The organism is Nonomuraea sp. AD125B (assembly GCF_041402765.1).
Lineage (GTDB): Bacteria > Actinomycetota > Actinomycetes > Streptosporangiales > Streptosporangiaceae > Nonomuraea > Nonomuraea bangladeshensis.
On sequence record NZ_JBGLOU010000004.1, the window covers coordinates 213,646 to 268,769 of the forward strand.

Consider the following 55,124-nt stretch of genomic DNA (forward strand, 5'->3'; position numbering starts at 1 on the left):
ACCTTCGTGGTCTCGGGCATCAGCTGGACCGGGCACGTCGGCGGACTGATCACCGGCTCGCTGCTGGCGGCGGCCATCGCCTACGCCCCCAGCAGGAACCGGACCCTGTGGCAGGCGGCGACCATCGCGGGCGTGCTGATCGTGCTGATCGCCCTGGTGCTGGTGCGCGTGTCGGCCATCCAGGCCGCCGTCGGGGCCTGAACGGGGCCTGAACGGGGCCTGAACGAGGGCCGTCACGTGACGGCGCCCACAGGGTGTGGAAAAAACTGTGGAAAGAACTAACGCCAGCGGGTGGAAAGAACCACACCGAAGATGATGAACACGAACCCGATCAGCAGGTTCCAGTTCTGGAGCTCGCCGATGAAGGGCGTGCTGGGCGCGACGTAGTAGACCGCGATCCACAGGATGCCGATGATCCACGAGACGACCATCGTCGGCGCCAGCCACCGCGGGCTGACCTTGACCTGCTGCGACCTCTGCGGCGGCGTGTAAACCGCCTTCTTACGAGCCTTGGACTTGGGCACTGGGTAACTCCTGCTGAGGGCCTGGGGCATCCGGATCGTCCGCAGGCTCTTCGGTTAGCCTAATCGAGACGGGCCCAGGATAGTCGCCACGCGCACGTCCTGGCGATCCCCGGCCGCCGCGACTCCCCCGTTTACCCTGATCGAATGCGGGCTGCGCTCCGGGCCCTGGGGGAGACGAGCATCACCGCGGGCCTCATCCTCATGCTGTTCTGCGCCTATCTGCTCTGGGGCACCGGCGCCTACACCCGGAGCCAGCAACTGCTGCTCCAGCGCGAGCTGGCCGCGGCGAAGGCGGCCGGCGAGCGCGGCCGTCTCGACCGGATCGACCTGGGCCGGGCCGTCGCCGTGCTCGGCATCCCGAAGCTCGGCCCCGGCTACCGGTACGCGATCGTCGAAGGCGTCGGCGCCGACCAGCTCAGGAAGGGGCCGGGCCACTACCCGGGCAGCGCCCTGCCCGGCCAGATCGGCAACTTCGTGGTCTCCGGGCACCGGACCACGTACGCGGCCCCGTTCAACCGGCTCGACGAGCTGGAACGCGGCGACGAGATCGTGGTGGACGCCCGCGAGGCCCGCTACACCTACCGCGTCACCTCCCAGGACGTCGTGGAGCCCGACGAGGTGGACGTGCTCGCCCCCGTGCCCGGCAAGCCCGACATCCGCCCCATCCGTGCCTACATCACGCTGTCCACCTGCCATCCGGAGTACTCCGCCGCCCAGCGCCTCATCGTGTACGGCGTGCTCAAGGAGACCCAGCTCAGGAAGGAATGAGCCCCAGATGTACGCCTGGCTCTGGCGCAAGCTGCCCGGCCCCCTGCCCCGCCGCGTCCTGACCGCCGCCGTGCTGGTCACCGCCGTGGTGGCCGTACTGTGGTTTGTGGTCTTTCCGCTACTGGAGCCGCTGGTGACGCTCGACGAGGTGACGGTCAAGGAATGAGCCGCGTGCTGGTGGTGGACAACCACGACAGCTTCGTCCACACGATCGTGCAGTACCTGCGCGTCCTCGGGGCCGAGTGCGACGTGCGCCCGCGTGACGAGGTGCGCGAGGCCGACGCCGACGGCTTCGACGGCGTGCTGGTCAGCCCCGGCCCCGGCACCCCCGAGGCGGCCGGCGTGAGCGTCCCGCTGGTCCGCCGGGCGGTCGCGCGGCGGCAGCCGCTGCTCGGCGTCTGTCTCGGCCACCAGGCCATCGCCGTCGCCTGCGGAGCTACCGTCACCCGCGCGCCCGAGCTGTTCCACGGCCGGACGAGCGACATCCTGCACGACGGCGAGGGCGTGTTCGAGACGCTGCCCTCGCCGGTGCGGATGACCCGCTACCACTCGCTCGCCGTCCTGCCCGAGACGGTGCCCGAGGCGCTGGAGGTGACCGCGCGCACCGCCGACGGCCTGGTCATGGGCCTGCGCCACCGCCGGGCGCCGGTCGAGGGCGTCCAGTTCCACCCCGAGTCGGTCCTGTCCGAGCACGGCTACAAGCTGCTGGAAAATTGGCTTCGGCGAACCCTGTAACAAATGTCGCGCTGCCACCGACTTACCAGTGAACGTCCCCGCCGTTGCCCCCGAGCGGCGGGGGCGTTCTTTTTTTCGTCCCAGAAACGCCGAGGGCCGCCCCTCCCGGAAGGGAGAGGCGGCCCTCAGCGGCGTCAGGACCGGTCGCTAGAACCCGTCGGGCTCGTCGTCGATCGGGTTGTCGTTCGTCGGCGGTTCGTCGATCGGGTTGTCGCTGGTCGGCTCGTCACTGGGCTGCTCGGGGAAGTCGTCGCTCGGCTCCTGCGTCGGCTGCTGCGGCTGCTGCGGCCCGGTGGACACCACGATCGTGATCGTCGTGTTGGGCGCCAGCTTGGCCCCCTCGCCGGGGTTCTGCTGGATGACCGTGCCCTGCGGCTGGTCGCTCGGCTGCGGAACGACCTTCACCCGGAAGCCGGCCGCCTTGATCTGCGCGGAGGCGTCCTCCTGAGTGAGCCCGATGACGCTCGGCACCTCGCCCAGCTCCTTGGGCACGAAGAGGGTGACGGTGCCGTTCTCCTCGATCTCCTCGCCGGCCTTGGGGTTGGTGTCGATGACCGTGCCCTGCTTCTTGCTGGAGACCTTGGTCTTGACCGTGCCGCGCAGGCCCTCCTTCTCGAGGGCGGCGATCGCGTCCTCCTGGGACAGGCCGATGAGGCCGTCCGGCACCTTCTTCTTGGCCGGGCCCTTGGAGACGTAGAGCTTGACCGCCGAACCCTTCTCGACCTTGGTGTCCTCCGGCGGGTCGGTCCGGATCACGCTGCCCTTGTCGATCTCGGAGCTGTTCTCCTGGACGACCTCGACCTTGAGCTCGAGCGCCTTGAGCTGCTCCTCCGCGTACGCCCGCTCCTGCGAGGCGAGTGAGGGGATCGTGACCTGGCTGTCGGAGGCGGCGCCGCCGCCGCCGTTGGCGAAGACGATGTAGCCGACCGTCACGAACGCGCCGATGATCAGCAGCGGGATGATGATCCACAGGGCGGTCTTGAGGCCGTTGCCCCCGCCTCCTGAGGCCCGGCGCCGGCCGCCACGGCCGCCGCCCTCGCCGTCGCCGTACTCGTAGGGCGGGACGGCGTTGGTGCGCTGCGTGGCCGGGCCGGTCGCCGCGTGCGTGGCCGTCATCATGCGCGTGCCCTGGTAGCCGCCGGCGTTCATCGCCATCGTCTGGGCGTCGGTCGGCATGCCGGACATCGCCCGCTGGATGTCGGCGCGCATCTCGCCCGCGCTCTGGTAGCGCTGGGCGGGGTCCTTGGCCATGGACTTGAGCACGATCGCGTCGGCCCAGGCCGGGATCTCGGGGTCGATCTGCGACGGCGGGATCGGCTCCTCGCGGACGTGCTGGTAGGCGATCGCGACCGGCGAGTCGCCGGTGAACGGCGGCTGGCCCGTCAGCAGCTCGTAGAGCAGGCAGCCGGTGGAATAGATGTCGCTGCGCGCGTCGACCCGCTCGCCCCGCGCCTGCTCCGGCGAGAGGTATTGGGCCGTGCCGATCACCTGGGCGGTCTGCGTCATCGTGGCGGCCGAGTCGGCCATGGCGCGGGCGATGCCGAAGTCCATCACCTTGACGTCACCCGCACGGGTGATCATCACGTTGGCCGGCTTGATGTCGCGGTGCACGATGCCGCCGCGGTGGCTGTAGTCGAGCGCCCGAAGGATGCCGTCGACCAGCTCGACCGCGCGCTCCGGCAGCAGCCGCCGGTCCTGGCGCAGCAGGTCGCGCAGCGTGCGGCCGTCGACGTACTCCATCACGATGTACGGGACCGGCGCGCCGTCGGTGACGTCCTCGCCGGTGTCGTAGACCGCGACGACGGCGGGGTGGTTGAGTGAGGCCGCCGACTGCGCCTCGCGGCGGAAGCGGGCCTGGAAGGTGTGGTCGCGCGCCAGGTCGGAGCGGAGGGTCTTGATCGCGACTATGCGGTCCAGCCGGATGTCTCGGGCGCGATACACCTCAGCCATGCCGCCGCGCCCGACGACACCGTCGAGCTCGTAACGACCTCCGAGTAGCCGAGGCTGAGTCATTTCCTGCACTGTCCCTTACCGTTCATCTTGGGTACCGGCCTGCTCGGGGGCCGCCGGTGTCCATCATCGACCCCCTGGCGCGTCACGTCTCCTCCTCGGGCGTGTTTGTCGCACCCTGATCCGGCGAAGCGGGCGGTGTCGGAGTTGTCAGGGTTGTGGTGGGCTTCGGGGTTGTGGGGGTAGGCGTCGGGGTTCGCGTCGTCGGGGTCGGTTTGGGGGTCGGCTTTCTTGTGGGAGTAGCCGACTTGCTTACCGTAGCCGACCGCGAGGGTGTAGGCCGCGACGACCTGACCGGAACCACCGGGGGCCGGTGGGTCCGCGGTTTGGTCCTGCCCGGCCGCACCTGCGCGGGCGAGGGCACCGGGGGCGTCGGCTCCGCGGTGCCTGGCGTGGCGGTGATGCCGGGGGTCCGGGCGGCGAGGGTCATGGCGCTGAGCCCCACCGCGGCGACGCAGCCGGCCGTGGCGACCACGGCCAGTGTACGGGCGCCCCGGCGGCGCCGCCTCGCCGGCGCCCGCCCGGTGGCGTGCTCGTCGGGCGCTGTCTCGTCGGGTGCTGTGGCGGTGACCAGGTCGGTCTCCTGCTCGTCCTCCGGCGACGGCTCGCGTACGCGGAAACCGCCGGGGTCGGTGAGCATGCTCAGCTCGGCGGGCCGCTCGGCGGCGGCCGCCAGCGACTCGCGCAGCACGTACGCCCGGTCGGCCACCTCCATCGCCGTCCCCGGCCGCAGCCCGGGATCCTTGGCCAGCAGCCTCATCACCAGCTCGCGCACGGGCGCGGGCACGTCCACGCCGAGCGGCCTGGGCGCCTCGTTGAGATGCCGCAGCGCGATGGCCACATGATTGTCACCCAGGAACGGCGTGCGCCCGGCCAGGCACTCGTAGGCGACCACCCCGAGCGAGTAGAGGTCGGTCGACGGGGTGAGCGGGAAGCCCTGCGCCTGCTCGGGGCTGACGTATTGGGCGGTGCCCAGCACGGTGCCGGTCTGCGTGACCGGCGCCGCCTCCAGGGCCCGCGCGATGCCGAAGTCGGTGACCTTGATCACGCCCTCGGGCGTGACGAGCAGGTTGCCCGGCTTGACGTCGCGGTGGATGACGCCCGCCGCGTGCGCCGTGTGCAGCGCCCTGGCGGTCTGGTGCACCACGTCGAGGGTCACCTCGGCCCCGATGGCGCCGTTGCGCGCCAGGATGGCCGACAGCGGCTCCCCGTGGACCAGCTCCATCACGAGGTAGGCCAGATCGCTCTGCTCGCCGTAGTCGAAGACCTGGGCGATCCCGGGGTCGGCCAGGGACGCGGTGATCCTGGCCTCGTTCCTGAACCGCTCGCGGAAGGCCGGGTCGACGTGGATGTGACTTCGGAGGATCTTGACGGCCACCTCGCGGCCCAGGAGCTCGTCCCGGGCACGCCACACTTCTCCCATACCGCCCATGGCGATGCGGGAGACCAGGAGGTAGCGGTTACGGAGCCGCATGATCCAGCAGGTTACCGTCGGTCACTTGGTGAGCACCGCCTCCAGCACGGCCTTCGCGATCGGGGCGGCCGTGTGGCCGCCGGTCGCCTCCGCGCCGACGTTGGCCGCACCGGACTCGACGATGACCGCGAGCGCGATCTTCGGGTCGTCGGCGGGCGCGAAGGAGATGAACCAGGCGTGCGGCGGCTGGCCGTCGGCCGTCTCCGCGGTGCCCGTCTTTCCCGCTACTTGGACGCCCGGGACCTGCGCGAGGTTGGCGGTGCCGTTCTGGACGACGCTGACCATCATCTGCCGCAGCTTGCCGGCGGTCTCCTCGCTGACCGCGTCCGTCAGCTCGTCGGGGTCGGCCTCGTCGATCGTGTCGCCCTTGGAGTCGGTGATCTTGTTGACGAGATAGGGCTTCATGACCGTGCCGTTGTTGGCGATGCCGGCCGCGATCATGGCCATCTGCAGCGGCGTCATGCGGTTGCTGCGCTGGCCGATGGAGGCCATGGCGAGCGCCGCCTTGTCCTCCTCCTTGCCGAAGTCGCTCTGCGCCACCGACATCGGCACGCCGATCTGGGTGCCCATGCCGAACTTCTCGGTCTGCTCGTTCATCTTGTCGTAGCCCAGCTCCATGCCCATCTTGCCGAACGGCGTGTTGCAGGACCTCTCCAGCGCGTACGTGAGCGTGACCGAGCCGGAGCCGCAGGCCGCGCCACCGTAGTTGGGCAGGCTGATGTTCGTGCCGGGCAGCGGGAGGTTCTGCGGCGCGTCCACGGTCGTGTCGGGCCCGCGGTCGGAATCGTCCTCCAGGTAGGCCGCCATCGTCACGACCTTGAACGTCGACCCCGGCGGGTAGGTCTGCCCGATCGTCCGGTTGAGCAGCGGCTGGTCCTTGGCCTTGGCCAGCTCGTCGTAGCGGGAGAACACCTTGCCCTTGTCGGTGCCCGACAGCTCGGTCGGGTCGTAGGTGGGCAGCGACACCATGGCGAGGATCGCGCCCGTCTTGGGCTCGATCGCGATGACCGCGCCCCGCTTGCCGCTCTGGCGCAGCGCGTCGTAGGCCGCCTTCTGGGCCTTGGGGTTGATCGTGACCTCGACGTTGGCGCCCTTGGTCGGCTCGCCGGTGAACAGGTCGATGCTGCGGCGCAGCAGCAGGTCGGCGCTGGAGCCGTCGAGCAGTTTGTTCTCGCTGGCCTCGATCGCGCTCGCGCTCTCCGGCGAGAAGAAGCCGGTGACGTGCGCGTACAGCTTGGCGTCGGGGTATTGCCTGATGAACCTGAACTGCTTGCTGTCGGTCTCCACGGACTGCGCGATCACCTTGCCGCCGGCGGTGATCCGCCCGCGCTCGATGGAGTAGCGCTCGTAGAAGTTGCGGATGTTGCGCGCGTCGGCGCTCAGCTCCTCGGCCCGCACCGCCTGCAGGAAGTTCACGTTGATCATCAGGAGCGCGAACATGGCCAGGCAGGCCACGGACACGCGCTTCAGTGTGCTGTTCATCGCTGGAACACCTGCGTCAATCCTTCGTTCTGGATCGCCTGGGGTGGGGGGCGCCGGGCGGCGTCGGACGTGCGTACCAGCAGCGCGATGAGGATCCAGTTGGCCAGCAGGGCGGAGCCGCCCTGGGACATGAACGGGGTGACCAGGCCGGTCAGCGGGATGAGGTTGGTCACGCCGCCGACGATGATGAACACCTGCCACGCCAGCAGGAACGCGAGGCCGCCCGAGAGCAGCTTGCTGAAGGGGTCGCGGGCCGCCAGCGCGGTGCGCAGCCCCCGCTCGACCAGCAGCGCGTAGAGCATGAGCAACGCCATGAGGCCCGTCAGGCCCAGCTCCTCGCCGGTGGCCGCGAAGATGAAGTCGGAGAACGACAGCGGGATCCGCTCGGGATGCCCCTGGCCGAGCCCGGTGCCGAGGATGCCGCCGGCGCCGAAGCCGAACAGCCCCTGCATGATCTGGTAGCTGCCGCCGATCTCGCGGTCGTAGAACTCGGGGTTGCCCGGATCGAGCCAGATCTCGAACCGGTCGCCCACGTGCGAGAACGCGAGCCCGGCGAGATAGGCGCCGCCGACGAACAGCAGCAGGCCGATCAGCACCCACGAGGTGCGCTGGGTGGCGATGTAGATCATCGCGATGAACGTGCCGAACAGCAGCAGCGAGGTGCCGAGGTCCTTCTCGAAGACCAGCACGAGCAGGCTCAGCCCCCACGTCACGAGGACGGGGCCGAGGTCGCGGGCCCGGGGCAGGTCGATGAAGAGCAGCCTGCGGCCGGCCAGCGCCAGCACGTCGCGCTTGGCCACGAGGTAGCCGGCGAAGAAGACCACCAGCGCCAGCTTGGCGAACTCACCCGGCTGGATCGAGAAGCCGCCGATGCGGATCCAGATCTTGGCGCCCTGGACCTCGCTCAGCGAGCCGGGCAGCAGCGCGGGGATCGCGAGCAGCACCAGCCCGATCGCGCCCGCGGTGTAGGTGAGGCGCTGCAGCATGCGGTGGTCACGCAGCACGATGAGGGTGGCGGCGAACATCACGACGCCGAGGCCGGTCCACATGATCTGGCTGGCGGCCGACGCGCCGGCCATCTTGGCCGACTCCAGCCGGTAGATCATCACCAGGCCGAGGCCGTTGATCAGCGTCACCAGCGGCAGGATCAGCGGGTCGGCCCAAGGGGCGAACTTGGCCAGCACGAGGTAGGCGACCAGCATGATGCCGCCCAGGCCGAGACCGTAGGCCAGCATGCCCGCGGGCACCCGGCCGTCCACGGCGAGGCCCACGTTGGCGTAGGCGCCCATGACGATCAGGACCGCGAGCGCCAGCATCACGAGCTGGGCCACCCGGCGCTTGGCCGGCATGGGGACGGGGGAAGCTGCGACTTCGCTCATCTATTGCGGTTTCGTCTTGGTCTTGGTCGCGGACGCCGACGGCGTGGGGGACGGGGACGCCGTCGTCGAGCCGTCGTCGGCCTGGCTCGTGGAGAACTTCAAGCTGTTGATCTTCTCCACGCCCGCGTCGGCGTTGGTCACCGGTATGCCGCTCTTGACCAGCGCCTGATCGGCCTCGGACAGCCGGGAGAGCTGCCGCCCGGTCGGCCGGGAGACACTGAAGAGCTGGAAGGGACCCACCTCCTTCTGCACCCCCCGATAAACGACCACTTCGTCGCCCCTAGCGCCGACGAAGAACTGGTCCTGGGTCCACTGGTATCCAAAGTAGCCGCCGACGCCGACGGCCGCGCCGCCCACGCCGAGCACGGTGACCAGCACGGGCCACATCCGGCGACGACGCCGGCCGGCCGGCCGCTGGGCGACCGGCTCTCCGAAGTCGTCGTCAATGAGGACCGGCTGGGGCGCGGTCACCGCGTCGGCTCGCCCCGGCTGGGTGTCCTGGGGGGCGCCATGCAGCCGGGTCATCCCCGCCGCGCCGACGACGGCGGCCTCGGCGGGCACCGGCTGCCCATCGTCGATCTCCAGGACGTCGGCCAGCACGCAGGTGATGTTGTCCGGCCCGCCACCGCGGTTGGCCAGGTCGATGAGCTGGCGGACGACCTCCTCGGGGTCGTCGATGTTGGTGAGCGTGGCGTGCAGCGTCTCCGCGCTCACCACCCCTGACAACCCGTCGGAGCACAGCAGGTAGCGGTCGCCCACCTGCGCCTCCCGCAGCGTGAGGTCGGGATCGACCTCGCCGCTGCCGTCGAGCGCGCGCAGCAGGATCGAGCGCTGCGGGTGCGTGGCGGCCTCTTCCGGCGTGATGCGCCCGTCGTCGACGAGCTGCTGGACCAGGGTGTGGTCATGGGTGATCTGGTAGAGCTCGCCGCGTCTCAGCAAGTAGGCGCGCGAGTCTCCCACGTGGACGAGGGCTACCTGGGTGCCGCTCCACAGCATGGCCGTGAGCGTCGTGCCCATGCCCTTGAGGCTGGGATCCCGGCCCACCATCTCGTGCAGCCTGCGGTTGGCATCGCGTACCGCTGCCTCAATGGCGTTGAGCAGGTCACCCCCCTGGGGGGCCTCTTCGAGAGAGGCCATGGCGGCGATGGCGACTGAGCTCGCCACCTCGCCGTGTGCGTGCCCGCCCATGCCGTCGGCGACGGCGAGCAGGCGGCCGCTGGCGTACGCCGAGTCCTCGTTACCTTCGCGGAGGAGGCCGACGTCCGAGCGGGCGGCGTAGCGGAGTGCGATGGTCATTTGCGCAATTCAATGACTGTCTTGCCGACGCGGATCGGAACACCGAGCGGCACCGGGGTCGGGCGGGTGACTTTGTTGCGGTCGAGGTATGTGCCGTTGGTGGAGCCGAGGTCTTCCACGATCCACTGGCCGTCCTGTGGGAAGAGCCGGGCGTGCCGGCTGGATGCGTAATCGTCGCTGACTACCAGCGTGGCGTCGTTCGCCCGGCCAATGGTGATGGGCGTCTCCGTGAGGTCGATGGTGGTGCCTTGCAGCGGGCCACCGGTGACGATGAGCTGGCGTGGCTCGCCCTTCTTGCTCTTGGGCTTCGCCGGTGCCTTCGTGGTCCGTGGCGCCTTGCGCGGGGCCGCGGGAGCCGTGCGTGAACCGAACAAGTCAGTCCGGATCACGCCGACTGCGGCAATGACGAAGAACCACAGCACCGCCAGGAAGGCTAGCCGGATCAGCAGCAGCGTGAGCTCGGACATGGACCGTCTGTTTACCTCTAATCGCGCCGGAAAACCAGAGTCGTGCGACCCAGCGTCACTCGCGTGCCGTTCTGGAGCTCGATCCTGCGTACCGGCTGGCCGTTGACGAAGGTTCCGTTCGTCGATCCGAGATCCACGAGAGCCACTGTCTGGCCCTCGACGCGCAGCTCGGCGTGGTGCCGGGAGACGCCTGGATCGACGAGACGAAGATCGCAGTCGGTGCCCCTGCCGAGCAAGGTCACCGGAGTGGTGAGCTCGTAGGAGCGGTCGCCCTGCGGGTCGTCCTGAGTGGACACGAGCAGCCTGGGCCGCCCGTTGAACGCGTTGGGCCGGGACGGAGGCAGGTCGCTCGCCGGCTGGCGGATCTCGTCCTGCTCGACCGTCGCGCCGCGGATGACCCCCGACCGGATGCGGAACAGGCCCACAGCCAGATCGCCGGCGGTCTCGAAACGCACCCGGACCGGTCCTACGAAGGAGTAGCCCTGCTCCTTGGCGTACTCCCTGGCGAGGTTGGCCAGCTCGTGGCTGATGCTGTCGGCGTAGACCTCAAGCCGTTCGCTGTCGGTCGTGGACAGCTCCACCACGAAGTCGTTGGGCACGAGCGTCCGACCCTGGGCCACGATCGCCGCGCGCTCGTCCATCTCACGCTGAACCGCACTGGCGACCTCGACCGGCTGGAGATCGGATTTGAACGCCCGCGCAAAGGCTCCCTCAACCAAGCCCTCGAGCCTTCGCTCGAAGCGCTGAAGGACTCCCACCGGGTACCTCCCTTCCTCCGTGCATATGATCGCGGCCCCCAGGCGCGTCCGGCGCCCGGTTTCCGCTTGTTCCACGTGGCGGCGTTCCTCGGCGCCCGTCGGCTGTCGCGCCCAGCTCCTCCGCTCCCGTGTCTTATGCGATCGTATCCGGGTTCAGTACCACTGGCTGTTCCGTGCTAATGTTCTTTCCGCACCCACAAGGGCGGGTGGCGGAACGGCAGACGCGCACGGTTCAGGTCCGTGTGTCCGAAAGGACGTGAGGGTTCAAATCCCTCCTCGCCCACCTCGGGTCCACCGATGAAATCGGCAGACCCACACTGACGAAAGCAGCCCCGGTTCGCAAGAGCCGGGGCTTTTTCTTTGTCGGGCCCTGGTGCGCACGGCCGCGCTCCGCAAGGAGGACGGTAGATGGCTCCGCTTGCAGATCACTTTCGGGTGGCTTGCGTGATTTAGCTCACAAAAGGGCTTTCTCGTGCCGGCTCGGCGACGAGCCGGCACGAGGGAACCCGAGCTCAGCCCGCCGTGGCCCCTGCCGCCCTGGTGTCCAGGAGCTCGCCCAGGAGGTCGGTGAGGCTCACCATGCCGATGACGGCGCCCGCGGCGTTCGTCACCAGGGCCAGGTGCGCCCGCGCGTCCTGAAGGGCCGTCACGGCCTCCGGCACCTGCGTGACGCACGCCAGCCTCGGCAGGGGGTGTTTCAGCGACTCCGCGGTGGCCTCGGGCCGCAGGAGGGCGTCCCTGGCGTGCAGGGCGCCCTCGACGCCCGACGGGCCCTCCACGAGCAGCCTCAGGTGCCCGCTGCCGGCGGCCGCCTTCCTGATCTCCCGCCCGGTCGCCTTCACACCGACCTTCACCGCGCGCTCGATGGGGACCATCAGCCGCTCGATGCCCTCCGCCTGGAGGCGGAGCGCCCGGGTGAGCAGGTCGTGCTCCTCGCGGTCGAGCAGGCCCATGCGGCCCGACTCGCCCACCAGCATGGCGAGCTGGCGAGGGGTGCGGGTGGTCGCCAGCTCGTTCCTCGGCTGGACGCCGAAGAGGCGCAGTATGGCGTTCGTCAGGGCGTTGAGCGAGCGCAGGAGCGGGCTCATCGCGCTGGTGAACGCGCGGAACGGCAGCGTCAGGAGCAGCGCCGCCCGCTCGGGGTGGGTCAGCGCCCACGACTTCGGCGCCATCTCGCCGACCACCATGTGCAGGAACGTCACCAGCGCCAGGGCGATGGTGAGCGAGATCGGCAGGCGCAGGCCCTCGGGGACGCCCAGAGCGGCGAACAGCGGCTCCATCGCGTGCTCCAGCGCCGGCTCGGTGACCTGACCGAGGCCCAGGGTGCACAGGGTGATGCCGAGCTGCGCGCCGGCCAGCATGAGGGAGAGCTGCCGCCCGCCGCCGACCGCCGACTTGGCGGCGACGCGGATCAGGCGGTTGCCGCCCGTGGCCATCTCCTCCAGCCGGTGGCGGCGGGCCGAGACGAAGGCGAACTCCGCGGCCACGAACAGGGCGTTGAACGCGAGCAGGGCGAGACTGAGGAGCAGCAGCGTCATCGGGCCGCCTCCGCCCACTCGCCCCGCTGCTCAGCAGCCTGTTCCGCCGGCTGTTCCGCCGGCTGTTCCTCTGGGGACACGCGGACCCACTCCGGCACTCGTCTGTTGAGCGACATCACCGTCAGGCGGGCCGTACGGCCGCCCTCGTCCTCCTCGAAGGGGTCGTCCGTGTCCGCGGTGACCGGGACGGACACCGCGTCGCCCGGGTCGGGCAGGCGGCCCAGGCGGGCCAGGACCAGGCCGGCGAGCGTGTCGTAGTCGTCGCTCTCGGGCAGGCTGAGGCCCGTGGCGCGCTCGACCTCGTCCAGGCGCAGCCGTCCCGGCACCTCCCAGACGCCGCCGGGGCGCTGCACGGCGCCGAGCGGCTCGGGGTCGTTCTCGTCCAGCAGCTCGCCCACCAGCTCCTCGGCGAGGTCCTCGACGGTGATGACGCCGGCCAGGCCGCCGTACTCGTCGATGACGCAGACGATGTCGTCCTTGGCGCCGCGCATGCGGTCGAGCACGAGCGGGAGCGGCAGGCTGTCGGGCACCAGCAGCGCGGGACGGGTCACCGCGCCGACGCGCCCCTCCTCCAGGCCGGAGGCCAGCAGCTCGCGGACGCCCGTCACGCCCAGCACGTCGCCGTCCTCGGCCAGCACCGGGTAGCGGGAGTGGCCGCGCTCGCGCATGACGCCGAGGAGGTCGGAGATGGGCTGCGACTCGCGCAGCACGACCACGCGGGGGCGCGGCACCATGGCCTCCTCGGCGGTGCGGTCGCCGAACTCCAGCGCCCGCTCCAGCAGGTCCGACAGCCGCGGGGGCAGCTCGCCCGCGCGGGTCGACTCCTCGATGATGCGCGACAGCTCCTCGGGGGTCGCCCCGTGCTCCACCTCCTCCACGGGCTCGATGCCGACCAGGCGCAGCAGGCCCGTGGCGGCCGAGTCGAACAGCCGCACGACGGGGCCGACCACCGCCAGGTACACCAGCGTCGGCCGGGCCAGGAACTTGGCCACCGGCTCGGGCCTGGCGATGCCCAGGTTCTTGGGCGCCAGCTCGCCGAGGACCATCTGCACCACCGTCGCCACGAGCACGCCGCAGGCCACGGACACGCCGGAGATCATGGTGTCGGACATGCCCGTCCCCTCCAGCCAGGGGCGGACGATCACGGAGATCGCCGGCTCGGCGAGGAAGCCGACCAGCAACGCGGTGACCGTGATGCCGAGCTGGGCGCCGGAGAGCATGAACGACAGGCGCGAGGTGACCTTGAGCGCCTTGTCGGCGGCGGCGTCACCGGCGGCGGCCTGCTCGCGCAGGACACCCCGGTCGGCGGCGACGTAGGCGAACTCCTGGGCGACGAAGAATCCGGTCGCGGCGGTGAGGAGGAACAGGGCCAGTAGCCCGAGATAGGCGCTCACCGAAGTGAGCCCTCAGAGGAACCCGTGCACCGGCACGGGCATGGACTCCACGGGTCCGGAGCGGACACGATCATCCCTTCGATAGAGGTCGTCCCTTAACTAACGACGCAGGCGGCGTCTATGTTTCCGCCGCTGCTTCCGTCACACCCGTCACAAGGGTCATTCGAGGGCGTCCGCGCCGCTTACGATCTTTTGGTTCCCGGTACTTTTCCGTGGAGCAACCTTGGCGGCACTCCGCACAGTCGGGGGGATCGACGTACCGTCTATGACATACCGAAGGGGAAGAGGGCGAAGTGTCTGAGGACGACCGGACGCGAGCCATGCGCTCGCCGGGCGACGGGCGCCCGCTGCCGCCGAGGCCGGACGACGGCCTCCGCTCGGGCGGCGCTCCCGCCCACCAGACGCCGCCCTTGAGAGGGGCGAACGCGCCCACCCACAAGCTTCCCACCGTCCCGCAGGCGCCCGAGCCGTCGTCCCCGCGCGCCGCGAACGACGGCGCGCCGGCGCAGGGGCGCTCGCGCGTCTACGGCCGGGAACGTTCCGGCGGCGGCGGCCCGGTCCGGCCGCTGCGCTCGTCGTCGGGCGGCGGCGGCGAACCGCCCGAGCAGGGCCGCGGCGGGACGCCACGGGGGCCGCGCAGGCGGCCGTCCGGCCGGCTCATCGTCAAGATCATCGCGGCGGCCCTGGTGGCGCTGCTGGTGACGGGCATCGGCCTGCTCTTCTGGGTCAACTCGCGGCTGACCGGCATCGAGGGCGTGCTCGACCCCTACGAGGGCCGCCCGGACGACACCCCCGGCACCAACTGGCTGCTGGTCGGCTCCGACAGCCGCAAGGGCCTCTCGGCCGCCCAGCGCAAGAAGCTGGCGACCGGGCGGGCGGTCGGGCAGCGTACGGACTCGATGATGCTGCTGCACATCCCCGACAGCGGCGACAGGCCCACGCTGGTCAGCCTGCCGCGCGACTCCGCCGTCACGATCCCCGGCAGAGGCCGCGACAAGCTCAACTCCGCCTACGCCTTCGGCGGACCCAAGCTGCTCGTCCGCACCGTGGAGACGGTCACCGGGCTGCACATCGACAACTACATGGAGATCGGGTTCGCCGGGTTCGTGGACATCGTGGACGCGGTCGGCGGGGTCGAGATCAACGTACGGGCCGCGGTCGACGACCCCAAGGCCGGGCTCAAGCTGAAGAAGGGCACCCAGGTGCTCAACGGCTCCCAGGCACTCGGCTACGTACGCACCAGGAAGGGCGGCGCGCTGCCCGACTTCGAGCGGACCAAGCGGCAGCGGCAGTTCCTCGGCGCGGTCGTGAAGAAGGCGGCGAGCCCCGGCGTGCTGATCAACCCGTTCACCTCGATCCCGCTGGCCATGAGCGCCACCGACGCCGTCGAGGTCGACACCGACACGGGCGTGTTCGACATGCTGTCGCTCGGGCTGTCCATGGGCGACAGCCCGGTGACGACGGTGGTGCCCTTCGGCGGGGAGGAGGCCGTGGCGAGCGGCGGCACGGCGATCAAGTGGGACCGCACCAAGGCGGTCGCCCTATTCGACGCGCTCAAGGAGGACAAGCCGGTGCCGAAGGAAGTGATCGACGCCAACTGAGGCTCCGCGCCCCGGCCGGTCAGCCTCCGCCGGCGGTGGCCGCGACCGTGGTGGCGGTGATCGCGGCGATGGTGGCGGCGTTGATGGCCGCGATCGTCCTGGCCACCGCGTCGCCCGCCCAGGCGCCCTCGGTGAGCTCCTTCACCCGTTCCTTGCTCGCCCCGGGGAACGCCTTGCGGTCGAGCTTGGCCGCGTGCATGATCGCGATCAGGACGGCGGTGCGGGGGTCGGGCTCCGCGCCGCCGAGCACGCTCGCCACCCGCTCCCTGACGTCGGCCTCCACGCTCGGGTCGGCCTCCGGCCAGCGCGTGACGGGGAAGATCCCGAGCACCTTGCCCCGCTGCTCGGTCAGCACGCCGGACTGGGCGAGCCTGGTCAGCAGGCGCGCCCGCAGCTTGTGCGACTGCAGGCGCTGCACCCACCAGGCGGGCTTGCGCTCCTTGCGCTCGTCGCCCAGGCGGCTCAGCGCGGCGTCCAGCTCGTCGTCCCCGGTAGGCGCGGAGTCGATGAGCACGAGCCTGTCGTCCGTCAGCTCGACGCGGCCCTCGACGGCGAGCTCGGCGAGGAGCGCGCCGGCCAGCGCGGGGTCGAGCTGCACGGTGCTGATGAGCTGCTTGCCCTCGTCCTCGCTGTACGCGAGCAGGAGGAGTTCTTCGGCGATCGTCACCTTCATGCCCCGACACTAATCGCCCGGAGCTTTCCACAGGCTGTGGATGGTCCGGTGCGCACCGTACTCTGGGGGCATGCCGGAACTTCCCGAAGTGGAGTCTCTGGCCCACTTCCTGCGCGAACGGGCGGTGGGCCGGTCCATCATGGCCGTCGACGTGGTCGGCATCCAGGCGCTCAAGACGTTCGATCCGCCGGTCACGGCGCTCGGCGGGCTCACCGTCACCGGGGTGGCGAGGCACGGCAAGTTCCTCGACCTCGACTGTGACGGGCTGCACCTGGTCTTCCACCTGGCGCGGGCCGGATGGCTGCGCTGGCGCGACGACATGTCGGGGGCCAAGCCGGTGCGGCCGGGCAAGGGCCCGCTCGCGGCGCGGGTGCGCTTCGCGCCCGACGACGACGGGCAGGCGCCGGGGTTCGAGCTGACGGAGGCGGGGACGCAGAAGCGCCTAGCCATCTATGTCACGAAAAATCCGGACGAGGTGCCCGGCGTGGCCGCCCTCGGCCCCGACCCCCTCGACCCGGCCTTCACCGTGGACGCGCTGAAGCGCATCGTGGGCGGCAACCGCACGCAGATCAAGGGCCTGCTCCGCGACCAGAAGATCATCGCGGGCATCGGCAACGCCTACTCCGACGAGGTGCTGCACGCGGCGCGGATGTCCCCGTTCAAGATCGCCGGGACGCTGACCGACGCGCAGGTCGCCGACCTGCACGAGGCCATCGTCACGACGCTCGCCGACGCCGTCGAGCGGGCGCACGGCCTGGCCGCCAAGGACCTCAAGGCGGAGAAGAAGTCGGGCCTTCGCGTGCACAACCGGACGGGGCAGCCCTGCGACGTGTGCGGCGACACGATCCGCGAGGTGTCGTTCGCCGACTCCTCGCTGCAGTACTGCCCGACCTGCCAGACGGGCGGCAAGCCCCTGGCCGACCGGCGGATGTCCAAGCTGCTCAAATAGCTCCGCGCGGGCGGGACAATGGAAGCATGACCGTTCCTGAGACCGAGGCCAGCGCCGTCCCCGCGGACGCCTACCTGCTCGACGTGCGTGAGCAGGACGAATGGCTCGCGGGCCACGCGCCGGAGGCCGTGCACATCCCCATGACCCAGATCCAGGGCCGGGTCGAGGAGATCCCGGCCGACCGCACCGTCTACGTCGTCTGCCGGGTCGGCGGCCGGTCGCTGCAGGTCGCGGCCTGGCTCAACCAGCTCGGGCGCGACGCCGTCAACGTCGGCGGCGGCATGCAGTCGTGGGAGGCCGCGCGTCGGCCCATGGTGAGCGAGACCGGTCAGGACCCGTTCGTGGCCTGATCGGCCGAGGAAGAGCCTCATATGGCGCTTCTGGCGCCATTGAGGCATCATGAGGGCGAAAACTACAGATCGTCGCGGGAGCTCGGGGTTCGCCGGGCTGAGAGGGCAGCTGACCAGCCGCTGCCGACCGCCTGAACCTGTCCGGGTAATGCCGGCGTAGGGAGTGTGCGATGGCGCATGTCGCCGACGAAGTCCCCCTGACCCTCGACGGCGCTCCGCCGAAGACGCTCGGCGTCCTCGACCAGGGCGCCCTCTGGGCCAACCTCGGCGTCAGCCTCCTCGGCTTCTCCGGGGCGCTGTTCCTGCTCGACCCCCTCGGCAACGCCCCGCTCAGCCTGGCGGGCGCGCTCGTCGCGGCCCTGGTCGGCAGCCTCATCGGCACCGCCATGGTCGGTCTGTCGGCCGTCCCCGGCACGCGGACGGGGCAGCCCGCCATGGTGCTGCTGCGCGGGCTGTTCGGGGCGAAGATCTCCTACGTCCCCACGGTGCTCAACATCGTCCAGATGCTCGGCTGGGGGGCGTTCGAGCTGTGGGTGATCGCCAAGGCCGCCACCGCGATCTTCGGCGGGGTGCCCTACCAGGTGTGGGTGATCGTCGCCGGGGTGCTCACCACCGCGCTGACGATCTGGCCGCTCGGCTCGATCCGGCTGCTGCGCCGCTACGTCACGGTCGGCGTGATCATCTCGATGCTCTGGTTCGCCTGGTTCTTCCTGAACGAGGCCCCCACGTACACCGGCGGCTCGTGGACCGCGTTCCCGGCCGCCGTCGACTACGTGATCGCCCTGTCGGTCTCCTGGGTGCCGATGGCCGCCGACTTCGCCCGGCACTCCCGCTCCAGCCGCGCCGCGTTCACCGGCGTCGTCGGCGGCTACACGCTGGCCCAGGTCGCCTGCCTGGGGCTCGGCGTGTACGCGGTCGCCATCGCCGGCTCCGCCGCCGTCATCGCCGACAGCACGGCGGTCTTCGCGCCGTTCGTGGCGGCCCCGCTCGGCGCGCTGTTCTTCGGCATCCTGGTGCTGCGCGAGACCGACCAGTCGTTCGCGAACGTCTACTCGACCACGATGTCCCTGCAGAACCTCATGCCGCGCGTGGACCGGCGGGTGTTCTCCGTCGCGATCGGCGTGCTGACCGTCGCGATCGCCCTGGTCGTGGACGTGACCTCCTACGGCGCGTTCCTCGGCGTGATCGGGGCGGTCTTCGTGCCGATGTTCGCCGTGCTGGCCGTGGACTACTTCGTCTTCGCCCGCGCCGGCCACTGGAACACCGCCGAGGACGCCCCCTCGCGCTGGAGCATGCTGGTGCCGTGGGCGCTCGGGTTCGTCGCCTACTGGCTGACCACCTCGACGCCCACCGTGGCCGCCTGGGACGGCATCTGGGCGGGCCTGCGCGAGGCGATCGGCTTCACCCGCCAGCCGTGGATGAACGGCGCGCTCGGCGCGGCCCTGGTGGCGGCGCTGGTGACGTTGCTCGCCGGGTGGCTCACGGGCCGGTCGAGGCGCGCCGTTCGACGTTGAGCAGGTGCTGCTTGGCGGCGACGCCCCCCGCGTAGTCGCCGAGCGCGCCGTCCTCGCGCACCACCCGGTGGCAGGGGACGATCACGCAGAGGGGGTTGGAGGCCAGCGCGTTGCCGATCGCCCGCAGCGCGCGCGGCCGGCCGATGCTCTCGCCGATGCGCTCCAGCGTCGTGGTCGTGCCGTAGGGGACCGCCATCGTCTTCTGCAGCACCGTGCGCGCGAACGGCGTGGCGAGCGCCAGGTCGACCGGCGTGGCAAAGGCCCGCAGCCGCCCCGAGAAGTAGGCGTCCAGCTCCCTGCGCAGCGGGTCGAGGCGGCGCGGGTCGGGGCCGATGAAGCGGCCCACGGTGCGGCTGATCAGCTCGAAGACGTCGTTCTCCGGCTCGAAGGAGCAGGCCACGGCGCCCTTGGCGGTCACCGCCAGCACGAGCCGGCCCACGGCGCCGTCGTAGGTGCCGAACGCGATGTCGGGTGCGTCTCCCCGGTAGGTGCTGGAGGTCACGCGCAGCAGGGCGTCCAGTTCGCCGCTCGTCATGCCCTCGCCCTCCCGGAATCGTCGTGACCGCAGCGTATCGGACGGATCGCCCGACGCACCCACCGCGCCACGTGCACTATGGAGGAGTGGGGGACGAATGGGCCGGTAGTGACGACGAGATCGCCCGCGCGGTGCTCGACAGCTCGCCCAACGCCGTCGTCGCGGTCGACAGGGACCAGACCGTGCTGGTCTGGAACGAGGCGGCCGAGCGGCTGTTCGGCTGGACGGCCGCGGAGATGCTGGGCCGCCGGGCGCCGATCGTCCCGGCGGAGCTGACCGCCGAGCACAACGCGGCGCTGGAGCGCGTACGGACCGGCGGCCAGGTGTCGGTGCGCACCAAACGGCTCGACAGCGCCGGCGACCTCCTCGACGTGCGGGTGGACATCAGCGCGCTGCGGCTCGGCAGCGCCGTCGCCGGCTACGTGTGCGTCCACCACCTGGCGCGGGCCGACCAGGTCGCGAAGACCCGGATGGCGCGCCGGGCCAGGCTGGTGCGCCGGCTGACCGACGTGGTCGGCGACATCAACTCCGACCTGGAGCTGTCGGCCGTGCTCGACCGCATCTCGGCCAGCCTGACCGAGCTGACCGGGGCCGACGCGGGCGGGTTCGTGCTCATCGAGGGGGAGCGGCTGCGGCTGGTGAGCACGTACGAGCTGCCTGACGGGCTCCGCGGCACCACCACCGACCTGCGGACGAGCCTCGTGGACCGGCTCTTACGCACGGGCAAGACCGTCCTGCTGGAGTCGAGCGGGCTCGACGACCTCGTGTGGGCGCGGCTGAAAGGCCTGCACACGATCGCGCTCGGCCTGGCCGCGGTCGGCGGCCGGCCCTACGGCGCGCTCTACGCGCTGTTCGCCAGGAGCACCCCCGGCCACCTGGAGCTGGAGCTGCTGGAGCTGCTGGCCGGGCACGCGGGCATCGCGGTCGGCAACGCCGTCGCCTACCAGGAGGCGGTACGGCAGCGGGCCCACGAGCGGGCCGTCTTCGACGCCAGCGCCGACGGCATCGCCGTGCTGGACGAGGCCGGGCGGGTGGTGCGCTGGAACCCGGCCGCCGCCGAGATCACCGCGATCCCCGAGGAGACCGTGCTCGGCGGGCCGCCGCCGTTCCCGCTGCCCGAACCGGGCGAGAAGCTCACCTTCCAGCTGGAGACCGGGCGGTGGCTGGACGTCGTGGGCGCGCGGATCGAGGAGACCGGCGAGGTCGTGGTCGACTTCCGCGACGTGACCAGGGCCAAGGAGCTGGAGGAGGCGAAGGACCTGTTCCTCGCCACGACCAGCCACGAGCTGCGCACGCCGATCACGATCGTGCGGGGGTTCGCCTCGACCCTCGACGCCCGCTGGGACAAGCTCGGCGACCTGGAGCGGCGCGCGGCCGTGCACACCATCGCCGAGCGGGCGAGGTCGCTCGGCCAGCTCATGGACCACCTGCTGCTCGGCGCGCGGGCAGGGGCGGACGAGCTCAAGGTGCGCATCGAGGAGTTCGACCTGGCCGAGCGCATCCACGCGGCCACGCTGGGGCTGCCCGTGCTGTCGGACCGGCACCGGGTGGAGGTCGCGATCGGCGACGGGCTGCCGTGCGTGCTCGGCGACGCGCTCGCCACGGACATCGTGCTCGGGCAACTGCTGGAGAACGCGTTCAAGTACTCGCCCAAGGGCGGGCTGATCCGCGTGGAGGCGTGGCCGGAGGACGACGACGTGGTGGTCGTGGTGGACGACGAGGGCGTCGGTATCGCCGCTCCTGACCGGGAACGGGTCTTCGAGCGGTTCGTCCAGGTGGACAGCGGGGACCGGAGAAGGTTTGGTGGAGTAGGGCTCGGGCTCTACATCGTCCGCAGTCTGGCGAGGGCACAAGGAGGAGACGTGAGCGCACATCCGAGGCCCGGCGGGGGCACCAGGATGCGGCTGGTGCTGAAGGCCGCCGGCACTATCGGATCCGACACACCGATGCGGTAACGAGGTGGTCACGGTTGAGCTGATCTATCTTCCAATGTGTACAAGCTGTGATCGAGATGCGGTTTCTGGGATCGAGTAACGGGGCATTTCGGTCGTACCGGGGAGTGTTCCCGCGGGGGGCACAGGGAACGGGGAGGTGGGTGTGTCAAGCGTGGTGCTGCTGCCGTACGCGCCGTCCAGCGTCGCCGTCGCCCGCCAGCGTCTGAGCACGGACCTGCAGGACAGCGGGGTCTTCGCCACGGCGATCGACGACGCCGTGCTCGTCGTGAGCGAGCTGTTGAGCAACGCGCTGCGGCACGCGCACCCGCTGCCGTCCGGCATGGTGAGAGTCGCCTGGCTGCGCAGCGACGGGCACATCGAGGTCGCGGTGAGTGACGGAGGCGCGGCGACGGAGCCACGGGCGGCCCGGCCGACCCTGTCCTCGCTCGGGGGGCGGGGGCTCGGCATCGTGGAGTACGTCGCGGAGAGCTGGGGGGTGCGCCACGACGGCGACACCACGACGGTGTGGGCGATCCTGCCCGCTCCTCAGGCTGCGTCGATGAACGGGCAGGTCGCGGCGTTGAAGGAGGCCGGCTGACCGGCCCTTGAGCCGCGTCAGGCGCCCGCGCCGGCGGGGCGCCGGTAGAGCACGGCCCGCTCCGCGGTCGCCCACGCGTTCGACACCAGCAGGTAGAGCCCCGCCGCGAGCGGCAGCACCAGCACGGCGATGATCGACCCGTACGGCGCCAGCTTCGCCATCCTCCTGAGCAGCTCCGGCTGGTCGTCGCCGACCCTGATGTTCCTCGCGGAGAGCCACGCCACCGCCGCGACCAGCAGGATGACCAGCGCGAAGACCGAAACAGGCACACTGAGCAGACCGTAATTCGCCACCAGCCCCGCCACCTGCTGCCCCAGCGGCGCACCGAACAACGTGTGCCCCGCCAGCGCCGTCGGATGCGTGGCCACCCGGTACATCAGCCACAGGAACGGCAACTGCCCCAGCATCGGGAGGAACCCGGCGAACGGCGAGCTGCCCTCGGCGGCGTACAGCGCCCGCGTCTCCTCGGCCAGCCGCTCGGGGTGGCGCGCGTGGCGCTTCTTCAGCGCCTGGAGCTTGGGGGCGAGGCGTTCGCGGATCCTCGCCGTACGGGCCTGGCGCACGTTGAGCGGCAGCAGCAGGAGCCGTACGGCGAGCGTGAACAGCACGATCGCGAGCGCGGCGTCGCCTCCGGCCGCGCCGACGACGAACGTCACAAGAGAATCGATCATGAAAAAGCGAGCCTTCCATCCATGGGGACGATCGGGATGGGGCTCACCCGGCGGCGAGCCCCGCTTGCCTGGGGAAGCGGGGCGTGCCTAAGGAGCGCGCGGGCGGGACCGCCCGGCGGCGTCAGGGTCGCACTGACGCTGGAAGGCGGTGCGGCGCGCGTAGGTCAGCGGAAAGCCCAGGGGCTCCCCGCCGAGGACGGGCAGCAACGTGGCCGCCCACGCGACCAGCAGCAGGATCGCCACCATGGTGATCCCGGCCAGCCACGGGTCGAAGAGGAGCTGGGTCACTGCGAACGGGAGGACTTGCTCATCACGGTGACCACGACGAACAGGACCAGAGCGATCAGACCGACGATCAAGGCCAGCTTGAACAGCCCCGCCAGCAGCGGCAGCAGGAAGTTGAACACCACGAACAGGCCCAGCAGGGCCCCTATGACGATCATCACGACTCTACTCATGAGGCCACCGTACGTCCTGCGGGCAGGGGCCGCGAGGCTTACGGAGTGATGACGTGAGCGGCGGTCCCGGGGGCGTGAGCCGTACCGTGAAGTGGTGAACACGCGCATCCTGGTGGTCGAGGACGATCCGACCGTTTCCGAGGTGGTCGCCCGCTATCTGGAGCGTGACGGGCACGAGGTCGAGTGCGTGGGCGACGGCGCCGAGGCGCTGCGCCGGGCCCTCGCGCAGCCGCCCGACCTCATGGTGCTCGACCTCATGCTGCCGAGGCTCGACGGGCTCCAGGTGTGCCGCAGGCTCAGGGAGCGCTGGCCGGTGCCGGTGATCATGCTGACCGCGCTGGGCGAGGAGATCGACCGGGTGGTCGGCCTGGAGACGGGGGCCGACGACTACGTGGTCAAGCCGTTCAGCCCGCGCGAGCTGGCCCTGCGGGTACAGTCGGTGCTGCGGCGGGCGCGGGGCGCGTCCGTGACCGGCGGCACCGGGGTGCTGCGCGACGACGACCTGACGGTGGACGTCGGCGCCCACGAGGTACGCCTGCGCGGCGCCGAGGTCATGCTGACCGCCCGCGAGTTCGACCTGCTGGCCTACCTCATGCGCAACCCCCGCCAGGCGTTCAGCCGGTCGGCGCTGCTCAACCAGGTGTGGGGGTGGTCGTTCGGCGACTCGTCCACGGTGACCGTGCACGTGCGGCGGCTGCGGGAGAAGATCGAGCCGGATCCGACCGCGCCGCGCAGGATCGTCACGGTGTGGGGAGTCGGCTACCGCTACGAGCCGATGGAGGGCTGATGGCGCCGCACGGGGTCTCTCCGGCCGTGGCGGTCGGAGAGCTGCCGATGGTCGTGGCCGTGGCGGCCGGGCTCGGGCTGCTGGTGGCGCTCGGCGGGATCTGGGCGATGGGGCGGCTGCGCACCCGTTCGATCGGCGTGATGCTGGCCGTGGTCGTGGTGGTGGCCGTGGCGGCCACGCTGGCCGGCGTCGTGGCGATCATCGCCAAGATGATCATCGAGGGGCCGGTCAAGGACTTCGTGCTGAGCGTGGTGGCCGTCGGCGGGCTGGTCGGGCTGGGGGTGGCGTTCGTGCTGTCCAAGCGGGTCGTACGGGAGAGCCGCCGGCTCGTGGACGCCGTACGGGAGCCGCCGTTCAAAGCGCCCCAGGGGCTGCCCGCCGAGCTGCAGGAGATCGCGAACACCCTGGAGGAGTCGTACGCCCGCGAGCGGGCCCTGGAGGGCGCCAGACGCGAACTGGTCGCGTGGGTCAGCCACGACCTGCGTACGCCGCTCGCCGGCATGCGGGCCATGGCCGAGGCGCTGGAGGACGGCGTGGTCTCCGACCCCGCGACGGTCGCCCGCTACCACGGGCAGATCAAGCTGGAGGTGGAGCGGCTGTCGGCCATGGTGGACGACCTGTTCGAGCTGTCGCGCATCCACGCGGGGGCGCTGCGACTGTCGCGGGCGCGGGTCGGGCTGGCCGACCTCGTCGCCGACACGGTCGCGGGCGCCGAACCGCTCGCCCGCGCCAAGGGCGTGCTGCTGACCGCCGAGGCCGCGGACGCCGCCGTGCCCGTCGAGGCCGACGCGGGCGCGCTGGGGCGCGCCCTCGGCAACCTCGTGGTCAACGCCATCAGGCACACCCCGTCGGACCGGTCCGTGGTGCTGCGGGCCGCCGTGGACGACGGCATGGCGTGCCTGTCGGTCGCCGACTGCTGCGGCGGCATCCCGGAGGAGGACCTGCCTCGCGTGTTCGAGGTGGCCTTCCGGGGGGAGAGCGCGCGTACGCCGACCGCCGACGGAGGGGCCGGGCTCGGGCTGGCCATCGCCCAGGGCATCGTGGAGGCGCATGACGGGGTGATCGGGGTGGTCAACGACGGGCCGGGGTGCCGGTTCGAGATCCGGCTACCCCTGTGCTGAGGGTGCTCTCTGCGCTGAGGGTGCTCTCTGCGCTGAGAGCGGTCTCCGTGCTGAGGGTGGTCTCCGCGGTGACGGTGCTCTCCGTGGTGGGTGTGCTCCGGACCGTCTCCTCGCCGATGCGGAGCTCCGTGGCGGGGCGGGCCGGACCGTCGGTCGCGGTGTCCTGGCTCTCCTGGGCGCCGGTGGTGTCCCGCTGGGAGCCGAACGACTCCACCATCGCCCGGAACGTCGGGCACGGCCACCGCCACATGCAGCTCCGGCACCGCAGGATCGGGTGCGCCGCGTCGCTGGTGATGCCACCCGCGTCACGGGGCTGGTGCAGGTCGAGCAGCCTGAGCCCCAGCTCGGAGAACCTGAGCAGGTCGGCGCGGGCCCCCGCCAGGAACTCCAGGTCTTCGCGGACCAGCCGCGTACGGATCGGGACGTAGCCCTCGTGGTTGAGCAGGCCACGCAGCCGCGCTGCTTCGTCGTGCCATGAGTTGGCCTTCTCCGTACGGAGAAGGATGGACTCCAGCCGGTCGCGGAGCCCTTCGCGCTGAGGATCTTCGGGTTTCTCGGTCTTCATCGACGTGGGGCCCGTCAGCCGTGCCCTGGTCCCTCCTTCTCGATGCCGCGGCGGGTGTTCAGGTGTCACGCTGTCAAGCTTCGCGTACTCTCCGTGCCCGTGGAGCCCAAACGGAGGACAAAAACCTGTGCTTGCCCTATCGGCGTGACAACGTGACCGGAAGCCTCCGCGCCGCTAGCCTGCCCATGTGGAGCTCAAGGTCTCGACTCGATCACATGCCGGGTTCGCGCTCGTCGCGGTCACCGGGGAAATCGACCTCTATACGGCGCCTCACCTGCAGTCCGAGTTCACTCGGCTGCTGCAGGAAGGGCCGAGCCGGGTGGTCATCGACATGTCCGCCGTGGATTTCTGCGACTCCACGGGCATGAACGTGCTGCTCTCGGCGCTCAAGAGGATGAAGGAGCAGGGGGGCACGCTGGAGGTGGCCTCGCCCCGTCCCGCCGTGCGCAAGATCCTGCAGGTCACCGGGCTCGACTCGGTGTTCACCGTGCACGAAGAGGTTCCGCAGGAGTTCCTCATATCCGAGGGATCATGACGGCGGCCGCACCAGGTTCACGAGCAGTGAGCGGTGACACCGCGGTCGTCATTCCGGCGGCGAACGAGGCCGAACGCATCGCGACCACGGTCAAGGCCGCCTCGGCGCTGCCCGGCGTGGCCCTCGTGGTGGTCGTGGACGACGGCTCGCACGACCTGACCGGCAAGGCGGCGCGCGCCGCCGGCGCCCGCGTGGTGCGGCACAGCCGCAACCGGGGCAAGGCGGCCGCGATGGAGAGCGGGGCCGAGGCCGTACGCCTCCTGGACGGGGACGACGCCGCACCGCGCCACCTGCTGTTCCTGGACGCCGACCTCGGCGACACCGCCGCCGCGGCCGCGCCGCTCGTCGAGCCCGTACGCGCGGGCGCGGCCGACATGACCATCGCCGTCTTCGCCACCAGGGTGAAGCTCGGGGGCCACGGGTTAGTCGTCCGCCTGTCCAGGGAGGGCATCCGCCGCGCGACCGGCCTGGAGCTCGCCCAGCCGCTCAACGGCCAGCGCTGCCTGACCCGGGCCGCCTTCGAGGCCGCGCGGCCGCTGGCGCACGGGTTCGGCGTGGAGACAGCCCTGACCATCGACCTGGTGCGCAAGGGATACCGGGTGGAGCAGGTCGAGGTCGAGATGGCCCACCGGGCGACGGGCACGGACTGGCGGGCGCAGCTCCATCGCGCGATCCAGCTCCGGGACGTGGCGCGGGCGCTGGCCACCCGCGACCCGGTGGTCGTCCAAAACCTGAACAAACTTCACCCCAACCGCTGACCACCTCCGGACAGGTCGAGCCCGCGCCACGGTCACCGGGCACCTGCGGGGGTGCCCGGCCGGTTGTCCACAGGTGCCCGCCGTCCGGGCCGAGGCCGGCCGCGCGTGTGCTGGAATACGCGGGTGACTACGGAGACGCGGCACGACACCGCACGCGGGCGGATCGCGTGGGCGGGCATGTGGGCGATCGGCGCCTCCGTGCTGCTGACTGCCGCCATCGGCCTGCTCGGCCCGTCGCCCATGGTCCCCGCGCTGGGCGGGCCCGCCTGGCAGCCGTCGTACTCTCTGGACGTCCATCCCGATCCGCATCTGACGGTCGCTCTCGGTGCGGCGGCGATCATCCTCGGCGGGCTCGGCCTGCTGACCACGTTGCTCGCGCTCGCGACGCCCGCTCCGAGGGTCCCTGCGACGCCTGCCCCGGGGGGCCCTGCGACGCCCGCATCGGCGCCCGCTTCTGGGGCCTCTGTTGCGCGCGCGTCGGCGGCTCCGGCGGCGGCCGAGGGGGCCAAGGTGTCGCTGCCCGTCTCCGTAGGCCCTGCCGGAGCCCGTGGCGCGCCCGGCGCGGCCGCCGCCTGGCGCGCCCCCCGCCTCGGGGGCGGCCGGCTGCCGGACGGGCGGCTGCTGATGCTGCTCGGCTGCCTCGCCGCCGCGATTCTCGCCTTCCTGCCACCCTCGGGCTCCGGCGACCACCTCAACTACGCGGCGTACGGCCGCATGGTCACGCTGGGGATCAACCCGTACACGCACGGGGCCGCCGACCTCCCCGGTGACGTGATCGCCGACGCGGTCGAGCGGCCGTGGCGCGAGGAGCCCAGCGTGTACGGGCCGGTCGCCACGGCGGTCCAGGCGTTCGCGAGCTGGGTCGGCGGCGACTCGCTCCGGCTGACGATCTTCGTCCTGGCGCTGGTCAACGCCGCCGCCTTCATCGTGACCGCCCTGCTCATCGACCGTTTCACCAGGCATGACGAGGCCGCCCGCCGCCGCGCCGCGCTGCTGTGGGCGGCCAACCCGCTCCTCCTCTACCACCTGGTCGCCGGCATGCACGTGGACACCCTGGCCGTGGCCTGCATGGTCGCCGCACTCCTCGCGAGGGGCCGTCCGGTGGGCGGGGGCGTCCTGCTCGGCCTGGGGGTGGCGATCAAGGTCAACGCGGGTCTCGTCGCCCTTGGCCCCGCCTGGGAGCTGCGCCGCCGCCCCGGCCGCCTGGCCGTCATGGCGGGATGCGCCCTGGCGGTGGTGGTCGCCGGCTACGCCGTGGCGGGCACGGACGCGATCGCGCCGGTGACGCGCACCAGCAAGGCGATCTCGCACGCCACGATCTGGAAGCTGGTTCAGGGGTGGCTGCAGTCGGTGATCGGCACGGGGACGGCCTACCGGGGCGAGATCCAGGTCGGCTCGCTCCTGCTGCTCGCGCTGCTGGCCTGGCTGCTGTTCCGTTGGGCCGCCCGCACCGGATGGGCCTGGGGCGCCGGCGCGGAGCCTGCCGGGGTGGCCGGGCTCGGCGCGCCCGTGGTGGCGGCCGGGCTGGCGGTGGCGTACGTGTTCGCCTCGCCGTACGTGCTGCCCTGGTACCACGGGCTGGCCTTCGGGATGCTGGCGCTCGTGGCGGGGTCCGCGGTGGACGCGTTCCTCGTCGTGCACCTGCTGGCCCTGTCGCTCGCCTACCTGCCCGCCCGCGTCGACGGGCAGCCCGCCGACCTCGCGTGGCTCAGCGGCGTGGTCCGGCCTCAGACGGCCTGGGTGCTGCTCGCCCTGACGATCGCCCTGGCGGTGTGGGCCTGGCGAGCTGTAGGGCGCGCACACACGCCGCCAGCGTCAGCGGCACCGCCACCGTGAGCGCCATGGCGGGGATGGCGATGCCCGAATCGTTCATCAGGAACCCGACGAACGCGCACGTCAACGCGCCGAACAGGCCGGCGCGGAGCGTCGGGGCGAGGGCGTAGACCTGTCCGAGCGCCGCGGCACCGTACCGCGAGGGCCGGGCCAGCACCAGGAAGAGGAACGCGAGCGCGACCAGCGTGAGGAGGGTCAAGGACCAGTTCCCGACCGTGACGCCGATCATGGCGCTGAACTTGCGGCCGACGACGGTCCACGCCTGGCCGTCGACGACCTGCTGCACGAACGTCCCCAGATGCGTCCGCTGCGCCTCGGGACGCAACCAGTCGACCACCGACAACACCCCGACGACCACCACCCCCGCGACGCCGACCAGCAGCAGCCTGAGCACCGACACCCGCCTGCCGGAAAGGAGGATCAGGAAGACGGCCAGCCCGATCACGAACGCCGGCACCCCGCCGAAGTCCGCTCCCCAGGACGGCCACCCGTCCGCGAACACCGCGAACATCCCGTAGAGCGCGCAGGCCCCGACCACGACGAGCCTGGAGACGCCTCTGTTCAGCAGCCACTGCGCGATCCCGGCCAGGCCCAGGATGGTGCCGGTGGCGTAGACGGCGAAGGCGATGTTGCTGAAGCCGTAGAAGCGGCCGCCGGTGACGGGCTCGTACCCGGTGACGGCGTTGACCTGGAGCTTCGAGCCGGTCATGACGTCGATGAGCAGGGCCAGGGACGTCAGCGCCGCGACGACGGTCAGCGGGCCCAGCACGTGCGCCCGCCAGGGGCCCGCGAACGCGGCGGCGGTGATGAGCGCGGCGATGCCCAGGATCGTCACGACGACCGAGACCATTGGCACGGGGAGGGTCCACCAGGGCACGAGCTGCGCCAGGAAGGTGGAGACGGCGATCGCGCCGCTCAGCACGGCGACGATCTGGACGGCGCGGAGCAGCTTGGACGCGCTCGCGTCCCCGCCGATGACGATGCTGCTGTTGTCGGCGCTGCTGCTGCCGCCGATGCTGTCGTCGGTGTCGGTGTCGGTGTCGGTGTCGGTGTCGGTGTCGGTGTCGGTGTCGGTGTCGGTGTCGGTGTCGGTGCCGGCGGGCGTCGTGGCGCCGGGTCCCGGCTCACCCCCGGGCGGCGTGTCGGCGTCGCCCCCGGCCGTGGCTGGGGAGGTGGCGGCGTCGTTCCCGGGTGACGCGGCGGTATCGCCTCCGGACGGGCCGGTGGTGCCGGCTCCGGGCGAGCTCGCGGCACCTCCGGGCAGGCCGGTGATGCCGGCTTGAGGCGGGGTCGCGGCGTCGCGTGCGGCTGGGGTGGTGGAGCGGCGGCGGCGTAGGGCGAGGGCGGCGCAGGCGTAGAAGAGGAGCTGGAGGGTGACCAGGACGGTGAAGAACGGGCCGCGGACGTTCCTGAGGACCTGGCTGGCGAGGTCGGCGTCGGCGAGGCCGGAGACCGTGTCCGCCGTGCTGCCGGACGCGGGAGCGCCCGCCTGCCAGGGGCGGCCGACCACTTCGCGCGGCTGTGGCAGGCCCAGGAGCCGGATGACGGTCGCGGTGAGGTCGGTGATGGTGACCAGGGCGTCCTGACGGGTGGAGGTGGCGGTGAGGTGGCCGCGCGGGTACGGCTCCCCCGCCGGGGACGGGCCGGCGGCGACGGCGACGTGGAGGTGGGCGTTCGGGGTCACGTCGGAGAGGCCGGCGACCAGGATCGTGGTGCCGGGCGGGAGCCGGTCGCGCAGGGCGGCGACCTGGCGGTCGGCCTCGGCGACGGCGGCCTGGCGGGTGGCGGCGGGCATCCCGGCGGGGACGCCGTACTCGTCGAGGGGCTGGCGGGACCAGGCGTCGGCGAGGGGGGCGGCGTCGAAGACGATGAGGTTGTACGGGGCCGGGTCGCCCAGGGCGTCGGGGGTGGGGGCGTATTTGGCGATATTTCCGGACTTGTTGGCGCCGGCGATGGCCGCGCCAGGCCCGACGGCGGCGACCTTGCCCCCGCCGTCCGTCACCAGCTGACCGAGCGTGCCGATCCGGGCGTCGTACCCGGTGTCGGACTGGTAAGCGGTCATGGCCTGCCAGCCGGGCACGGTGGCGCCGCCGTCGCCGCGCCCGGACGGTTGTGGGGCGGCGGGGCAGCCCTTGCCATCGGTGCCGGCGCGCTGGCCCGCGGAGACGGTCAGCCAGCCGGCGACGGGGCAGGTGATGCCGCGGTCCGGCGGCGGCACCGCCCGGGTGGAGAGCGAGCCCGATGAGCCCTGGCCCACGAGTTCCCAGAGGGCGGGGGTGCGGGCCGGGTCGAGGTCGCTCCACTGGAGACCGGGCACGCCGATCAGCGCCACCCGGCCACCCGTCCGGCTCTGGGCGGCGGCCGGGGTGAGGGTCAGGAGGGCGAGGAGGGCGGCGAGGAGGACGACGGCGAGGCCGTGCACGAGGCGGGGGCGGGAGCCGGGCCGACCTCCTGGCAGGCCGGATGCGCTCTCGTACGCCATGGATGGAACCCCCAGTGATTGCCCCTCGTACAACAACAGCCACGGTAACGTGCCACACCGTGACAAGAGGCGAGGTGCGGGTGAACCGGCGGCAGTGGTGGGCGTGGGCGATCGTGGCGCTGGCCGTCGCGGCGGCCGTCGCGCCGCTCGTGCACACGTGGCTCACGAACCCGGACGACCAGCGCCTGGTCGACCTGGACGTCTACCGGACCGGCGGGCAGATGCTGCTCGAAGGGCGGCCGGTGTACGCGGCCTACACGCCCGCGCCGCAGTTGCTGCCGTTCACGTACCCGCCGGTGGCGGCCATGCTGGCCGTCGTGCTGGCCGTGATGTCGTGGGAGACGGCCCAGTGGGTGTGGACGGCCGGGATCTACGTGACGCTGGCCGTGACCGTCTGGTTCTCGTTCCGGCAGGTGCTGACGGGGGAGGCGGTCCGGCGGTACGCGCCGTGGGTGTTCGGGCTGCTCATGGTGGCCTGCGCGTACCTGATGCCGATCCGCGACCAGGTGCGTTTCGGGCAGGTGGACATCCTGCTGGTCTCACTCTGCGTCGCCGACTGCCTGGCCAGGCGCCCCTGGTGGCCGCGCGGCTTCCTGATCGGGCTGGCGACGGCGGTCAAGCTGACGCCGGGCGTGTTCCTGATCTACCTCCTGGTCACCCGGCAGTGGCGGACGTTCTGGATGGCGGCGTTCGTGACGGCGGTGCTCACGCTGCTGCCGTTCGCCGTGATCCCGCAGGACGCGGCCGACTTCTGGTTCTCGGCGCTGCTCGACCCCGAGCGGCTCGGCGCGAACGCGGCCACCACGAACCAGTCGATGCGCGGCATGCTGATCCGCCTCTACATGAACGAGACGGTGGAGTCGGCGATCTGGCTGGTGCTGGTCGCCGTGGTCGGCTGGTTCGGCTTCAGGGGGGCGCGGGACGCGTACCGGGCGGGTGACCCGCTCGCCGCCGTGGCACTGGTCGGCCTGATGGCCGTGCTGCTCTCGCCGGTCGCCTGGATCCACCACCTGGCCTGGATCGTCGTGGTGCTCGGGGCGATCGTGGGCGACGGGCGCGACCGCGTACGGCTGCGGGTGGCGGGCGGCGTGTGGCTGTACTACGTGGTGCCGGTCCCGTGGTGGGGGGTGGCGCTGATCGCGGCCGGCATCCCGGGGGTGAGCCTGGTGCTGGGGAAGATCGTCCAGAACGGGTTCGGGCTGGGGGCGCTGGTCCTGGTGTGGTTGCTGGTGTCGTGGTTGCCGAAACGGCGCGAGCTTGCTTGACTGAGCCGTTACCCTCGGTCACGTGCTCGTTACCGCATGGGTGATCGTGGGCGTCGTCGCCGGGGTCAGCGGCGTGCTGATCGGCCGGCTGTCGCTGCGGCAGGCCAGGGCCGCCGTGGAGGAGTGCCAGCGGATGCTGGCCAGGCAGAGCAGCGAGGGCATGGGCGATCTCAAGGCCATCAGGGACGTCGCGGTCTGCCGCTACGACGCGCTGTCGGAGATGCGCGGGCGGCTGTCGTTCTCGGTGGCGATGATCAACGGGCTGGGCGACGGGATCGTGCTGACCTCGATCAACGGGCAGAGCGAGACGCGCACGTACGTGCGGCCCGTGGTGGGCGGCAAGGGCGAGCAGCCGCTGTCGCCCGAGGAGGCGGAGGCGGTGCGGGCCGCCCGGCTGGGGCTCGGACCGCTGGTGCCGTGCCGCTCGGCGGGCCCGCTCTGACCTGACAGATCAAGGGCGGATCAGGGGCGAAACGGGCGCGGGCCTGACGACCTGCGGTTACTCTGGACGCATGCCCAGACTCGCCTACCTCGGGCCCGAGGGTACGTTCACCGAAGAGGCCCTGAGCCTCCTCGACCCCACGGCCGAGCGGCTGCCCTGCGCCAACGTGAGCGCGGCGCTCAACGCGGCCCGCGCCGGGGAGGCCGACGGAGCCGTGGTCCCGCTGGAGAACTCCATCGAGGGCGCGATCACCACGACCCTCGACGAGTTCGCCTGGGGCGAGCCGCTGCTGATCACGGCCGAGCTGCTGCTGCCGGTGCGGTTCTCGCTGCTGGCCAGGCCCGGCACCGAGATCCCGCACATCAAGCGCCTCTACACGCACCCGGCGGCGATCACGCAGTGCCGGGGCTACATTGCGCGCGAGCTGCCGGACGCGGTCGTGGTGGCCGCGCCCTCGACGGCCGCCGCGGCGCAGGAGGTCTCGCTGCCCGGGTCCCCGTACGACGCCGCGATCGCCCCCCGCATCGCGGGCGAGTACTACGGGCTGACCGAGCTGGCCGGCGGCATCGGCGACCGGTCCGACACGGTGACCAGGTTCGTCAAGGTCAACCGCCCCGGCGGGCCGCTGCCCGCGCCGACCGGCTCCGACCGTACGACGCTGGTGGTCTTCCTGGCCGACGACCACCCGGGCGCGCTGCTGGAGATGCTGACCGAGTTCTCGGTGCGCGGCGTCAACCTCACGCGCATCGAGTCGCGGCCCACGGGCGACGGCATCGGGCGCTACTTCTTCCACTTCGACTTCGAGGGGCACATCGGCGACGCGCGGGTCGGCGAGGCCATCGCCGGGCTGCACCGCATCTGCGGCGAGGTGCGCTTCCTCGGCAGCTATCCGCGGGCCGACGGCATGGCGCCGCAGATCAAGCGGGGCACCTCGGACGAGGAGTTCGGCGAGGCGGGCGAGTGGCTGGCCCGCATCCGCGCCGGCCAGGTCTGACGGAGATCCCCGGCAGGCGGTAATCCGGGGGCGGGGCGGCGTCCGGCGCCGGTAGCCTTTCCTTGTGATTGACCTGCGTACCCTTCGTGAGGATCCCGACCGGCTACGGGCTTCGCAGCGTGCCCGCGGCGAGGACGACTCCGTCGTCGACACGCTGCTCGACCTGGACGAGCGCCGCCGCGCCGCGCTGACCTCGTTCGAGTCCCTGCGCGCCGAGCAGAAGAGCATGGGCAAGTCGGTCTCCAAGGCGCAGGGCGAGGAGAAGGCCGCGCTGCTGCAGCGCGCCAAGGACCTCGCGAGCCAGGTCAAGGCGGCCGAGTCGGAGGCGGAGAAGCTCGGCGCCGAGCTCGACGACCTGGTGCAGGCGGTGCCCAACATCGTCGAGGAGGGCGCGCCCGCCGGCGGCGAGGACGACTACGTGGTCCTGGAGACGGTGGGGCGGCCGCGCGAGTTCGACTTCGAGCCGAAGGACCACCTGGAGCTGGGCGAGAGGCTCGACGCCATCGACATGGAGCGGGGCGCCAAGGTGTCCGGCTCGCGGTTCTTCTTCCTCAAGGGCCTCGGCGCGCGGCTGCAGCTCGGGCTGCTCAACATGGCGATGCAGCAGGCGATCGAGGCCGGCTTCACGCCGATGATCACGCCGGTGCTCGTCAAGCCGGAGACCATGCAGGGCACCGGCTTCCACGTCGCGCACGACAAGGAGATCTACCGCCTGCCCGAGGACGACCTCTACCTCGTCGGCACGTCGGAGGTCTCGCTGGCCGGCTACCACGCCCAGGAGATCGTCGACGCGGACGCGCTGCCGCTGCGCTACGCGGGCTGGTCGTCGTGCTTCCGTCGCGAGGCCGGCTCCTACGGCAAGGACACCCGCGGCATCATCCGCGTCCACCAGTTCGACAAGGTGGAGATGTTCTCGTACGTGCGGCCGGAGGAGGCCCACGAGGAGCACCTGCGCCTGCTCGCCTGGGAGAAGGAGATGCTGGCCAAGATCGAGGTGCCCTACCGCGTGATCGACACGGCGGCGGGCGACCTCGGCATGTCGGCGGCGCGCAAGTTCGACTGCGAGGCGTGGATCCCGAGCCAGGGCCGCTACCGCGAGCTGACCTCGACCTCCAACTGCACGGAGTTCCAGGCGCGCAGGCTCGCGGCCCGCTTCCGCGACAAGGACGGCAAGCCGCGCCATCTGGCCACGCTCAACGGCACGCTCGCCACCACCCGGTGGATCGTGGCGATCCTGGAGAACCACCAGCAGGCCGACGGCTCGGTGGTGGTGCCCCAGGCGCTGCGCCCGTACGTGGGGCTCGACGTCCTCACGCCGGCCAAGCCGTAGCCGTCCGGCGCCCGCGGGCTCACAGGTCCGCGGGAGCCCTCGCGGCGTCCTTCCTGATCAGCAGCAGGTCCACGGCCAGCACCAGCGCGGTCAGCAGCGCGGCCACCGCGACCCCGGCCCAGTACGACCCGAAGGTCCCGTCGGCCCAGCCCTCGAAGGGCAGGTAGGCGGCCAGGTAGACGAACGGCGCGCTGAGGATGCCCACGGCTATGGGCGCCGGGCGCGCCCGCCCCGCGATCAGCAGAACGGTGCCCACGATGAAGGCCGCCGGGACCGTGCCGAGCGCGAGCACGGCGAGCAACTCCATGTACCCGTCCAGGGCGGGCGTGATCGTGGAGAACGCGACGCCCAGGAAGCTCAGGCAGGCTGTCGTCGTCACGGCCAGGTAAGCGCGGTGATAGCGGCGCAGCCCGGCTCCGGCGGCCCCGAACAGCACGCAGCCGGCCAGGAAGGCCGCCGTGACCCCCTCGAAGTAGAGGTCCGGGGCCCGCTCCGGCTCGCCGGGGTGGCCGAGCCGCCGCCAGGAGCCGGTCTCGTCGCGGAGCAGGATGCCCTCGCTGCCGTTGGCGACCACCACCACGTGCCCGCCGCGCCAGCCCTGCACGGCGAGGCCGCCGGAGCGCGGGAGGTCGTCGTCGTCGTACTGCCGGGCGAGGCGGTCGCGGTCGTCGCGGGACGGCGACCATGACGGGCGCCAGGTGTCGCCGCCGTCGTCGGACTGCTCGACCCCCAGCCGGCCGGGGGTGACGCGGTAGCAGCGGGTGGCCTTGTAGGGCACGCACATGGCCGTCGTGGGCCGCTTGGGCGGCCGGTCGGACGCGCTCTCGTAGACCCAGCTGTCGCCCCTGTTCTCCGAGGTCCACGCGGCCGAGTCGTCGGTGTGGACGATGATGCGCCCGCCGCGCACCTCGACGGAGACGGCCTCGGACGTGGCCTGGGGGGCCGCGCCGCTGGCGGCGACCGCGAGCAGGGCCAGGGGCGCGGTCAGCAGGACGCGCAGGCGGGGCGAGGAGGGGGCGGCGAGGCTGCGGCGGCGTACCCACCAGGCGAGCGCGAGCGCCGGCAGGGCCAGGAGGTCCGTGGGATCGGCGAGGACGCGCGAAGGACCGGCCACGAGGGTCCAGACATGGGAGGCGGCCTCAGCGCCCGTCTCCGTCGTTTTCACGAGCGCGAAGAGCACTCCCGTGGCCAGCGTGGCGGCCAGGTCGGCCCGGCGCAGGAAGAGGAGTGCCAGCAGCGGGGGCGCCACGAGCAGGCCGGCCACGTCGCTGAGCTTGCCCGTCACGAACCCGGGCCAGGCCTGCTTGAGCAGGTGGTCGTTGACCAGGAGCACGATCACCCCGGCAACGGTCACGGGATGACACAACCACGCGTACCTCATGTAGAGATCGACGCCCGCCGGGGCCCGCGCGTTCAGCGGACGGCCCACCCGTGACCAACCCGACACATGCGAAAGCCGGGGTCCGCTGGACGCGAACCCCGGCTTCTACTTGCTAACTAACAGGTCAGATGGCGCGGACCTGGGAGGCCTGCGGCCCCTTCTGGCCCTGCGTGATCTCGAACTCGACCCGCTGGCCGTCTTCGAGGCTTCGGTAGCCACTGCCGACGATCTCGGAGAAGTGCACGAACACGTCCGGCGCACCGCCGTCCGGGGCGATGAAGCCGAAGCCCTTCTCAGCGTTGAACCACTTGACGGTTCCCTGAGCCATAAAAGCTCTCCCTCAGGATGTGAATCTATGGGACCCACACCTCGTGGGTCCCGGTGTGTCGTACAGCAAGCACCCGGGGTGGCTCAGACAATGTCATGCTGGTTTTCACTACGGGATCAGCTAATACAACGCCATCACATCTAACACCATTCTGGCGCGTCGGTGTTCCGTCCGATCGAAGATTTCTGTCAGACGGCCTCACCGGGCAAACTGGAACCTGTTATGCACAGCGACCCGACACCCCGCCTTGTGGCCACCGACCTGGACGGAACCGCCCTTCGCCGGGACGGAACCGTGTCTCCCCGGACCGTCGCGGCCTTCGCCCGCGTCGAGGACTCCGGTGCCATGCTCGTGTTCGTGACCGGCCGGCCGCCCCGGTGGATGGGGGGTGTGGCGGGTGCGGTACGTCACCATGGGCTCGCGATCTGTGCGAATGGGGCCCTGATCTACGACTTGCATACCGAGCGGATAGTGGAATCCCACCTCATCGAGGCGGAGGTCCTTGAGGAAGTCGTCGCTCAGCTAAGAGCGAACGTGTCCGATCTCGTATTTTCGGTCGAGTATGAAGCCGGTTTTGCGCATGAGTCCGATTTCCTGGACCGACGGGCGGTCGAGGCGCAGGCCGCGTCCATGACCGCCCGCCCCTGCGCCAAGCTGCTGGCCCTGCACCCGCACATGGACGCGGACGAGCTGCACGCCGTGGTGCACGACCTGGTCGGCCACCTGGTGACGGCCACCCACTCCAGCCGTCGGGGGCTGATCGAGATGAGCGCCCAGGGTGTGACCAAGGCCACGGCGCTGGCGGCGTTCGCCCAGGAGCACGGCATCGAGGCGGGCGAGGTCGTGGCGTTCGGCGACATGCCGAACGACCTGCCCATGCTGGGCTGGGCAGGCACGTCGTACGCCGTCGCGAACGCGCATCCCGACGTGCTGGCGGCGGTCGATCACGTGACCGCGGCCAACGACGAGGACGGCGTCGCGCAGGTGCTGGAGAAGCTGTTCTGACCCTTGGGCGGGGGCCCGGAAACGGCTACAGGTAGGGGCCGGAACCCCCGTGGGGACGCCCGGACTCGTCCATCGACTGCGGCACGCCGGGCAGCGCCCTGCGCATCTGCTCAAGCTGCGCACGGGCCGCCATCTGCTGCGCGAACAGCGTGGTCTGGATGCCGTGGAACAGCCCTTCGAGCCAGCCGACCAGCTGGGCGTGCGCGATGCGCAGCTCGGCCTCGCTCGGCGGGGCGCCGGTGTCGTCCGTGAACGGCAGCGACAACCGCTCAAGCTCCTCCACCAGCTCCGGTGCCAGGCCGTCCTCCAGCTCCTTGATCGAGGAGGCGTGGATGTCCTTCAGCCGCTTGCGGCTGGCCTCGTCGAGAGGAGCCGCGCGCACCTCCTCCAGAAGCTGGCGGATCATGCTGCCGATGCGCATCACCTTCGCCGGCTGCTCGACCAGCTGGGTGACCGAACGGTCCTCTTCGCTGCTATCGCCCTGACCTCCCTGGAAGTCGGGGCCCACCACCACGATGTGAGGGGTGTTGTTGTCCTCAGCGTTCATAACACTCACCGTACTAGCAGGATCTTGCCGACGTGCTCCCCGGAATCCAACATACGGTGCGCTTCGGCAGCATCGGACATGGGGACTTCCGCGTACACGACCGGGCGCACCGCACCCCCCGTGACCAGCGGCCACACGTTCTCGACGACGCTGCGGACGATCGCGCCCTTCTCGTCCACCGGCCGGGCGCGGAGCGTGGTGCCGTGCACGGAGGCGCGCTTGGCCATGAGGGCGCCGAGGTTGATCTCGGCCTTGCTGCCGCCCTGGAGCGCGATGATCACCAGCCGGCCGCCGGTGCGCAGGACCTTGAGGTTCCCCGCGAGGTATTTCGCCCCCATGATGTCGAGGATGACGTCGGCCTCGACCCTCTCGGCGAAGTCCTCCTCGCGGTAGTTGACGACCTCGTCCGCGCCGAGCCTGCGCACCCTCTCGGCCTTCTCCGCGCTGCCGACGGTGGCGACCACGTGGGAGCCGAGCGCCTTGGCGAGCTGGACGGCGAACGTGCCGATGCCGCTGGCCCCGCCGTGCACCAGCAGCGTCTCGCCCCTGCGCAGCCGGGCCAGCATGAAGACGTTGGACCAGACCGTGCAGGCGACCTCCGGCAGCCCGGCGGCCTCCTTGAGCGGGACGCCCTCGGGCGCCGGCATGACCTGCTGCCACGGCACCGCTACGCGCTCGGCGTAACCGCCGCCGCCGAGCAGCGCGCACACCTCGTCGCCGGGCTTGAACTGCTCGACGTCCGCGCCGACCTCGGCGACCACGCCCGAGACCTCCAGCCCCGGGTACGGCGGCGCCCCCGGCGGCGGGTCGTAGTGGCCGCCCCGCTGCAGGACGTCGGCACGATTGAGCGCCGAGGCGGTGACGTCGATGAGCACGTCCCCCCGCCCGACCTCGGGGTCGGGCACCTCGCGCCACTCCAGCACCTCCGGCCCGCCGGGCCGGGTGATCTCAATGGCTCGCATGCGATCCACGGTAGCCGGGCAAAGAAGTTGTGGGTTGGTGGGCTGGACCGGTTGCCAGCGCGTTAACCTGCAAGGTATTTGCTGCCCCTTTAGACCCACCCGAGGGGGAACACGGTGGCAAGACACGATCGAGAGGAATCTCTCGAGGAACAGCTGGCCTGGCTTGACGCGATCAAGGAGAGCGACGAGACCCCGGTCACCGTCGGCGCCTCGGCCGCGGCTGCCGACGAGCCGGTCTCGCCGTACCCCAAGGACCCGTGGTCGCTGGTCCCCGCGCAGCCCGACACCCCGGCGCCGACGCTGTTCCGCGCGGCCGCCGACTCCGTCGCGGCCGCCGAGCCCGCCGCGGACGCCGATGCCGGATGGCTCGGGGACGCGGCCACCACGGACATCACCCGCGAGGCCCTGCGCGAGATCAACCGGGACCAGCCGCCCGCGCCCGCTGTGGACGACCCGTTCCACGCGCCGCTCAAGCCGCTGCCGCGGTCCGAGGACACCGAGGCGTACGGGCTGACGTTCACGCCGTCCGCCGAGCCGGCCCAGCCGCCCGCGGCGGACAGGCCCGAGGAAGGACGCCAGGACGAGCCCGAGGACCGGCGGGCGGACGAGACCTGGCCGCCGGCCGACTGGTCGCGGCCGTCGGAGCCGGGCGGATGGCGGCGGGGGGCGTTCGAGGAGCCCGCGCGGGCCGAGGAGCCCGCGCAGGAGGAGCAGCCGGAGCCCTGGGCCGCCACCCAGCCCAGGAACGAGCCCCCGAAGTGGGGCCAGCCCGACTCAGGGCCTCAACCGGAGCCTCACGCCGCGTTCGGCGCCGAGCTCAGTGGCGCCGATGCCGGCGCCGGCTCCCGCATCGACTCCCGCATCGACTTCCACGGCGACTCCCGCGCCGGCTCACGTTCCGAGTCCCGTGGAGACTCCCGCGCCGGCTCGCCGGCGGGGTCCCCCGGCGAGGCCGCGGTCTCGCCGTCCCCCGGCGACCGGCCCGCGGATCCCGTCGCCGGCCTCCCCAAGGACAAGCCCACCTCGCAGGCGGACACGCCCGAGGCCGCCGAGCATCGCACGGAGCGGCCCCACGAGCTCGCGACCTACGAGCAGGAGCTGCCCCTCCCCGAGCCGGCCCGTCCCGAGCTGGCCCGTCCCGAGCCGGCCCGTCCCGAGCTGGCCCGTCCCGAGCTGGCCCGTCCCGAGCTGGCCCGTCCCGAGCCGGCCCGTCCCGAGTCGGCTCGCCCCGACCCGCTCAAGCCCGGCGCGTTCGGACCCGAGCCGTCCCGCTCAGAGCCCTCCAGCGCGGAGCCGCCCGGCGGCGAGCGCGCGGCGAGCGAGCCCAGCGGGGCCGAGCCGCCTGGGAGCGCCCCGCTCCAGCGGCAGGACCGCCCCCAGTGGACCGAGCAGCAGGAGTGGCGGCCGGCCGAACGCGACATCCCGCCCGTCGTCCGCCGCCGCCCGGCCCCCGTCCCCGTGTTCACCTCGCCGCCCCGCCCGCCGGTGACCGGCCGCCCGACCGCCGACAGCCTCGACCCCGAGACCCTGCTCCGCGGCCGGCGCAACGCCCCGTCCAAGGGCTGGCGGCGCCTGGTCTACAAGGCGTCCGGCGGCTGGATCAAGCCGGGCGAGCCGCCGGAGGTCCGCCGCCGCCGCGAGCTGATGAACCGCGCCCGCACCCCGGTCACCACCGGCCACCACCGGGTGGCCGTGCTGAGCCTGAAGGGCGGCGTGGGCAAGACCACGACCACCGTCGGCCTCGGCGCCACGCTGGCCCAGGTGCGCGGCGACCGCGTCATCGCCGTCGACGCCAACCCCGACCGGGGCACGCTGTCCGACAAGCTGGTGCTGGAGACCTCGGCCACCGTGCGCGACCTGCTCAACGAACGCGACCAGGTCAAGCGCTACGTCGACATCAGGGCGTTCACCTCGCAGGCGCCGTCCCGGCTGGAGGTGCTGGCCTCCGACCGCGACCCGTCGGTGTCGGAGGCGTTCAGCGGGGCCGACTACCAGGCCGTCTCGCAGGTGCTGGAGAACTTCTACTCGATCTGCATCACCGACTGCGGCACCGGCCTGCTCCACTCGGCGATGGGCGGCGTGCTCGGGCTGGCCGACCAGATCGTGCTGGTCAGCTCCCCGTCGGTGGACGGCGCGCGGGCGGCCTCGGCCACGCTCGACTGGCTGGAGGCCCACCACTACGGCGATCTGGTGAAGAACGCGACGGTGGTGCTGTGCAGTGTCAGGCCGCGGTCGAAGTCGGCGGTGGACATCCAGAAGCTGGAGGCCCACTTCGCGGCCCGATGCCGGGCCGTGGTGCAGGTGCCGTACGACCCGCATCTGGAGGAGGGCGCGGAGATCGACCTCGACCGGCTCCAGGACAGCACGCGCGAGGCCTACCTCAAGCTCGCCGCGCACGTGGGCGACGGATTCGCCGCCCTGAGGGAGTGAGCGGAGGGTGTGGGATTCGAACCCACGAGGCCATCGCTGACCTGGCCGCTTTCAAGGCGGCTGCACTCGTCCACTATGCGAACCCTCCTGTGCGGAAACCACGATAGCGGCTGTGATGAGGCCGGTGTACGTTCAGGAGGTGGCGGATCTCGACGTCGAGGTGGAGCGCGGCGGCCCCCACGCGCGCGTCCACGTGATCGGCGAGCTCGACAAGCTCACCGCGCCGTTGTTGAAGGAGAGCCTGACCGCGCTCTTCGCCGAGGGCAGGGTGGACGTCGTCGTTGACGCGAGCCTGCTCGACTTCTGCGATTCGAGCGGCCTGTGGGCGCTGGTGGAGCATCAGCGCCGGGTCGCGGCCCACGCCGGCTCGCTGACCCTGGTGGGCGTGCACGGCGTCCTGGAGCGGGTGTTAGAGGTGACCGGGCTCAAGGCCGTCTTCGACGGCGTGGTGCCGGCCTAGCTGCGACAGCAGCCATTTCGGGCCCGCGCTCTCGGCGCCCAGCTCGCCCACCCGCTGCCGCAGCCCCCGGTCGGCGGTGACGACGAGCACCCGCTCCCAGGGCCTGGCCTGGCGTACGACCTCGACGATCGTGTCGTCGCCGCTGCCCACTGCGGGCACCACCTGCACGCCGGGCGGGCCGGGCACGTCCTTGGCCGCCCCTTCGACGATCGCGACCACCTTCGGGAACCACTGCGCCAGCACCGGATGCCGCAGACCTTGCCCGGCGACGTCCTCCAGCAGTCGCGCGGCGGCCCCGGCCCGGTCGCGCCACCAGCCGTGCTCGGCCCGCGCGCCGACGATGTTGGCGACGTCGAGGACGACCGTCTCCGGCTGGAGCATCCCCTGGACGGTGCCCCAGGTGGCGGCGAAGCCCGGATGCAGCTCGCGTGCGGCGATCTCGGGCAGGGCGACCCAGCGCAGCTCGGTGCTCTCCTGGTTGGCGGGGGCGGCGGCCAGCAGCTCGGCCGTCTCGGCGATCACCGTCTCGAACGCCCACCCGCCGTGGTCGTCGAGGTAGACGCCCTGCACCCGCAGCTCGTCGGCGCCGAGCGCGGCCTCCTCGCGGGCCTCGCGCAGCGCCGAGGCGACGGCGTCCTCGTGGCTGTCGCGGGCGCCGCCCGGCAGCCCCCAGGTGCCGCCGTGGTGGCTCCACCAGACCCGTTTCTGCATGAGGACGTACGGTGTGCCGGCGGGGTCGTGGTGCACGAGGAGGAGCCCCGAGGCTCCGTGCAGCCCCCAGTGCCGATGGCCCTGAGCGCACTCGATCCAGCCGTCGCCGTCGTTAGCCGCCATGGCGTGATTGTGTCAGCCTCCGCCCTTGGAGAAGTGCTGGAGGTCCTTGGTGCCGGACCAGTAGCCGCCCCACTCCCAGCCGACCTGCGCGAATGCCTTCACGACCTTGTCGCCGGGATTGATCACACCTTTGCCCTTCATCGGGCGCTCGGTGAACTTTTCGGCATTTTTGTGCGCCGTGCTGCCACTTGCGGTGACATATGGGTTCTCGCGGGGATTGACGTCGATCGCCTTGCCGTAGGCGTGGTTCGACCAGTTGCTGGACCCGGTCGCCCGGCGGCAGTTGAAGGCCGAGGTGTTGTCGGCCTCGATCGAGGCGTAGTCGTCGGCCTTGAAGGCGTCCACGAGCTTCATCTGCCTGATGGGCCAGCGCCATCCGTACAGCTTCCTGAAGACCGTCACGATGTCGTCGGTGACGCTCTTGTGCACCACGAGCTCGCCGGTGTGCGGCTTGTTGTCGAACCCCCAGTACGACAGCGTCACCAGCCGCAGGTCCCGGTAGTGGACCGGACAGCCGGGCCGCCACGAGTAGGGCAGGCGGTCGCGCGCGACGGCGGTCACCTTCGCCGCGAACGCGGGCGGCGCGGTGGAACTCGGCGTCGCCGTGGGCGAGGCCGTGGGCGACGCCGGGGCCGACGGCGAGCTCGCGGGCGGCTCCGGCGAGGGAGCGGACGATGCGACGGGCGGCGTCGCACCGCACGACACGGTCGTGAGGGCCACGAACGCCATGGCGACAGCACGCTTCATCCAGCCACCATATGCGACGTCTTGCCAGGTCAGGGGACTATCAGCACAGTACGGCGAGCCCGTTTCGCCAGCGCGCCCGCCACCGACCCGAACAGGGAGTGCCGCGATCGTCCCACCACGATGGCGTCGGCCATGTAGGAGCCGGCCAGGGCTTCCAGCTCGCGGGCCGCGTCGCCCCGGACGCTGACGAACCGCCACGGCACGCCGCTGCCCCTCAGCTCGTCCTTGAGGTCCTCGGTGAGGTCGGCCGCGGAGTCGGGGATGATGGGCGAGCCGGCGAAGAACCACAGGCTCGCGCTGTTCAGCGACTCGACGAAGACGACGAGCAGCGAGGCGTTGTCCCTGCGGGCCAGGCCGGCCGCGTACGCGAGCGCGTTGCGACTCGGCCCGGACCCGTCGAACCCCACCACCAGCAGGCCCGCGCCGTCCTTGCCGATCTCGAACGCCCCGTCGGGGAGCCTGCCTGCCAGCGGCTCCCAGCGGGGGTCGACGTCACCGCCGGACACGGCGCTCTCGCGTCAGCTCTCGGCGTGCTTGCCGCGGCGCGCCAGCTCGCGCAGCGCGTCGGCGGCGTAGACGACGAGGGCGACGAACGCGATGCCGATGAGGCCGCCGCCGACCCACAGGTCGTTGACGGTCGCGTCGGCGTACTCGGCGCCCCTCGGCTGGTAGCCGACCGCGAACGGGGCCGCGACCAGCCACAGGCCGCCCAGGAACAGCACGACCAGGGCGCCTACGCCCAGCTTCGCCTTCATCGGTTCTCCTCCATTCCGACCAGGGTGGTCCTGCCGTTCTGCCGGTGCTCGCCGCCGGCGCGGTCGCTCCGGTTCAGGTCCTCGCGAAGGGCCTCGACGAGCGGGGCGAGCAGGGCCGCCAGCTCGGCCGAGGACGCCTGCGGCGGCGCGGCCGGGACGATCTCGGGCTCGGGCTCGGGCTCGACCCGGCGCGGCTTCACGACCACGGCGCCGCGCACGACCAGCTCCTCGTGGATGGCGAGGGCGAAGCTGATCGCGCCGGCGAGCCCCACGACGGCCACGCCGAGACCGGTCCAGAACTCGGAGGTGGTGATGTCGGTCCAGTCACGGTTCTCCGGCTGGCTGCCGAGGGCCCAGGGGGCGATCATCAGCCACAGCCCGGCCAGCACGGCCAGGATGGAGGCGACGGCGCCCACGAACTTGCGAATCATTGGGGGATTCCTCCTGTGACGAGGTCTTTCTGGGCCGGCGTGGCCTGCGCGAGCAGCGCGCGCGAGGTCGGGCGCAGCACGGTCTGCGCCACCGATCTGGCGCGCTCGCGTTCGGACCTGGCGTCCTCGGGCGCCATCCTGGCGACCGCGGTGAGCAGGGCGGACGGCTCGCCGTTGGACCGCTCGACCCGCTGGGCCACGAGCTCCAGCAGCAGCCCGGCGAGGACGAGGTCGTCCTTGCTGAGCGGCTGCGGCTCGGCGGGCGGCGTGGTGGAGCCGCGCAGCGGCAGCTCCTTGAGGAAGAGCGTGGCGAGGAAGCCGAGCAGCGCGATGGGCACGCCCACCATGAACACGGTCTCCAGGCCGCGGGTGAACGCCTCCAGCACGATGTTCTTGACCGGACCCGGCAGCGCCTGGATGGCGTCGGGGCTGCCGAGCTTGATGTCCCCGCCGCCGCGGACCTTGATGCCGGCCTCCGCGATCAGCGTGGTCATCTCGTCCTTGAGCCGGCCCGTCAGGATGGCGCCGAACGCGGCCACGCCGACGGCGCCGCCCAGCGAGCGGAAGAACGACACGCCGGACGTGGTCGAGGCCATGTCCCGCAGCTCGGAGCCGTTCTGCGCGGCGAGGATGAGCATCTGCATGGAAAGGCCCAGCCCGACGCCGAGCACGGCGACGTCGAAGCCGATGAGCCATTCGCTGGAGTCGACGTGCAGCCGCGACAGCATGAACAGCCCGACGGCCACGATGAGCAGGCCGGCGACGGGGAAGATCTTCCACTTGCCGGTGTTGGTGACGATCTTGCCGGAGATGACGCCGGACAGGAACAGCGCCACGACCATGGGCAGCGTCATCAGACCGGAGTTCGTCGGGCTCATGCCCTTGACGATCTGCAGGTACTGGGGCAGGTAGATCATCGCGCCGAACATCGCCATGCCGACGAAGAGCGAGGCGAGGCTGGTCAGCACGAACGTCGGGTTACGGAACAGCCGAGGCGGCAGGATCGGGTTCCTGGCCGTCCGCTCGGAGAGCACCGACAGCGCCAGCATGAGCAGGGCCGTCGCGGCCAGGAAGTACGTCCAGAACGAGTTCCACTCGAACTCGTTGCCGCCGAGCGTGAGCAGCAGCATGAGCGCGCTCGCGCTGGCCGTGATGGTGGTCGCGCCCCAGATGTCGATGGAGGTGTTGCGCTTGACCGGCGGCAGCCGCAGCACCTTCTGGATGACGACGAACGCCACCGCCGCGAACGGCACCACGACGTAGAAGCACCAACGCCAGCCGAGCCAGTCGGCGTCCACGATGAACCCGCCGAGCAGCGGTCCGGCGACCGTCGAGATGCCGAAGACCGCTCCCATGTAGCCGGAGTACCGGCCGCGCTCGCGGGGCGAGACGATGTCCCCCAGGATCACCTGGGACAGCGCCGACAAACCACCCACACCCAGGCCCTGCACGGCACGGGCGGCGATGAGCTGTCCCATGTCCTGCGAGAGGCCCGCCACCAAGGACGCCGACACGAACAGTCCCAGCGCCGTCTGGAAGAGCAGCTTGCGCCCGAACAGGTCGGACAGCTTGCCCCACAGCGGCGTGGAGACCGTCATCGTCAGCATGGTGGCGCTGGCCACCCATGAGTACTGGTCCTGACCGCCGAGCTCCCCCACGATCGTCGGCAGAGCCGTGCCCACCACCGAGGTCGAGATCATCGACGTGAGCATCGCGAGCATCAGCCCGGACATGACCTCGAGGATCTCGCGGTGGGTGTAGGTCCGCTTCGCGGGAGGAGCTGCGGCGTGAGCTTGGGCTACCAAGACACCACATCCCCTTCATACCGTTTTTACCCGACGCGAGTATACGCATGTTTACTTGCCGCGCGGCAAGCGGGGGTCAGCACACCCTCACGTGAGTAGAGTGCGGGGCATGGAGGCCCAGGTGACCGAGAGCCAGGCGACCGAGAGCAGGACGCGCGGGCGCGAGGCCACGCGCGAGCGCATCCTGCAGGCGGCGCGCACGCTGTTCGGGGAGCAGGGATACGAGCAGGTGACGGTCCGCATGATCGCCGCCGCCGCCGACGCGAACATCGCGCTGGTCGGCCGCTACTTCGGCTCCAAGGCCGGCCTGTTCGCCGCGGTCCTGGAGGGCGAGCCCACCATCGACTGGCTGCTCGAAGGCGGGCGCGCGGAGCTGCCGCGCCGGCTGGCCGAGTACGCCGCCGAGCGCATGCGCCGCCCCCCGGACAGCCCGATCCTGCGTGCGCTCGAACGTTCGGCCCGCCATCCCGAGATCGTGGACGTGGGCCGCGAACGTCTGATCACCGCGGTGCTCCAGCCGTTGCAGGCCCGGCTCGGCGGCGGTCCCGACGCGCTGGCGCGGGCCCGCATGGCCACCGCCGTCGTCCTCGGCGTGGGCGCCACGCGCCGCCGCCTCGGTCCCTCGGTCCCCACGGAGCGCGACGTGGACCGGCTCACGGCGGTCTTCCGCGCCTGCCTGGAGGAGTGAAAGTTTCACCTTTCGCGCCCGGTCTGGCCTGCGGAGACGTGCCCGCGATCGGTCGGAGGTCTTTGAGGCGGCGTGAACGGCTACCTAGCATCCGTGGTGCCGGTGGGAGCGCTCCCACACAACCAACGGAGTGATCGCATGTCTCGCAGAAGGCCCGTGCTCGCGGCGTTCCTCACGGCGGCCGCCATGGCCGCGGCCGGGGCGGTCGTCCTGTCCTCGTCCACCGCCCAGGCCGCCGACTCCGCTTTCTACGTCGACCCCCAGACCAACGCCGCCAAGTGGGTGGCCGCCAACCCGGGCGACAGCCGCACCCCCGTCATCAGGGACCGCATCGCCGCCGTGCCGCAGGGCCGCTGGTTCGCCAGCTACAACCCGTCCACCGTGCGCAGCCAGGTCGACGCCTACGTCGGCGCCGCCGCCTCGGCCGGCAAGACCCCCATCATGGTCGTGTACGCCATGCCCAACCGCGACTGCGGCGGCGCGAGCGCCGGCGGCGCCCCCGACCACTCCTCCTACCGGGCCTGGATCGACCAGATCGCGCTCGGCCTGGCCGGCCGCCCGGCCACCGTCATCCTGGAGCCCGACGCCCTGGCCATCATGACCAACTGCATGAACGCCTCCGAGCAGGCCCAGGTCAAGGCGTCCATGGCGTACGCGGGCAAGAAGCTGCGCGGCCAGGCCAAGGTCTACTTCGACATCGGCCACGACGCCTGGCTGTCGGCCTCCGAGGCCGCCTCCCGGCTCAACGGCGCCGACGTCGCGAACAGCGCCGACGGCATCGCGCTCAACACCTCCAACTACCGCTCGACGCCCGGCCTGGTGTCGTACGCGAAGAGCGTGATCTCCGCGACCGGCGTCTCCCGGCTCAAGGCCGTCATCGACACCAGCCGCAACGGCAACGGCCCGTCCGGCAGCGAGTGGTGCGACCCGGGCGGCCGCGCCACCGGCACCTGGAGCACCACGAACACCGGCGACTCCGCGATCGACGCCTTCCTCTGGGTCAAGCCGCCCGGCGAGGCGGACGGGTGCATCGCGGCGGCCGGGCAGTTCGTGCCGCAGCGGGCGTACGATCTCGCCATGGCGGCCCCGCCGCCCACGGACGGCCCGACCCCGACCGTGACCCCCACGGACACTCCCACCAACGGCCCCTCCGGCTGCACCGCCACGTACCGGATCGCCAGCCAGTGGCAGGGCGGCTATCAAGGTGAGGTCGCCGTCAAGAACACCGGCTCGTCGGCGATCTCCGGCTGGCGGGTGGGCTTCACGCTGCCGAACGGCCAGACCATCACCCAGCTCTGGAACGGCAACCTCTCCGGCTCCAGCGCCGTCACCGTCACCAACCTGTCCTGGAACGGCAGCCTGTCCGCCGGCGCCGGGACGACGTTCGGCTTCCTGGTCAACTCCAGCGGCCAGAACACCACCCCGTCGCAGGTGACCTGCACCGCGTCCTGACCGTCGCCCCGCCGGGCCCCACGCCTCGGGGCCCGGCGGGGCGGCTGAAATATCCGCGCCCTCGTCGCTGTTGCAGAAAGCCAGATCATCGACGAAAGGCGCTCACCCATGGCTTTGCCGCTGTCCATCCTCGATCTGGCGCACATCGGCGACGGCGAGACGGCCGCGGACAGCTTCGCCGCCAGCGTCACCCTGGCGCAGCGCGCGGAGGAGCTGGGCTACCGCCGCGTCTGGTACGCCGAGCACCACAACATGGACAGCATCGCCTCCTCGGCGACCAGCGTGCTCATCGCCCACATCGCCGCTCACACCCGGACGATCCGGCTCGGCGCGGGCGGCGTCATGCTCCCGAACCACTCGCCGCTGACGATCGCCGAGCAGTTCGGCACCCTTGAGACCCTGCACCCGGGCCGCATCGACCTCGGCCTCGGCCGCGCCCCCGGCAGCGACCAGAACACCATGCGCGCCCTGCGCCGCACCCCGTCGTCCGCCGACACGTTCCCGCAGGACGTGCTGGAGCTCCAGGGCTACCTGACCGGCGAGACCCGCATCCCCGGCGTCCACGCCACCCCGGGCAAGGGCACGAACGTGCCGCTGTACATCCTCGGCTCCTCCCTGTTCGGGGCGCAGCTCGCCGCCATGCTCGGGCTGCCGTACGCCTTCGCCTCGCACTTCGCGCCGGCGGCGCTGGAGGAGGCGGTCACCGTCTACCGCACCGAGTTCAAGCCGTCCGCGCAGCTCGACCGGCCGTACGTGATCGCCGCGCTCAACGTCATCGCCGCCGACACCGGCGAGGAGGCGCGCGAGCAGTTCCTGGAGGCCAAGCGGCTGCGGGTGAGCAGGTTCCTCGGGCGGGGCCGTACGTTCACGCCGGAGGAGGCGGACATGATCCTCGAATCGCCCGCCGGGCAGCAGCTCCTGCAGATGATGAAGTACACGGCGGTCGGCGACCAGGCCGAGGTCAAGGAGTATGTGGACCGCTTCGCCGAGCACGCGCGCGCCGACGAGCTGATCGTCGCCTTCTCCGCCCCCGACCGGAAGCTGTGGCTGCGTTCGGCCGAGCTGCTGGCGCAGGCGTACGAGCTCTGACGCCCTTCCTCAGTCCTCCGGGCGCGGGCGCTGCAGGTTGACCGCGTAGGGGCCGGTGGCCTCCGAGACCGGCGCGGGCGTCAGCCCGGCCGCGACGAGCTGCGTGCGCAGCGCGACGACCGTGCGCTCCAGGGCGCGGATCTGCGCCTGAAGGCGGCGGATGTGGTCGCGCATCGCGGTGGAGCTGCTCTGCTCGGCCAGCAGGTCGGCGCCGAGCCGCGTCGCCTGGCTCTGCACGCGCTCCATCTGCCGCTCCATCTGGCTCAGCGCGTCCTCGTAGATGATCTTCGCGCGGGTGAACGCCTCCGCGTCCACCTTGGAACGCTCCAGCTCCGCCTGCCGCTCGGCCTGCATCAACGCGGTCTGCTGAGTCTTCCTGTTGGCGTCCGTCGCGGACTTGAACGCGAGATAGGCCACCCCGAGGGGGACCACCCCGATGGCGATCTGGGTGAGCACGTCAGCGATCCCGGACACCACGGCCTCCCCCCAAGGCCCGGATCACGCCGGTGTAGGTGATGCCGTCGTCGGTGTGCCAGGCGTTGACCGTCAGCGAGATCGGGAACTCGGTGCCGTCGCGGCGCAGCCCCATCAGCGGGATGATCTCGCCGGAAAGGTCGGATCTGCCCTTGGCGCGGACCCGGGCCAGCCCCTCGTCGTGCCGCGCCCGGTAGCGGTCGGGCATGAGCGCCGTCAGCGGGCGGCCGACGGCCTCGTCCGTGCTCCAGCCGAACATCCTCTTGGCCTGGGGGTTCCACGACAGGATGGTGCCGGCGTCGTCGGCGACGACGATGGCGGCCCCGCCGGACACCGGCACCCGGGTCAGGTGCGCCGCCTCCGGCCAGGTGGCGATCAGTGCGATCCAGCCGCCGAAGGCCAGCCAGACCGCCCCCGTCACCCAGCCGCGCGGGTTCTGCCCGGTGATGGTGGAGGACAGGAAGATCAGGCCGTACATCAGCAGCAGGGCGGTGGCCGCGGCGAAGGCGATCCTGTCGGACCGCATGAACGTCTGCACCAGGCACAACACGCCGACCGCGAACCAGGCGGCGGCCCAGACGGACAGCGGGGCGAGCCCGGCCAGGATGGTGAAGGCGGGCATGGTGCGCTGCTCGGGCTCGGCGAACACCAGCGAAGCGCCGATCACCAGGCTGAGCAGCCCGACGAAGACCAGCGACGCCCCGCGCCGCCCGATTCTGCGCACCAGCCGCGCCGCCAGGTCGTCACCCACAGTGGTGATACTAATCCAGATAGTTAGCAATGGGATGGCATGATTTACCTTTCGGCTTTCCAATTTCCGGCTAGGTTGTCCTTAACCTGTCGGCCCGCCGGACGATCGGCACATAACCACCTCTGGCCCGGCCGTCCGCCGCGAGCCCCGCCCAGTCGTGCGCGACGTCCCGCCGGTCCACCACCGCGATCACCGCGCCGCCGGCCCGCTCCACGTGGCCGAGCCAGGCGAAACGCCCGTCGGCCTCGTCGAGGTGCGTGATCCCCTCCACCAGGAGCCGGAACCTCCCCGGCCCCTCGACCAGGGCGAAGGTCACGCCGGGCGTGAGCACGAAGCCCGAACACGTCGCCGGCCTGCCGTCGCCGACCAGCCGGAACCGGGGAAGCTGGACGACGGGCGCGGCCGCTCTGAGCACCATCGTGGGCACGGCGCCGCCGAGACAACAGGCATCCTCGCGCGGGACACAGGCGGGCACTCCCCGAGTATGCCAGCTCCGTGACCACCCGCTCACGCCGCGTCGATCGCCACCACGCGGGCCCAGGCGGGCGGCCGGTCCGGCACGTAGCCGGGGTCGTCCTCGCGCCACGACGCCCGCCGCTCCCGGGGGAACAGCCCCACCACCGTCCGGCAGGCCGGCCGCGCCTCCGGCCACGGGGTCTGCCCGTCGGTGAGCACCACCACGACGTCCGGCCGAGGCTCCGTCCTGAGCGCCCGCGCGAACCCCCGGCGCAGGTCCGTCCCGCCGCCGCCCACCAGCGCGAGCCCCTCGGCCCGGCACAGCGGCTGCACCACCCCGGCCGCCGCGTCGCACGACACCACGCTGACCAGGTCGCGCCGCCCGCCCACCGCGCGGACGATCGCCGCGACCTCCAGCAGCGCGCTGCCCAGCTCGGCGTCACTGACCGACCCCGACGTGTCGACGACCACGGCGACCCGCGGCGGCCGGCGCCGCAGGCTCGGCAGGACGACGCCGGGCAGCGCGGCCGAGCGCCGCGCCGGCCGGCCGTAGGTGTAGTCGTCGCCCGCCCCGGGGCCGGAGGCGGCCGCGCGGATCGCCGCCCCGAGCAGCTCCCGCCACGGCTGGGGCGGATGGAACGCCTCCTCGGCCCACCGCCGCCACCCCTTCGGCACGCTCCCCGGGCGGGCGGCGATGCCCTGGGCGACCCGGAAGCGTACGGCGTCCCGTTCCTGCTCGCTGAGCCCGTCCGCGCCGTCCGGCCCGAGGTCCCAGTCCCGGTCCAGCCCGTCGGCGCCGCTGCCGCAGTCCAGCCAGGCCAGATCCTGCGTGTACGGTCCCAGCCGGAACATGCGCAGGTAGTCCTCCATCAGCTCGCCCTCGGGGAGCCCCAGGTCGGCCGGCTTGGCGGCGCCGTCCGGGCGGGCCAGCCCGTCGCCGTACACGTCGTCGTTGATCTCCAGGTCGGCGGCGATGTTCATGCACAGCCGCTCGCCCGGCCCGGTGAGCCCCCGCTCAGCCGCGACCCGGTCGCCGCGCCCGTGGTGGTCGCGCAGCAGGTGGGAGACCTCATGGACCCAGACCGCCGCCAGCTCCTCGACCGGGGTCATGGCGACGAACGCCGGCGAGACGTAGCAGCGCCAGTGCCGGTCCACGGCCATCGTCGGCACCCGCCGCGACTCGACCACGTGCAGCGCGTACAGCGCCGTCGCCAGATAGGGGCGGGCGCGGGCGGCGTACAGCCGGGCGGCGAACACCTTCTCCCGCGTGTCCGTCATCCGCCCTGCCTCGCCGCCACCCGGGCCGCGGCCAGGTCCGCCTGCCTGCTCAGGGACACCACGCCGGCGAGCCTGTCGATCGACGCGGGGACGTCCCAGCCCGCCCGCCGCAGCGCCGCGAGCGTGGACGCCGGCACCACGACCAGATCAGGCGGCCCGCTCTCCAGCGCCCGGCCCAGAACCGCCCACGCCGCGTCCCACCGCGGCTTGTCCGGACGTCTCCGCACCGCCTCCACCACCCCGTCGAGCACGGCCTGCCGCAGGTCACCGCGCTCCGGCAGCTCCGCCCCCGCGGGGTCCGCCAGCAGCGTCTCGGGGTCCGGCAGGTCCATCCGGTCCATCGAGGCCAGCAGCTCCAGCCCCGGGCCGTCCCCGACCGTGCCCCTGACCAGCATGGACAGCACTTCGCGCGACGTGCCCGCCGCCGTGGCGAAGGCGACCAGGCGCAGCGCCATGTCCCAGCTCCGTGGCGAGGGCCAGGGGCCGCCACGGCGGGACTCGTTCTGGGGGAGCTGGTGCACGAGGGCGGGACGGGCGGCGAGCAGCCCGCACACCGCCCGCCTGGCGAACGCCACCGCCTCCGCCAGCCGCGCCGGGTCGAGCCGCGGCAGGGACGCCCGTGGCCAGGTGCCGGCGAGGCCGCGTACCACGACGTCGTGATCGTGAGCCCACCGCAGGTGCACGAACCGGTTGGCGAGCGGCGGGCTGAGCTCCCAGCCGTCGGCGGCCGACGAGCGCGGGTTGGCCGCCGCCACGATCCGTACGCCGGGGGGCAGCCGCAGGGCGCCGACCCGCCGTTCCAGCACGAGCCGCAGCAGCGCGGCCTGGACGGCCGGCGGCGCGGTGGACAGCTCGTCCAGGAAGAGCAGCCCCCGCCCCTCCCGCGCGAGGTGCACCGCCCAGTCCGGCGGGGCCATCGGGACGCCCTGCGTGGCGGGATCGTCCCCGACCACCGGCAGGCCGGAGAAGTCGGACGGCTCGTGCACGCTGGCGATCACCGTCGTCAGCGGCAGGTCGAGGGAGTCGGCGAGCTGTGTCAGCGCGGCGGTCTTGCCGATGCCCGGCTCGCCCCAGAGCAGCACCGGCAGGTCGGCCGCGACGGCCAGGGCCAGCGCCTCCAGCTGAGGGTCGGCGCGAGGTTCCGTGGTGGTGTCGTGGAGGAGGGCGAGCAGGTCGGCAGCGACGTCCATGGACAAGGGGATCACCTTCGAAGGTCTCGATGTGCGGGCCGCGGCGGCCCGGGGATCAGCGCGTACGCCGGGAGGAACGGCCGGGCCTACGGGGGCGGCGAGTGGGGGCGGGCCCGAGCTCGTCCAGCTCCGCCCGGAACAGCCCATGAGCCACCCGACGCCGGGCCGCCCACTCCAGCTCGTCCCGCAGCGGGCCGTCGGGCAGCGAGGCACCCGGCCCGAGCAGCCGCTCGACGACGGCCAGCGCGCCGGCGACGTCGCCGTGCTCCAGCCGCCCCCGTACGTCGTCGAGCGAGCTCGGATCGCGGTGCGCCAGCTCGATCGCCGCCAGGCAGGGCAGCGGGGTGCCGCCCAGCGCCGCCAGCAGCTCCTCGCGGCGCACCTCGTCGGCCGAGTGATCGAGCGGCACGAGCACCCCGTCCACGAGCCCGACCCGATGCAGGGCGTCACGGCACCGGACCAGCTGCATGCCGCTTTCCGTGGGCTTCGGGTAACTCGTCACCGTGTGTCCGGGGACGAGCGCCGCCGCGACCAGCGGATGCAGCCGATCGGCCTCGATCAGCCCCGCCCGCAGCAGCGCCAGATCAGGCAGCACCCATGTCGCCGCGTCCGGCAACATCGGCAGCCCGGCACCGCCGCCTGTCGTGATGCGGGGCTCCGGCGCCGACAGGTCCAGCAACAGCCGCCGCCGCCCGCCGAGCCGCACGACGACCGCGTCACCGCGCTGCCCATCCTGCCCATCCTGCCCGTCCTGCCCGTCCTGCCCGTCCTTCCTGTCAGCCCGCAGCAGCAGCCGCGCCTCGTCCGGCCACCGATCCACGGCGCACCCGCCCGGCCCCCC

At 71.9% G+C, this 55,124-nt stretch carries 57 protein-coding genes, 2 tRNA genes, 1 pseudogene and 1 riboswitch (2 of these 61 only partly in view); of the genes and pseudogenes, 26 read left to right on the forward strand and 34 right to left on the reverse strand.

The window, feature by feature from the left end; all coding sequences use genetic code 11:
• Positions 1-201: the 3' end of a rhomboid family intramembrane serine protease gene (locus tag ACBR40_RS12850; protein ID WP_344213919.1), read on the forward strand. 672 nt of this gene lie to the left of the window's left edge; 201 of the gene's 873 nt are visible here — the last part of the coding sequence; its start codon lies beyond the left edge, outside the window; the stop codon is at positions 199-201.
• Between the two features lie 77 nt (positions 202-278).
• Here ACBR40_RS12850 and ACBR40_RS12855 read toward each other — a convergent pair whose 3' ends face one another.
• Positions 279-524: a cell division protein CrgA gene (locus ACBR40_RS12855; RefSeq protein WP_344213917.1), complete on the reverse strand. Its 246-nt coding sequence runs from the start codon at positions 522-524 to the stop codon at positions 279-281.
• A gap of 144 nt (positions 525-668) precedes the next feature.
• Between ACBR40_RS12855 and ACBR40_RS12860 the strand changes: the two genes are divergently transcribed.
• From ACBR40_RS12860 to ACBR40_RS12870, 3 genes are read left to right on the forward strand one after another with little or no spacing between them, the layout of a single operon-like run.
• Positions 669-1,292 carry a class E sortase gene (locus ACBR40_RS12860; protein WP_344213915.1) on the forward strand — a complete coding sequence of 208 codons (624 nt, stop codon included), beginning with the start codon at positions 669-671 and terminating at the stop codon, positions 1,290-1,292.
• Between the two features lie 7 nt (positions 1,293-1,299).
• The gene (locus ACBR40_RS12865; RefSeq protein ID WP_371248796.1) at positions 1,300-1,458 is read left to right on the forward strand and encodes a hypothetical protein; all 159 of its coding nucleotides are present in this window, start codon (positions 1,300-1,302) and stop codon (positions 1,456-1,458) included.
• Positions 1,455-2,027, forward strand: coding sequence for an aminodeoxychorismate/anthranilate synthase component II (locus ACBR40_RS12870; protein ID WP_371248797.1), 573 nt, complete (start codon positions 1,455-1,457; stop codon positions 2,025-2,027). The genes ACBR40_RS12865 and ACBR40_RS12870 overlap by 4 nt, the downstream gene beginning before the upstream one ends.
• Positions 2,028-2,174: 147 nt before the next feature.
• Here ACBR40_RS12870 and pknB read toward each other — a convergent pair whose 3' ends face one another.
• The 7 genes from pknB to ACBR40_RS12905 form a co-directional block, all read right to left on the reverse strand.
• Complete coding sequence (pknB, locus tag ACBR40_RS12875; RefSeq protein WP_371248798.1) at positions 2,175-4,040, reverse strand: Stk1 family PASTA domain-containing Ser/Thr kinase; 1,866 nt, start codon at positions 4,038-4,040, stop codon at positions 2,175-2,177.
• An 82-nt stretch (positions 4,041-4,122) separates the two neighbouring features.
• Complete coding sequence (locus tag ACBR40_RS12880) at positions 4,123-5,511, reverse strand: protein kinase (protein ID WP_371248799.1); 1,389 nt, start codon at positions 5,509-5,511, stop codon at positions 4,123-4,125.
• 21 nt (positions 5,512-5,532) lie between these two features.
• Positions 5,533-6,993 (reverse strand): penicillin-binding protein 2, encoded by a 1,461-nt coding sequence (locus tag ACBR40_RS12885; protein WP_344213905.1) that lies wholly within the window; start codon positions 6,991-6,993, stop codon positions 5,533-5,535.
• Positions 6,990-8,372 (reverse strand): FtsW/RodA/SpoVE family cell cycle protein, encoded by a 1,383-nt coding sequence (locus ACBR40_RS12890; RefSeq protein ID WP_344213903.1) that lies wholly within the window; start codon positions 8,370-8,372, stop codon positions 6,990-6,992. The genes ACBR40_RS12885 and ACBR40_RS12890 overlap by 4 nt, the downstream gene beginning before the upstream one ends.
• Entirely contained in the window at positions 8,373-9,668 is a 1,296-nt protein-coding gene (locus ACBR40_RS12895; protein WP_344213901.1) for a Stp1/IreP family PP2C-type Ser/Thr phosphatase, read from the reverse strand.
• On the reverse strand, positions 9,665-10,135 hold the full coding sequence (locus ACBR40_RS12900) for an FHA domain-containing protein (RefSeq protein WP_344213899.1): 471 nt from the start codon (positions 10,133-10,135) through the stop codon (positions 9,665-9,667). The genes ACBR40_RS12895 and ACBR40_RS12900 overlap by 4 nt, the downstream gene beginning before the upstream one ends.
• 17 nt (positions 10,136-10,152) lie before the next feature.
• On the reverse strand, positions 10,153-10,893 hold the full coding sequence (locus tag ACBR40_RS12905; protein WP_091081864.1) for a DUF3662 and FHA domain-containing protein: 741 nt from the start codon (positions 10,891-10,893) through the stop codon (positions 10,153-10,155).
• Positions 10,894-11,093: 200 nt separating this feature from the next.
• On the opposite strand from ACBR40_RS12905, the gene ACBR40_RS12910 reads away from it, so the two are divergent.
• Positions 11,094-11,176: transfer RNA gene (locus ACBR40_RS12910), tRNA-Leu, on the forward strand.
• Between the two features lie 229 nt (positions 11,177-11,405).
• On the opposite strand, the gene ACBR40_RS12915 is transcribed toward ACBR40_RS12910, so the two are convergent.
• Complete coding sequence (locus ACBR40_RS12915) at positions 11,406-12,431, reverse strand: hemolysin family protein (protein ID WP_344213897.1); 1,026 nt, start codon at positions 12,429-12,431, stop codon at positions 11,406-11,408.
• Positions 12,428-13,825: a hemolysin family protein gene (locus ACBR40_RS12920; RefSeq protein ID WP_344213895.1), complete on the reverse strand. Its 1,398-nt coding sequence runs from the start codon at positions 13,823-13,825 to the stop codon at positions 12,428-12,430. The genes ACBR40_RS12915 and ACBR40_RS12920 overlap by 4 nt, the downstream gene beginning before the upstream one ends.
• 293 nt (positions 13,826-14,118) lie before the next feature.
• Here ACBR40_RS12920 and ACBR40_RS12925 point away from each other — a divergent pair, with 293 nt between their 5' ends.
• The gene (locus ACBR40_RS12925) at positions 14,119-15,426 is read left to right on the forward strand and encodes an LCP family protein (protein WP_371248800.1); all 1,308 of its coding nucleotides are present in this window, start codon (positions 14,119-14,121) and stop codon (positions 15,424-15,426) included.
• Between the two features lie 19 nt (positions 15,427-15,445).
• On the opposite strand, the gene ACBR40_RS12930 is transcribed toward ACBR40_RS12925, so the two are convergent.
• Positions 15,446-16,099: a GPP34 family phosphoprotein gene (locus tag ACBR40_RS12930; protein WP_371248801.1), complete on the reverse strand. Its 654-nt coding sequence runs from the start codon at positions 16,097-16,099 to the stop codon at positions 15,446-15,448.
• A 70-nt stretch (positions 16,100-16,169) separates the two neighbouring features.
• On the opposite strand from ACBR40_RS12930, the gene ACBR40_RS12935 reads away from it, so the two are divergent.
• The 3 genes from ACBR40_RS12935 to ACBR40_RS12945 all read left to right on the forward strand — a co-directional run bounded on the left by ACBR40_RS12935 (position 16,170) and on the right by ACBR40_RS12945 (position 18,912).
• The gene (locus ACBR40_RS12935) at positions 16,170-17,048 is read left to right on the forward strand and encodes an Fpg/Nei family DNA glycosylase (protein WP_371248802.1); all 879 of its coding nucleotides are present in this window, start codon (positions 16,170-16,172) and stop codon (positions 17,046-17,048) included.
• A 26-nt stretch (positions 17,049-17,074) separates the two neighbouring features.
• Positions 17,075-17,398, forward strand: a complete 324-nt coding sequence (locus ACBR40_RS12940; RefSeq protein WP_344213887.1) for a rhodanese-like domain-containing protein — start codon at positions 17,075-17,077, stop codon at positions 17,396-17,398.
• A 64-nt stretch (positions 17,399-17,462) separates the two neighbouring features.
• Positions 17,463-17,579, forward strand: a riboswitch (TPP riboswitch).
• Positions 17,569-18,912, forward strand: a complete 1,344-nt coding sequence (locus ACBR40_RS12945; protein WP_371248803.1) for a cytosine permease — start codon at positions 17,569-17,571, stop codon at positions 18,910-18,912. (Overlaps the previous riboswitch by 11 nt.)
• Here ACBR40_RS12945 and ACBR40_RS12950 read toward each other — a convergent pair.
• On the reverse strand, positions 18,878-19,447 hold the full coding sequence (locus ACBR40_RS12950; RefSeq protein WP_364460984.1) for a methylated-DNA--[protein]-cysteine S-methyltransferase: 570 nt from the start codon (positions 19,445-19,447) through the stop codon (positions 18,878-18,880). The genes ACBR40_RS12945 and ACBR40_RS12950 overlap by 35 nt on opposite strands.
• An 86-nt stretch (positions 19,448-19,533) precedes the next feature.
• On the opposite strand from ACBR40_RS12950, the gene ACBR40_RS12955 reads away from it, so the two are divergent.
• Positions 19,534-21,402, forward strand: coding sequence for an ATP-binding protein (locus ACBR40_RS12955; protein WP_344213884.1), 1,869 nt, complete (start codon positions 19,534-19,536; stop codon positions 21,400-21,402).
• A 142-nt stretch (positions 21,403-21,544) separates the two neighbouring features.
• Entirely contained in the window at positions 21,545-21,979 is a 435-nt protein-coding gene (locus ACBR40_RS12960; RefSeq protein ID WP_329588147.1) for an ATP-binding protein, read from the forward strand.
• A gap of 17 nt (positions 21,980-21,996) precedes the next feature.
• On the opposite strand, the gene ACBR40_RS12965 is transcribed toward ACBR40_RS12960, so the two are convergent.
• From ACBR40_RS12965 to ACBR40_RS12975, 3 genes are all read right to left on the reverse strand, one after another.
• A complete protein-coding gene (locus ACBR40_RS12965; RefSeq protein ID WP_344213883.1) occupies positions 21,997-22,650 on the reverse strand; it encodes a membrane protein insertase YidC in 654 nt (217 codons plus the stop codon).
• Positions 22,651-22,737: 87 nt separating this feature from the next.
• Complete coding sequence (locus ACBR40_RS12970; RefSeq protein ID WP_371248804.1) at positions 22,738-22,938, reverse strand: DUF6412 domain-containing protein; 201 nt, start codon at positions 22,936-22,938, stop codon at positions 22,738-22,740.
• Positions 22,935-23,108, reverse strand: a complete 174-nt coding sequence (locus tag ACBR40_RS12975) for a hypothetical protein (protein ID WP_329588153.1) — start codon at positions 23,106-23,108, stop codon at positions 22,935-22,937. The genes ACBR40_RS12970 and ACBR40_RS12975 overlap by 4 nt, the downstream gene beginning before the upstream one ends.
• Positions 23,109-23,202: 94 nt before the next feature.
• Between ACBR40_RS12975 and ACBR40_RS12980 the strand changes: the two genes are divergently transcribed.
• Together ACBR40_RS12980 and ACBR40_RS12985 are read left to right on the forward strand one after the other, a co-directional pair.
• Positions 23,203-23,895: a response regulator transcription factor gene (locus ACBR40_RS12980; protein WP_344213881.1), complete on the forward strand. Its 693-nt coding sequence runs from the start codon at positions 23,203-23,205 to the stop codon at positions 23,893-23,895.
• Positions 23,895-25,016, forward strand: coding sequence for a sensor histidine kinase (locus ACBR40_RS12985; protein WP_371248805.1), 1,122 nt, complete (start codon positions 23,895-23,897; stop codon positions 25,014-25,016). The genes ACBR40_RS12980 and ACBR40_RS12985 overlap by 1 nt, the downstream gene beginning before the upstream one ends.
• On the opposite strand, the gene ACBR40_RS12990 is transcribed toward ACBR40_RS12985, so the two are convergent.
• Positions 24,967-25,581 carry a hypothetical protein gene (locus ACBR40_RS12990; protein WP_371248806.1) on the reverse strand — a complete coding sequence of 205 codons (615 nt, stop codon included), beginning with the start codon at positions 25,579-25,581 and terminating at the stop codon, positions 24,967-24,969. The two genes, ACBR40_RS12985 and ACBR40_RS12990, sit on opposite strands and share 50 nt — an antisense overlap.
• 187 nt (positions 25,582-25,768) lie before the next feature.
• Between ACBR40_RS12990 and ACBR40_RS12995 the strand changes: the two genes are divergently transcribed.
• The 3 genes and pseudogenes from ACBR40_RS12995 to mptB form a co-directional block, all read left to right on the forward strand.
• A complete protein-coding gene (locus tag ACBR40_RS12995; RefSeq protein WP_091081001.1) occupies positions 25,769-26,116 on the forward strand; it encodes an STAS domain-containing protein in 348 nt (115 codons plus the stop codon).
• Positions 26,113-26,874, forward strand: coding sequence for a glycosyltransferase family 2 protein (locus ACBR40_RS13000; RefSeq protein WP_371248807.1), 762 nt, complete (start codon positions 26,113-26,115; stop codon positions 26,872-26,874). Before ACBR40_RS12995 ends, ACBR40_RS13000 begins: the two co-directional genes overlap by 4 nt.
• A 624-nt stretch (positions 26,875-27,498) precedes the next feature.
• Positions 27,499-28,314: pseudogene (gene mptB / locus ACBR40_RS13005) on the forward strand (polyprenol phosphomannose-dependent alpha 1,6 mannosyltransferase MptB); the annotation flags it as partial.
• A 268-nt stretch (positions 28,315-28,582) separates the two neighbouring features.
• On the opposite strand, the gene ACBR40_RS13010 reads toward mptB, so the two are convergent.
• On the reverse strand, positions 28,583-31,189 hold the full coding sequence (locus ACBR40_RS13010; protein WP_371248808.1) for a hypothetical protein: 2,607 nt from the start codon (positions 31,187-31,189) through the stop codon (positions 28,583-28,585).
• 59 nt (positions 31,190-31,248) lie between these two features.
• Between ACBR40_RS13010 and ACBR40_RS13015 the strand changes: the two genes are divergently transcribed.
• From ACBR40_RS13015 to serS, 4 genes are all read left to right on the forward strand, one after another.
• Positions 31,249-32,454 carry a glycosyltransferase 87 family protein gene (locus tag ACBR40_RS13015; protein ID WP_371248809.1) on the forward strand — a complete coding sequence of 402 codons (1,206 nt, stop codon included), beginning with the start codon at positions 31,249-31,251 and terminating at the stop codon, positions 32,452-32,454.
• Positions 32,455-32,476: 22 nt separating this feature from the next.
• Positions 32,477-32,896: a DUF4446 family protein gene (locus tag ACBR40_RS13020; RefSeq protein ID WP_344213868.1), complete on the forward strand. Its 420-nt coding sequence runs from the start codon at positions 32,477-32,479 to the stop codon at positions 32,894-32,896.
• Positions 32,897-32,966: 70 nt separating this feature from the next.
• The gene (pheA, locus tag ACBR40_RS13025) at positions 32,967-33,890 is read left to right on the forward strand and encodes a prephenate dehydratase (RefSeq protein WP_344213866.1); all 924 of its coding nucleotides are present in this window, start codon (positions 32,967-32,969) and stop codon (positions 33,888-33,890) included.
• 64 nt (positions 33,891-33,954) lie between these two features.
• Positions 33,955-35,220: a serine--tRNA ligase gene (gene serS / locus ACBR40_RS13030; protein WP_344213864.1), complete on the forward strand. Its 1,266-nt coding sequence runs from the start codon at positions 33,955-33,957 to the stop codon at positions 35,218-35,220.
• A gap of 19 nt (positions 35,221-35,239) precedes the next feature.
• Here the strand turns inward: serS and ACBR40_RS13035 are convergent, their stop codons facing one another.
• Positions 35,240-36,559 (reverse strand): hypothetical protein, encoded by a 1,320-nt coding sequence (locus ACBR40_RS13035; protein WP_371248810.1) that lies wholly within the window; start codon positions 36,557-36,559, stop codon positions 35,240-35,242.
• A 166-nt stretch (positions 36,560-36,725) separates the two neighbouring features.
• A complete protein-coding gene (locus tag ACBR40_RS13040) occupies positions 36,726-36,929 on the reverse strand; it encodes a cold-shock protein (RefSeq protein ID WP_091081014.1) in 204 nt (67 codons plus the stop codon).
• A gap of 249 nt (positions 36,930-37,178) precedes the next feature.
• Here ACBR40_RS13040 and ACBR40_RS13045 point away from each other — a divergent pair, with 249 nt between their 5' ends.
• Positions 37,179-37,934 carry an HAD family hydrolase gene (locus ACBR40_RS13045; protein ID WP_371248811.1) on the forward strand — a complete coding sequence of 252 codons (756 nt, stop codon included), beginning with the start codon at positions 37,179-37,181 and terminating at the stop codon, positions 37,932-37,934.
• Positions 37,935-37,959: 25 nt separating this feature from the next.
• Here the strand turns inward: ACBR40_RS13045 and ACBR40_RS13050 are convergent, their stop codons facing one another.
• Both ACBR40_RS13050 and ACBR40_RS13055 read right to left on the reverse strand, forming a co-directional pair.
• Positions 37,960-38,481 carry a bacterial proteasome activator family protein gene (locus ACBR40_RS13050; protein WP_344213857.1) on the reverse strand — a complete coding sequence of 174 codons (522 nt, stop codon included), beginning with the start codon at positions 38,479-38,481 and terminating at the stop codon, positions 37,960-37,962.
• A gap of 5 nt (positions 38,482-38,486) precedes the next feature.
• Complete coding sequence (locus ACBR40_RS13055) at positions 38,487-39,443, reverse strand: NAD(P)H-quinone oxidoreductase (protein ID WP_371248812.1); 957 nt, start codon at positions 39,441-39,443, stop codon at positions 38,487-38,489.
• 114 nt (positions 39,444-39,557) lie between these two features.
• Here ACBR40_RS13055 and ACBR40_RS13060 point away from each other — a divergent pair, with 114 nt between their 5' ends.
• Positions 39,558-41,873, forward strand: coding sequence for an AAA family ATPase (locus ACBR40_RS13060; protein ID WP_371248813.1), 2,316 nt, complete (start codon positions 39,558-39,560; stop codon positions 41,871-41,873).
• A 1-nt stretch (position 41,874) separates the two neighbouring features.
• Here the strand turns inward: ACBR40_RS13060 and ACBR40_RS13065 are convergent.
• Positions 41,875-41,961: transfer RNA gene (locus ACBR40_RS13065), tRNA-Ser, on the reverse strand.
• 51 nt (positions 41,962-42,012) lie between these two features.
• Between ACBR40_RS13065 and ACBR40_RS13070 the strand changes: the two genes are divergently transcribed.
• Entirely contained in the window at positions 42,013-42,333 is a 321-nt protein-coding gene (locus tag ACBR40_RS13070) for an STAS domain-containing protein (protein ID WP_371248814.1), read from the forward strand.
• Here the strand turns inward: ACBR40_RS13070 and ACBR40_RS13075 are convergent.
• From ACBR40_RS13075 to ACBR40_RS13100, 6 genes are read right to left on the reverse strand one after another with little or no spacing between them, the layout of a single operon-like run.
• Positions 42,283-43,167: an NUDIX domain-containing protein gene (locus ACBR40_RS13075; protein ID WP_371248815.1), complete on the reverse strand. Its 885-nt coding sequence runs from the start codon at positions 43,165-43,167 to the stop codon at positions 42,283-42,285. The two genes, ACBR40_RS13070 and ACBR40_RS13075, sit on opposite strands and share 51 nt — an antisense overlap.
• Before the next feature lie 12 nt (positions 43,168-43,179).
• Entirely contained in the window at positions 43,180-43,914 is a 735-nt protein-coding gene (locus tag ACBR40_RS13080; protein WP_371248816.1) for a M15 family metallopeptidase, read from the reverse strand.
• A 29-nt stretch (positions 43,915-43,943) separates the two neighbouring features.
• Positions 43,944-44,420 (reverse strand): universal stress protein, encoded by a 477-nt coding sequence (locus tag ACBR40_RS13085; protein ID WP_371248817.1) that lies wholly within the window; start codon positions 44,418-44,420, stop codon positions 43,944-43,946.
• Positions 44,421-44,432: 12 nt separating this feature from the next.
• The gene (locus ACBR40_RS13090) at positions 44,433-44,669 is read right to left on the reverse strand and encodes a hypothetical protein (RefSeq protein ID WP_329588187.1); all 237 of its coding nucleotides are present in this window, start codon (positions 44,667-44,669) and stop codon (positions 44,433-44,435) included.
• Positions 44,666-45,100, reverse strand: coding sequence for a hypothetical protein (locus ACBR40_RS13095; protein WP_371248818.1), 435 nt, complete (start codon positions 45,098-45,100; stop codon positions 44,666-44,668). The genes ACBR40_RS13090 and ACBR40_RS13095 overlap by 4 nt, the downstream gene beginning before the upstream one ends.
• Complete coding sequence (locus ACBR40_RS13100; protein ID WP_371248819.1) at positions 45,097-46,905, reverse strand: MDR family MFS transporter; 1,809 nt, start codon at positions 46,903-46,905, stop codon at positions 45,097-45,099. Before ACBR40_RS13100 ends, ACBR40_RS13095 begins: the two co-directional genes overlap by 4 nt.
• Before the next feature lie 109 nt (positions 46,906-47,014).
• On the opposite strand from ACBR40_RS13100, the gene ACBR40_RS13105 reads away from it, so the two are divergent.
• From ACBR40_RS13105 to ACBR40_RS13115, 3 genes are all read left to right on the forward strand, one after another.
• Positions 47,015-47,593 carry a TetR/AcrR family transcriptional regulator gene (locus ACBR40_RS13105; protein WP_371248820.1) on the forward strand — a complete coding sequence of 193 codons (579 nt, stop codon included), beginning with the start codon at positions 47,015-47,017 and terminating at the stop codon, positions 47,591-47,593.
• A gap of 138 nt (positions 47,594-47,731) precedes the next feature.
• Positions 47,732-49,045, forward strand: a complete 1,314-nt coding sequence (locus ACBR40_RS13110; RefSeq protein WP_371248821.1) for a glycoside hydrolase family 6 protein — start codon at positions 47,732-47,734, stop codon at positions 49,043-49,045.
• Between the two features lie 108 nt (positions 49,046-49,153).
• Positions 49,154-50,134, forward strand: a complete 981-nt coding sequence (locus tag ACBR40_RS13115; protein ID WP_364460925.1) for an LLM class flavin-dependent oxidoreductase — start codon at positions 49,154-49,156, stop codon at positions 50,132-50,134.
• 9 nt (positions 50,135-50,143) lie between these two features.
• Here the strand turns inward: ACBR40_RS13115 and ACBR40_RS13120 are convergent, their stop codons facing one another.
• The 6 genes from ACBR40_RS13120 to ACBR40_RS13145 form a co-directional block, all read right to left on the reverse strand.
• On the reverse strand, positions 50,144-50,608 hold the full coding sequence (locus ACBR40_RS13120; RefSeq protein ID WP_344213832.1) for a hypothetical protein: 465 nt from the start codon (positions 50,606-50,608) through the stop codon (positions 50,144-50,146).
• Positions 50,592-51,359: a PAS domain S-box protein gene (locus ACBR40_RS13125; protein WP_344213830.1), complete on the reverse strand. Its 768-nt coding sequence runs from the start codon at positions 51,357-51,359 to the stop codon at positions 50,592-50,594. The genes ACBR40_RS13120 and ACBR40_RS13125 overlap by 17 nt, the downstream gene beginning before the upstream one ends.
• 70 nt (positions 51,360-51,429) lie before the next feature.
• Complete coding sequence (locus ACBR40_RS13130) at positions 51,430-51,834, reverse strand: hypothetical protein (protein ID WP_371248822.1); 405 nt, start codon at positions 51,832-51,834, stop codon at positions 51,430-51,432.
• Between the two features lie 32 nt (positions 51,835-51,866).
• Complete coding sequence (locus tag ACBR40_RS13135) at positions 51,867-53,093, reverse strand: VWA-like domain-containing protein (protein ID WP_371248823.1); 1,227 nt, start codon at positions 53,091-53,093, stop codon at positions 51,867-51,869.
• Positions 53,090-54,283 (reverse strand): AAA family ATPase, encoded by a 1,194-nt coding sequence (locus ACBR40_RS13140; protein WP_371248990.1) that lies wholly within the window; start codon positions 54,281-54,283, stop codon positions 53,090-53,092. Before ACBR40_RS13140 ends, ACBR40_RS13135 begins: the two co-directional genes overlap by 4 nt.
• A gap of 55 nt (positions 54,284-54,338) precedes the next feature.
• A protein-coding gene (locus ACBR40_RS13145) for a hypothetical protein (RefSeq protein ID WP_371248824.1) crosses the window boundary here: on the reverse strand, positions 54,339-55,124 show its 3' portion. The gene runs 522 nt beyond the window's last position; 786 of the gene's 1,308 nt are visible here — the last part of the coding sequence; its start codon lies off the right edge, out of view; its stop codon occupies positions 54,339-54,341.

Bases quoted from the DNA above. Each gene is read 5' to 3' on its own strand.
- ACBR40_RS12860 (WP_344213915.1), top strand. From the start codon at position 669: ATGCGGGCTGCGCTCCGGGCCCTGGGGGAGACGAGCATCACCGCGGGC.
- ACBR40_RS12865 (WP_371248796.1), top strand. From the start codon at position 1,300: ATGTACGCCTGGCTCTGGCGCAAGCTGCCCGGCCCCCTGCCCCGCCGC.
- ACBR40_RS12870 (WP_371248797.1), top strand. From the start codon at position 1,455: ATGAGCCGCGTGCTGGTGGTGGACAACCACGACAGCTTCGTCCACACG.
- pknB (WP_371248798.1), bottom strand. From the start codon at position 4,040: ATGACTCAGCCTCGGCTACTCGGAGGTCGTTACGAGCTCGACGGTGTC.
- ACBR40_RS12880 (WP_371248799.1), bottom strand. From the start codon at position 5,511: ATGCGGCTCCGTAACCGCTACCTCCTGGTCTCCCGCATCGCCATGGGC.
- ACBR40_RS12885 (WP_344213905.1), bottom strand. From the start codon at position 6,993: ATGAACAGCACACTGAAGCGCGTGTCCGTGGCCTGCCTGGCCATGTTC.
- ACBR40_RS12890 (WP_344213903.1), bottom strand. From the start codon at position 8,372: ATGAGCGAAGTCGCAGCTTCCCCCGTCCCCATGCCGGCCAAGCGCCGG.
- ACBR40_RS12895 (WP_344213901.1), bottom strand. From the start codon at position 9,668: ATGACCATCGCACTCCGCTACGCCGCCCGCTCGGACGTCGGCCTCCTC.
- ACBR40_RS12900 (WP_344213899.1), bottom strand. From the start codon at position 10,135: ATGTCCGAGCTCACGCTGCTGCTGATCCGGCTAGCCTTCCTGGCGGTG.
- ACBR40_RS12915 (WP_344213897.1), bottom strand. From the start codon at position 12,431: ATGACGCTGCTGCTCCTCAGTCTCGCCCTGCTCGCGTTCAACGCCCTG.
- ACBR40_RS12930 (WP_371248801.1), bottom strand. From the start codon at position 16,099: ATGAAGGTGACGATCGCCGAAGAACTCCTCCTGCTCGCGTACAGCGAG.
- ACBR40_RS12935 (WP_371248802.1), top strand. From the start codon at position 16,170: ATGCCGGAACTTCCCGAAGTGGAGTCTCTGGCCCACTTCCTGCGCGAA.
- ACBR40_RS12940 (WP_344213887.1), top strand. From the start codon at position 17,075: ATGACCGTTCCTGAGACCGAGGCCAGCGCCGTCCCCGCGGACGCCTAC.
- ACBR40_RS12945 (WP_371248803.1), top strand. From the start codon at position 17,569: ATGGCGCATGTCGCCGACGAAGTCCCCCTGACCCTCGACGGCGCTCCG.
- ACBR40_RS12950 (WP_364460984.1), bottom strand. From the start codon at position 19,447: ATGACGAGCGGCGAACTGGACGCCCTGCTGCGCGTGACCTCCAGCACC.
- ACBR40_RS12965 (WP_344213883.1), bottom strand. From the start codon at position 22,650: ATGATCGATTCTCTTGTGACGTTCGTCGTCGGCGCGGCCGGAGGCGAC.
- ACBR40_RS12975 (WP_329588153.1), bottom strand. From the start codon at position 23,108: ATGAGTAGAGTCGTGATGATCGTCATAGGGGCCCTGCTGGGCCTGTTC.
- ACBR40_RS12985 (WP_371248805.1), top strand. From the start codon at position 23,895: ATGGCGCCGCACGGGGTCTCTCCGGCCGTGGCGGTCGGAGAGCTGCCG.
- ACBR40_RS12990 (WP_371248806.1), bottom strand. From the start codon at position 25,581: ATGAAGACCGAGAAACCCGAAGATCCTCAGCGCGAAGGGCTCCGCGAC.
- ACBR40_RS13000 (WP_371248807.1), top strand. From the start codon at position 26,113: ATGACGGCGGCCGCACCAGGTTCACGAGCAGTGAGCGGTGACACCGCG.
- ACBR40_RS13010 (WP_371248808.1), bottom strand. From the start codon at position 31,189: ATGGCGTACGAGAGCGCATCCGGCCTGCCAGGAGGTCGGCCCGGCTCC.
- pheA (WP_344213866.1), top strand. From the start codon at position 32,967: ATGCCCAGACTCGCCTACCTCGGGCCCGAGGGTACGTTCACCGAAGAG.
- ACBR40_RS13040 (WP_091081014.1), bottom strand. From the start codon at position 36,929: ATGGCTCAGGGAACCGTCAAGTGGTTCAACGCTGAGAAGGGCTTCGGC.
- ACBR40_RS13050 (WP_344213857.1), bottom strand. From the start codon at position 38,481: ATGAACGCTGAGGACAACAACACCCCTCACATCGTGGTGGTGGGCCCC.
- ACBR40_RS13055 (WP_371248812.1), bottom strand. From the start codon at position 39,443: ATGCGAGCCATTGAGATCACCCGGCCCGGCGGGCCGGAGGTGCTGGAG.
- ACBR40_RS13075 (WP_371248815.1), bottom strand. From the start codon at position 43,167: ATGGCGGCTAACGACGGCGACGGCTGGATCGAGTGCGCTCAGGGCCAT.
- ACBR40_RS13080 (WP_371248816.1), bottom strand. From the start codon at position 43,914: ATGAAGCGTGCTGTCGCCATGGCGTTCGTGGCCCTCACGACCGTGTCG.
- ACBR40_RS13090 (WP_329588187.1), bottom strand. From the start codon at position 44,669: ATGAAGGCGAAGCTGGGCGTAGGCGCCCTGGTCGTGCTGTTCCTGGGC.
- ACBR40_RS13095 (WP_371248818.1), bottom strand. From the start codon at position 45,100: ATGATTCGCAAGTTCGTGGGCGCCGTCGCCTCCATCCTGGCCGTGCTG.
- ACBR40_RS13105 (WP_371248820.1), top strand. From the start codon at position 47,015: ATGGAGGCCCAGGTGACCGAGAGCCAGGCGACCGAGAGCAGGACGCGC.
- ACBR40_RS13110 (WP_371248821.1), top strand. From the start codon at position 47,732: ATGTCTCGCAGAAGGCCCGTGCTCGCGGCGTTCCTCACGGCGGCCGCC.
- ACBR40_RS13115 (WP_364460925.1), top strand. From the start codon at position 49,154: ATGGCTTTGCCGCTGTCCATCCTCGATCTGGCGCACATCGGCGACGGC.
- ACBR40_RS13135 (WP_371248823.1), bottom strand. From the start codon at position 53,093: ATGACGGACACGCGGGAGAAGGTGTTCGCCGCCCGGCTGTACGCCGCC.
- ACBR40_RS13140 (WP_371248990.1), bottom strand. From the start codon at position 54,283: ATGGACGTCGCTGCCGACCTGCTCGCCCTCCTCCACGACACCACCACG.